The organism is Microbacterium sp. BR1, assembly GCF_002812725.1.
In the GTDB taxonomy this organism is placed as follows: Bacteria; Actinomycetota; Actinomycetes; order Actinomycetales; family Microbacteriaceae; genus Microbacterium.
Genome location: NZ_NMUN01000001.1, coordinates 1 through 57,112, shown reverse-complemented (window position 1 = coordinate 57,112; position 57,112 = coordinate 1). Strand labels below are relative to the sequence as shown.

The 57,112-nt window shown below is 63.4% G+C and carries 56 protein-coding genes and 1 pseudogene (1 of these 57 cut by a window edge); 28 read left to right on the top strand and 29 right to left on the bottom strand.

What is annotated here, in order from left to right:
* Nucleotides 1-377 carry the 3' portion of a hypothetical protein gene (locus CGU35_RS00275; protein WP_157813850.1) on the top strand. Its footprint begins 106 nt before the window's first position, so the window shows 377 of its 483 coding nt (coding positions 107-483); its start codon lies beyond the left edge, outside the window; it ends in the stop codon at nt 375-377.
* A 15-nt stretch (nt 378-392) separates the two neighbouring features.
* Here CGU35_RS00275 and CGU35_RS00270 read toward each other — a convergent pair whose 3' ends face one another.
* Complete coding sequence (locus tag CGU35_RS00270; protein ID WP_100809640.1) at nt 393-1,634, bottom strand: IS256 family transposase; 1,242 nt, start codon at nt 1,632-1,634, stop codon at nt 393-395.
* A 215-nt stretch (nt 1,635-1,849) separates the two neighbouring features.
* Here CGU35_RS00270 and CGU35_RS00265 point away from each other — a divergent pair, with 215 nt between their 5' ends.
* The 3 genes from CGU35_RS00265 to CGU35_RS00255 are packed head-to-tail and all read left to right on the top strand — an operon-like array spanning nt 1,850 to nt 4,919.
* Nucleotides 1,850-3,013, top strand: coding sequence for a peptidoglycan-binding protein (locus CGU35_RS00265; protein ID WP_157813849.1), 1,164 nt, complete (start codon nt 1,850-1,852; stop codon nt 3,011-3,013).
* Nucleotides 3,010-3,732 (top strand): ABC transporter ATP-binding protein, encoded by a 723-nt coding sequence (locus CGU35_RS00260; RefSeq protein WP_100809668.1) that lies wholly within the window; start codon nt 3,010-3,012, stop codon nt 3,730-3,732. The genes CGU35_RS00265 and CGU35_RS00260 overlap by 4 nt, the downstream gene beginning before the upstream one ends.
* Nucleotides 3,729-4,919, top strand: coding sequence for an ABC transporter permease (locus CGU35_RS00255; protein WP_100809667.1), 1,191 nt, complete (start codon nt 3,729-3,731; stop codon nt 4,917-4,919). The genes CGU35_RS00260 and CGU35_RS00255 overlap by 4 nt, the downstream gene beginning before the upstream one ends.
* A 399-nt stretch (nt 4,920-5,318) precedes the next feature.
* On the opposite strand, the gene CGU35_RS00250 is transcribed toward CGU35_RS00255, so the two are convergent.
* The 13 genes from CGU35_RS00250 to CGU35_RS00190 all read right to left on the bottom strand — a co-directional run bounded on the left by CGU35_RS00250 (nt 5,319) and on the right by CGU35_RS00190 (nt 18,528).
* The gene (locus CGU35_RS00250; RefSeq protein ID WP_100809666.1) at nt 5,319-6,140 is read right to left on the bottom strand and encodes an HpcH/HpaI aldolase/citrate lyase family protein; all 822 of its coding nucleotides are present in this window, start codon (nt 6,138-6,140) and stop codon (nt 5,319-5,321) included.
* 88 nt (nt 6,141-6,228) lie between these two features.
* Entirely contained in the window at nt 6,229-7,362 is a 1,134-nt protein-coding gene (tal, locus tag CGU35_RS00245; protein ID WP_100809665.1) for a transaldolase, read from the bottom strand.
* Nucleotides 7,359-8,807, bottom strand: coding sequence for an NAD-dependent succinate-semialdehyde dehydrogenase (locus CGU35_RS00240; RefSeq protein WP_100809664.1), 1,449 nt, complete (start codon nt 8,805-8,807; stop codon nt 7,359-7,361). The genes tal and CGU35_RS00240 overlap by 4 nt, the downstream gene beginning before the upstream one ends.
* Nucleotides 8,804-9,772: a transketolase family protein gene (locus CGU35_RS00235; protein WP_100809663.1), complete on the bottom strand. Its 969-nt coding sequence runs from the start codon at nt 9,770-9,772 to the stop codon at nt 8,804-8,806. The genes CGU35_RS00240 and CGU35_RS00235 overlap by 4 nt, the downstream gene beginning before the upstream one ends.
* Nucleotides 9,769-10,683, bottom strand: coding sequence for a transketolase (locus CGU35_RS00230; protein WP_100809662.1), 915 nt, complete (start codon nt 10,681-10,683; stop codon nt 9,769-9,771). The genes CGU35_RS00235 and CGU35_RS00230 overlap by 4 nt, the downstream gene beginning before the upstream one ends.
* 103 nt (nt 10,684-10,786) lie before the next feature.
* Nucleotides 10,787-11,836 carry an SDR family oxidoreductase gene (locus tag CGU35_RS00225; protein WP_100809661.1) on the bottom strand — a complete coding sequence of 350 codons (1,050 nt, stop codon included), beginning with the start codon at nt 11,834-11,836 and terminating at the stop codon, nt 10,787-10,789.
* Nucleotides 11,833-12,186 carry a NifU family protein gene (locus tag CGU35_RS18800; protein WP_157813848.1) on the bottom strand — a complete coding sequence of 118 codons (354 nt, stop codon included), beginning with the start codon at nt 12,184-12,186 and terminating at the stop codon, nt 11,833-11,835. Before CGU35_RS18800 ends, CGU35_RS00225 begins: the two co-directional genes overlap by 4 nt.
* Before the next feature lie 2 nt (nt 12,187-12,188).
* The gene (locus CGU35_RS00215; protein WP_100809659.1) at nt 12,189-13,193 is read right to left on the bottom strand and encodes an amidohydrolase family protein; all 1,005 of its coding nucleotides are present in this window, start codon (nt 13,191-13,193) and stop codon (nt 12,189-12,191) included.
* Between the two features lie 23 nt (nt 13,194-13,216).
* Nucleotides 13,217-14,011 carry an SDR family NAD(P)-dependent oxidoreductase gene (locus CGU35_RS00210; RefSeq protein WP_100809658.1) on the bottom strand — a complete coding sequence of 265 codons (795 nt, stop codon included), beginning with the start codon at nt 14,009-14,011 and terminating at the stop codon, nt 13,217-13,219.
* Between the two features lie 17 nt (nt 14,012-14,028).
* Nucleotides 14,029-15,075, bottom strand: a complete 1,047-nt coding sequence (locus tag CGU35_RS00205; RefSeq protein WP_100809657.1) for an ABC transporter permease — start codon at nt 15,073-15,075, stop codon at nt 14,029-14,031.
* A gap of 31 nt (nt 15,076-15,106) precedes the next feature.
* Nucleotides 15,107-16,594 carry a sugar ABC transporter ATP-binding protein gene (locus CGU35_RS00200; protein WP_100809656.1) on the bottom strand — a complete coding sequence of 496 codons (1,488 nt, stop codon included), beginning with the start codon at nt 16,592-16,594 and terminating at the stop codon, nt 15,107-15,109.
* Nucleotides 16,595-16,670: 76 nt separating this feature from the next.
* Nucleotides 16,671-17,675, bottom strand: coding sequence for a sugar ABC transporter substrate-binding protein (locus CGU35_RS00195; RefSeq protein ID WP_232711083.1), 1,005 nt, complete (start codon nt 17,673-17,675; stop codon nt 16,671-16,673).
* A 70-nt stretch (nt 17,676-17,745) separates the two neighbouring features.
* A complete protein-coding gene (locus CGU35_RS00190) occupies nt 17,746-18,528 on the bottom strand; it encodes a glucose 1-dehydrogenase (RefSeq protein WP_232711082.1) in 783 nt (260 codons plus the stop codon).
* 263 nt (nt 18,529-18,791) lie between these two features.
* Here CGU35_RS00190 and CGU35_RS00185 point away from each other — a divergent pair, with 263 nt between their 5' ends.
* Together CGU35_RS00185 and CGU35_RS00180 are read left to right on the top strand one after the other, a co-directional pair.
* A complete protein-coding gene (locus CGU35_RS00185) occupies nt 18,792-19,544 on the top strand; it encodes an IclR family transcriptional regulator (protein ID WP_100809654.1) in 753 nt (250 codons plus the stop codon).
* Entirely contained in the window at nt 19,537-20,292 is a 756-nt protein-coding gene (locus tag CGU35_RS00180; protein ID WP_100809653.1) for an IclR family transcriptional regulator, read from the top strand. Before CGU35_RS00185 ends, CGU35_RS00180 begins: the two co-directional genes overlap by 8 nt.
* Here the strand turns inward: CGU35_RS00180 and CGU35_RS00175 are convergent.
* From CGU35_RS00175 to CGU35_RS18795, 3 genes are read right to left on the bottom strand one after another with little or no spacing between them, the layout of a single operon-like run.
* A complete protein-coding gene (locus CGU35_RS00175; RefSeq protein WP_308455402.1) occupies nt 20,282-21,079 on the bottom strand; it encodes an SDR family NAD(P)-dependent oxidoreductase in 798 nt (265 codons plus the stop codon). The two genes, CGU35_RS00180 and CGU35_RS00175, sit on opposite strands and share 11 nt — an antisense overlap.
* Before the next feature lie 3 nt (nt 21,080-21,082).
* Nucleotides 21,083-22,015 (bottom strand): NAD-dependent epimerase/dehydratase family protein, encoded by a 933-nt coding sequence (locus CGU35_RS00170; RefSeq protein WP_100809652.1) that lies wholly within the window; start codon nt 22,013-22,015, stop codon nt 21,083-21,085.
* On the bottom strand, nt 22,012-22,338 hold the full coding sequence (locus tag CGU35_RS18795) for a putative quinol monooxygenase (RefSeq protein ID WP_100809651.1): 327 nt from the start codon (nt 22,336-22,338) through the stop codon (nt 22,012-22,014). The genes CGU35_RS00170 and CGU35_RS18795 overlap by 4 nt, the downstream gene beginning before the upstream one ends.
* Nucleotides 22,339-22,458: 120 nt before the next feature.
* Here CGU35_RS18795 and CGU35_RS00160 point away from each other — a divergent pair, with 120 nt between their 5' ends.
* Entirely contained in the window at nt 22,459-23,484 is a 1,026-nt protein-coding gene (locus CGU35_RS00160) for an ATP-dependent 6-phosphofructokinase (protein ID WP_100809745.1), read from the top strand.
* 28 nt (nt 23,485-23,512) lie between these two features.
* On the opposite strand, the gene CGU35_RS00155 is transcribed toward CGU35_RS00160, so the two are convergent.
* Nucleotides 23,513-24,472 carry a LysR family transcriptional regulator gene (locus tag CGU35_RS00155; protein WP_100809650.1) on the bottom strand — a complete coding sequence of 320 codons (960 nt, stop codon included), beginning with the start codon at nt 24,470-24,472 and terminating at the stop codon, nt 23,513-23,515.
* Nucleotides 24,473-24,542: 70 nt separating this feature from the next.
* Between CGU35_RS00155 and CGU35_RS00150 the strand changes: the two genes are divergently transcribed.
* The 3 genes and pseudogenes from CGU35_RS00150 (at nt 24,543) to CGU35_RS00140 (ending at nt 28,523) form a co-directional block, all read left to right on the top strand.
* Nucleotides 24,543-25,553 carry a YeiH family protein gene (locus CGU35_RS00150; protein ID WP_157813847.1) on the top strand — a complete coding sequence of 337 codons (1,011 nt, stop codon included), beginning with the start codon at nt 24,543-24,545 and terminating at the stop codon, nt 25,551-25,553.
* A 712-nt stretch (nt 25,554-26,265) separates the two neighbouring features.
* A protein-coding gene (locus CGU35_RS00145) for an IS3 family transposase (protein ID WP_100809648.1) occupies nt 26,266-27,455 on the top strand; the annotation gives its coding sequence in 2 pieces (ribosomal slippage) (nt 26,266-26,550 and nt 26,553-27,455; 1,188 coding nt in all).
* Nucleotides 27,456-27,603: 148 nt separating this feature from the next.
* Nucleotides 27,604-28,523, top strand: a pseudogene (locus CGU35_RS00140) (IS481 family transposase).
* Between the two features lie 446 nt (nt 28,524-28,969).
* Here the strand turns inward: CGU35_RS00140 and CGU35_RS00135 are convergent.
* From CGU35_RS00135 to CGU35_RS00125, 3 genes are read right to left on the bottom strand one after another with little or no spacing between them, the layout of a single operon-like run.
* Nucleotides 28,970-29,743 (bottom strand): SDR family NAD(P)-dependent oxidoreductase, encoded by a 774-nt coding sequence (locus tag CGU35_RS00135; RefSeq protein ID WP_100809647.1) that lies wholly within the window; start codon nt 29,741-29,743, stop codon nt 28,970-28,972.
* On the bottom strand, nt 29,740-30,582 hold the full coding sequence (locus tag CGU35_RS00130; protein WP_100809646.1) for an ABC transporter permease: 843 nt from the start codon (nt 30,580-30,582) through the stop codon (nt 29,740-29,742). Before CGU35_RS00130 ends, CGU35_RS00135 begins: the two co-directional genes overlap by 4 nt.
* The gene (locus tag CGU35_RS00125) at nt 30,579-31,181 is read right to left on the bottom strand and encodes an ABC transporter ATP-binding protein (protein ID WP_100809645.1); all 603 of its coding nucleotides are present in this window, start codon (nt 31,179-31,181) and stop codon (nt 30,579-30,581) included. The genes CGU35_RS00130 and CGU35_RS00125 overlap by 4 nt, the downstream gene beginning before the upstream one ends.
* Nucleotides 31,182-31,199: 18 nt before the next feature.
* Between CGU35_RS00125 and CGU35_RS00120 the strand changes: the two genes are divergently transcribed.
* Nucleotides 31,200-32,441 carry an IS256 family transposase gene (locus tag CGU35_RS00120; RefSeq protein ID WP_100809640.1) on the top strand — a complete coding sequence of 414 codons (1,242 nt, stop codon included), beginning with the start codon at nt 31,200-31,202 and terminating at the stop codon, nt 32,439-32,441.
* Between the two features lie 15 nt (nt 32,442-32,456).
* Here CGU35_RS00120 and CGU35_RS18685 read toward each other — a convergent pair whose 3' ends face one another.
* Both CGU35_RS18685 and CGU35_RS00110 read right to left on the bottom strand, forming a co-directional pair.
* Nucleotides 32,457-32,759 carry an ATP-binding cassette domain-containing protein gene (locus tag CGU35_RS18685; protein WP_100809644.1) on the bottom strand — a complete coding sequence of 101 codons (303 nt, stop codon included), beginning with the start codon at nt 32,757-32,759 and terminating at the stop codon, nt 32,457-32,459.
* The gene (locus CGU35_RS00110; RefSeq protein WP_100809643.1) at nt 32,756-33,811 is read right to left on the bottom strand and encodes an ABC transporter substrate-binding protein; all 1,056 of its coding nucleotides are present in this window, start codon (nt 33,809-33,811) and stop codon (nt 32,756-32,758) included. The genes CGU35_RS18685 and CGU35_RS00110 overlap by 4 nt, the downstream gene beginning before the upstream one ends.
* Nucleotides 33,812-33,921: 110 nt before the next feature.
* Here CGU35_RS00110 and CGU35_RS00105 point away from each other — a divergent pair, with 110 nt between their 5' ends.
* Nucleotides 33,922-34,863 (top strand): LysR family transcriptional regulator, encoded by a 942-nt coding sequence (locus CGU35_RS00105; RefSeq protein WP_100809642.1) that lies wholly within the window; start codon nt 33,922-33,924, stop codon nt 34,861-34,863.
* A gap of 23 nt (nt 34,864-34,886) precedes the next feature.
* Here CGU35_RS00105 and CGU35_RS18790 read toward each other — a convergent pair whose 3' ends face one another.
* From CGU35_RS18790 to CGU35_RS00080, 5 genes are all read right to left on the bottom strand, one after another.
* Nucleotides 34,887-35,177, bottom strand: coding sequence for an SDR family oxidoreductase (locus tag CGU35_RS18790; RefSeq protein ID WP_100809641.1), 291 nt, complete (start codon nt 35,175-35,177; stop codon nt 34,887-34,889).
* A 48-nt stretch (nt 35,178-35,225) separates the two neighbouring features.
* A complete protein-coding gene (locus CGU35_RS00095; protein ID WP_100809640.1) occupies nt 35,226-36,467 on the bottom strand; it encodes an IS256 family transposase in 1,242 nt (413 codons plus the stop codon).
* A gap of 45 nt (nt 36,468-36,512) precedes the next feature.
* Complete coding sequence (locus CGU35_RS18680; protein ID WP_258034462.1) at nt 36,513-37,016, bottom strand: SDR family NAD(P)-dependent oxidoreductase; 504 nt, start codon at nt 37,014-37,016, stop codon at nt 36,513-36,515.
* A gap of 44 nt (nt 37,017-37,060) precedes the next feature.
* Nucleotides 37,061-37,984: an amidohydrolase family protein gene (locus tag CGU35_RS00085; RefSeq protein WP_157813846.1), complete on the bottom strand. Its 924-nt coding sequence runs from the start codon at nt 37,982-37,984 to the stop codon at nt 37,061-37,063.
* Nucleotides 37,985-38,638: 654 nt separating this feature from the next.
* Nucleotides 38,639-38,956, bottom strand: a complete 318-nt coding sequence (locus CGU35_RS00080; protein WP_146048083.1) for an ArsR/SmtB family transcription factor — start codon at nt 38,954-38,956, stop codon at nt 38,639-38,641.
* Nucleotides 38,957-39,338: 382 nt separating this feature from the next.
* On the opposite strand from CGU35_RS00080, the gene CGU35_RS18060 reads away from it, so the two are divergent.
* The 12 genes from CGU35_RS18060 to CGU35_RS00025 all read left to right on the top strand — a co-directional run bounded on the left by CGU35_RS18060 (nt 39,339) and on the right by CGU35_RS00025 (nt 50,445).
* A complete protein-coding gene (locus CGU35_RS18060; RefSeq protein ID WP_157813845.1) occupies nt 39,339-40,091 on the top strand; it encodes a hypothetical protein in 753 nt (250 codons plus the stop codon).
* A 1-nt stretch (nt 40,092) separates the two neighbouring features.
* On the top strand, nt 40,093-40,716 hold the full coding sequence (locus CGU35_RS00075; RefSeq protein ID WP_157813844.1) for a M23 family metallopeptidase: 624 nt from the start codon (nt 40,093-40,095) through the stop codon (nt 40,714-40,716).
* A 23-nt stretch (nt 40,717-40,739) separates the two neighbouring features.
* Entirely contained in the window at nt 40,740-41,042 is a 303-nt protein-coding gene (locus tag CGU35_RS00070; protein WP_100809635.1) for a hypothetical protein, read from the top strand.
* A 3-nt stretch (nt 41,043-41,045) separates the two neighbouring features.
* The gene (locus CGU35_RS00065) at nt 41,046-42,488 is read left to right on the top strand and encodes a hypothetical protein (RefSeq protein WP_100809634.1); all 1,443 of its coding nucleotides are present in this window, start codon (nt 41,046-41,048) and stop codon (nt 42,486-42,488) included.
* Nucleotides 42,485-43,981, top strand: coding sequence for an SCO6880 family protein (locus tag CGU35_RS00060; RefSeq protein WP_100809633.1), 1,497 nt, complete (start codon nt 42,485-42,487; stop codon nt 43,979-43,981). Before CGU35_RS00065 ends, CGU35_RS00060 begins: the two co-directional genes overlap by 4 nt.
* A gap of 503 nt (nt 43,982-44,484) precedes the next feature.
* Nucleotides 44,485-45,573: a hypothetical protein gene (locus CGU35_RS00055; protein WP_100809632.1), complete on the top strand. Its 1,089-nt coding sequence runs from the start codon at nt 44,485-44,487 to the stop codon at nt 45,571-45,573.
* A complete protein-coding gene (locus CGU35_RS00050; protein WP_100809631.1) occupies nt 45,570-46,835 on the top strand; it encodes a ParA family protein in 1,266 nt (421 codons plus the stop codon). Before CGU35_RS00055 ends, CGU35_RS00050 begins: the two co-directional genes overlap by 4 nt.
* Nucleotides 46,836-46,852: 17 nt before the next feature.
* Nucleotides 46,853-48,661 carry a type IV secretory system conjugative DNA transfer family protein gene (locus CGU35_RS00045; RefSeq protein WP_232711080.1) on the top strand — a complete coding sequence of 603 codons (1,809 nt, stop codon included), beginning with the start codon at nt 46,853-46,855 and terminating at the stop codon, nt 48,659-48,661.
* The gene (locus CGU35_RS00040) at nt 48,658-49,050 is read left to right on the top strand and encodes a hypothetical protein (protein ID WP_100809630.1); all 393 of its coding nucleotides are present in this window, start codon (nt 48,658-48,660) and stop codon (nt 49,048-49,050) included. Before CGU35_RS00045 ends, CGU35_RS00040 begins: the two co-directional genes overlap by 4 nt.
* Nucleotides 49,047-49,526, top strand: coding sequence for a hypothetical protein (locus CGU35_RS00035; protein WP_100809629.1), 480 nt, complete (start codon nt 49,047-49,049; stop codon nt 49,524-49,526). The genes CGU35_RS00040 and CGU35_RS00035 overlap by 4 nt, the downstream gene beginning before the upstream one ends.
* Nucleotides 49,527-49,563: 37 nt before the next feature.
* On the top strand, nt 49,564-50,010 hold the full coding sequence (locus CGU35_RS00030) for a single-stranded DNA-binding protein (protein WP_100809628.1): 447 nt from the start codon (nt 49,564-49,566) through the stop codon (nt 50,008-50,010).
* A 126-nt stretch (nt 50,011-50,136) separates the two neighbouring features.
* Nucleotides 50,137-50,445: a hypothetical protein gene (locus CGU35_RS00025; protein WP_100809627.1), complete on the top strand. Its 309-nt coding sequence runs from the start codon at nt 50,137-50,139 to the stop codon at nt 50,443-50,445.
* 48 nt (nt 50,446-50,493) lie between these two features.
* Here the strand turns inward: CGU35_RS00025 and CGU35_RS00020 are convergent, their stop codons facing one another.
* Entirely contained in the window at nt 50,494-53,265 is a 2,772-nt protein-coding gene (locus CGU35_RS00020) for an AAA family ATPase (RefSeq protein WP_100809626.1), read from the bottom strand.
* Between the two features lie 154 nt (nt 53,266-53,419).
* Between CGU35_RS00020 and CGU35_RS18785 the strand changes: the two genes are divergently transcribed.
* From CGU35_RS18785 to CGU35_RS18050, 4 genes are read left to right on the top strand one after another with little or no spacing between them, the layout of a single operon-like run.
* Nucleotides 53,420-54,673 carry a DNA cytosine methyltransferase gene (locus CGU35_RS18785; protein ID WP_100809625.1) on the top strand — a complete coding sequence of 418 codons (1,254 nt, stop codon included), beginning with the start codon at nt 53,420-53,422 and terminating at the stop codon, nt 54,671-54,673.
* 43 nt (nt 54,674-54,716) lie between these two features.
* Nucleotides 54,717-55,376 (top strand): ParB N-terminal domain-containing protein, encoded by a 660-nt coding sequence (locus tag CGU35_RS00010; RefSeq protein ID WP_100809624.1) that lies wholly within the window; start codon nt 54,717-54,719, stop codon nt 55,374-55,376.
* Nucleotides 55,351-55,782 carry a hypothetical protein gene (locus tag CGU35_RS18055; protein WP_157813842.1) on the top strand — a complete coding sequence of 144 codons (432 nt, stop codon included), beginning with the start codon at nt 55,351-55,353 and terminating at the stop codon, nt 55,780-55,782. Before CGU35_RS00010 ends, CGU35_RS18055 begins: the two co-directional genes overlap by 26 nt.
* A complete protein-coding gene (locus CGU35_RS18050) occupies nt 55,779-56,633 on the top strand; it encodes a hypothetical protein (RefSeq protein WP_146048081.1) in 855 nt (284 codons plus the stop codon). The genes CGU35_RS18055 and CGU35_RS18050 overlap by 4 nt, the downstream gene beginning before the upstream one ends.
* Nucleotides 56,634-57,112 lie beyond the last annotated feature (479 nt).

Sequence of the window (57,112 nt, the reverse complement as noted above, 5' to 3'; positions counted from 1 at the left end):
TGGACTCTTCAAGTCAGCAACAGGATTACGAGGAGTGGCAGCTCGCCTGGGAGAAGTGCGTCGGGGATCAGGGAGTCGACCTCTCACAGTTCATGGTCAAGGCCGGCGAGGCTGGCGATGAGGGCTCGGCTCCGCCGCCTAAGCCGACTGAAGCCGATCGGGTCGCGATGGAAAAGGCGATGGAGTTCTGTGACGAGGAACTCGGGCAGGCTCCCACTCGGGACGACCTCCCGTCTAGCGAAGAGATGAATGAGATGGGACTCCTCCTCGCGGCATGCATGCGTGAAGCAGGATACGACTTCCCGGACCCTGAGATCGGTCCCGGCGGCACTGTCGCGGGTCAAGTCCTGGGACGTGGTGTATCGGTGATCGTGTGATCCCTCGTGTCGAGGTCAGGCTGTGAGGGCCCGAAGGTCGGGTTCGATCACCTCCTCTGTGGTGGGTTCGCCGACGCGGCGTGCGGCGGCGAGGGCGTCGAGGCCGAGGTAGCGGCGTTGCTCGGCCCACTCGTCGTGTTGCTCGGCGAGGACGGCGCCGACGAGCCGGATGATCGCGTCGCGGTTCGGGAAGATGCCCACGACGTCGGTGCGGCGGCGGATCTCCCGGTTGAGGCGTTCGTTCGGATTGTTGGACCAGATCTGCCGCCAGATGCTCTTCGGGAACGCGGTGAACGCGAGGATCTCCTCACGTGCGGCCTCGAGGTGCTCGAACGACCTGGGGAGCTTGTGCTCGAGCGCGTCCAGGACGCGGTCGAACTGGGCGTGCACGGACTCCGCGTCGGGCTGGTCGAAAACCGTGCCCAGCAGGGTCTTCACCCATGGCCACGAGGACTTTGGGGTCACGCTCATCAGGTTCGCCGCGTAGTGGGTTCTGCACCTCTGCCAGGACCCGCCGACGGTCGCGCCGATCGCTGCGACCAGACCTGCGTGTGCGTCGGACGTGACGAGCTTCACGCCGGTCAGGCCTCTCGCGACGAGGTCGCGCCAGAACGTCAGCCAGCCGGCGCCGTCTTCGGTCGAGTTGACTTGCAGACCGAGGATCTCGCGGTAGCCGTCGGCGTTCACGCCGGTCGCGACCAGCACCGCGACCTTCACGACCCGGCCGCCCTCGCGGACCTTCATGGTGAGCGCGTCGGCGGCGACGAACGAGTACGGGCCGGCGTCCAACGGCCGGGTGCGGAACGCGGTCACCTGCTCGTCAAGGTCGCGCGCCATCTCCGACACCTGCGACTTCGACAGCCCGGTGATCCCGAGGGTCTTCACCAGGTCATCCATCCGACGGGTGGACACGCCGAGGAGGTAGCTGGTCGCGACCACGGTGGTCAGTGCGGCCTCCGCGCGGCGGCGGCGTTCCAGCAGCCACTCCGGGAAGTAGGTGCCCTGCCGGAGCTTGGGGATCTTCACGTCGATGGTCCCGGCGCGGGTGTCGAAGTCGCGGTGGCGGTAACCGTTGCGACGGTTCACCCTGTCGTCGCTGATCGTGCCGTAAGCGGCGCCGCAGATCTGGTCCGCGTCCGCGGATAGCAGCTGGTTGATGAACGTGCCGAGCATCTCCCGCAGCAGATCGGGAGACGCCTGCGCGAGGTGGTCTTCGAGGAAGCGGGCAGGGTCGATATCGTGGGGTGAGACGGTCATCGTCGGGGTCCTTTCGAGATGGATGTGAAGAGTTCTCTCGAAGGATCACGCGGTGACCGTCGCTACGTCCGCAGCGACACGGTCACCCGATCCGTACACCACCTTGCCGGACGCCACCCTGTCGCGGCGATGCCTTCCGGTGATTACGCACCCGAGGATCTGGACAAGTGCATCGAAGAAGCCGGATATCCAGGAGCGGAAGGATGAAGCGGCGAGTGACCCACCTCAAGCGCCCTCAGCATCCAAACGAATCCCCGGATGCGCTTCCAAGCCTTGAATCCTCTGATTCCGTGAAGGAGGACGATTCAGAGAACAGATCCCATTCACGGGGTGCTCGCCGCGGATGGATAGTCGCGGCGACGAGCGCTGCAGTGGTCATCGCAGTTGTTGCGGCCTTCCTCCTAGCCAGGCCGCCAGCGGAAGCGAACGACGAACGCGGTGCGCCGCCGACCGATACCACTGAAGTCAGTCGGGGGGATCTTGTGGAGCAGGTCCGGCTTACGGGCAAACTCGAGTTCGGAAACATCCGTGATCTGGGTTCCCTTCTTCAGGGCACCGTGACGGCCGTCCCAACTCCGGGAACAGTGGTTGGACGCGGGGGGGAGCTGTTTCGAGTGGACAACACCCCGGTGATCCTGATGCTGGGAGGGCTTCCTGCCTGGCGCGAGTTCGCTGAAGGGATGAGCGACGGCCCCGACGTTCGACAGCTTGAAGAGAACCTTGCTGCCCTCGGATTCTTCGGCGAAACACCCGATGAAAAGTTCAGGTGGTCAACCATCGTCGCCATCAGGAAGTGGCAGAACGCCCGTGGGCTCGAACGAACGGGAAGGATCGAGCAAGGTCGAATTGTGTTCGCGCCTGCGGACCTGCGAATACAGGACGTGGTGGCGGGCGTCGGAAGTGGAGCGGGCGGCGTAGTTCTGAAGGTTTCAGACACGAGCAAGCAGGCCAGCATCGACCTCGATCCGAGCATGGCAGCCAACGCTCCGCTGGGTGCGAAGGTAGTTGTCCAGCTCCCGAACGGAACGTCGGCCGAAGGAACCATCACTGCAGTTGGCTCGCCAGTCGAACGTGATAGCCCGAACGGTGGCACCTCGCTGAAGCTTCCACTGACACTCGTGCTCGATGACCCTTCTGTGGCGGCAGCTTTCGATACCGTGACGATCAGTGTCACCTTGCGCGACGTGATCGCCGAGGATGTGCTCCTCGTGCCGGTCACGGCGCTTCTCGCCGACGTCGGCGGAGTGTCGGCGGTTGAACGCGTCGGAAAGAACAAGAGCGAGGTCGTGCCCGTCGAGCTCGGAAAGTTCGCCGACGGAATGGTGGAGATCGTAGGTGGCGATGTCGCTGAGGGCGATGCAGTGGCGGTCGCAAAGTGAACGCCGTGATCGATCTTGCCAGGGTGACCCGTTCGTACGGGTCGCCCCCCACCCTCGCCTTGCGCGGTGTAGACCTCCGCATCGACAGGGGAGAGATGGTGGCCATTGTGGGCCCGAGCGGCTCGGGAAAGTCCACTCTGCTGAACCTGATGGGCACTCTTGACCGTGCGACGTCGGGACGCACATGTATCGCGGGCCATGACGTGGCGGAGCTTGGAGACGCTGAGCTGTCTGCGCTGCGCGCATATACGATCGGGTTCATATTCCAGCAGTTCCACCTCGCTGACGGCGTCACAGCCTTGGACAACGTCGCCACCGGGCTGATGTACACCGGTGGTCCCGTCGCGGAGCGAAGACGGCGTGCAGCGCTTGCGCTGGAGCGCGTAGGGCTGAAGCATCGCCTGCGCCACCAGCCCCGCCACCTGTCGGGAGGTGAACGCCAGCGTGTAGCTATAGCGCGAGCGGTCGTCGGGAAACCTGACCTGCTGCTTGCGGATGAGCCCACAGGAAGTCTCGACAGCCGGTCAGGGGCAGCAGTGGTGGAGATCCTGAGGGAACTGAACGAGGCAGGAACCACCGTGGTGGTCATCACCCACGATCAAGACCTCGCCGACAGGATGCCTCGACAGGTGCGCATCAGGGATGGAGAAGTCGTCAGTGACTCCGGTTCGGCGTTACGTAAGCTCGAGGTTCCCCCGGATCTGGAGGTGCTCACATGAGCAGATTCCTGCAGTCCCGCCTGCGTACTTCCGACCTGCTCAAGCTCGGTTTCCATGGGCTCAGGGCCAATCCCCTTCGCGCGGCGTTGTCAGCCCTCGGCATTGCGATAGGGATTGCGGCGATGGTCGCGGTGATCGGCATCTCGACATCCAGCGAGGCGCTCGTCAAGGAACGACTTTCGTCCCTCGGCACCAATCTCTTGACCGTGACCGCCGGATCAGACCTGTTCGGCTCCGATTCGAAGCTGCCTGCAGACGGCATTCAGCGAGTCCGCAATCTGTCCGGCGTCGAAACGGCAACTTGGACCGCGGCCCTCGCCGAGGTCAACGTCTACCGGAACCCCTCGATCGACGCGGAGGCAACGGGAGGTTTGACAGTTCTTGCCGCAGGAGACGAACTCCTGCCGGCGACCGGATCCAGCTTGCGCGCCGGTGTGTGGCTAAACCCTGCGACCGCAAACCTGCCGACCACAGTCTTGGGGGCGAAAGCAGCCGAGCGCCTCGGCATCCGCACGATCGGGAGCCAAGTATCGCTCGGGGGTCGGCTGTTCACTGTAGTAGGCATCTTGGAACCAGCTCCGCTCGCCCCTGAACTTGATGTCGCCGCACTCATCGGCGGCGAGATCGCCGGAGAGCTGTTCGTCTTCGATGGATCACCCACGACTATCTATGAGCGCTCCAGCGACGAGTCGGTTGCGGTCGTACGCGAGCTCCTCCCGCGGACAGTGAACCCTGAGTCACCCAACGAGGTGAAGGTGAGCCGTCCATCGGATGCACTCGCGGCGAAGAACACTATCGACCAAGCTTTCACAGGCCTCCTCGTAGGAGTGGGATCGATCGCGCTCCTGGTGGGCGGTATCGGCGTGGCGAACACGATGGTCATCACGGTACTTGAACGACGACGCGAGATCGGACTGCGCCGAGCGATTGGGGCTACCCGGGGGCACATCCGTTCCCAGTTCCTCGTGGAGGCTGTGCTGCTCGCTTCTCTTGGTGGGCTAGGGGGGTCGTTGATCGGCTGGTTGATCATCTGGCTGGTCGCCACCGCAAACGGATGGCTCGTTTCCATTCCGCCGTATGTATTGGTCGGGGGCGTGATCGTGACGATGCTCGTCGGGGCAATCGCTGGCTCGCTCCCGGCAATGCGCGCTGCTCGTACATCGCCAACCGCCGCTCTGAGTTCGTGAGTGGTCGTGGCCGGCTGCTATTCATGCAACCGGCCACGACCACGGAAGTCGGTGTCGTTCGAAGCCTGGGGCCACGGACTGTTCGCGTGGTCCGGGTGGTCGCGAGAGTACGCCTGTCTAGGCTCATCTGTGGGCGCGGGACACGGCGCAGAGTCCAACTGCGCAATCTTCGCTTTGGCGTTCCGCAATCCGCGCAGGCTCTTCGTCGATCTGCCCGATCTCGACAACTGGACGTTGAGGTCACTTCGGCGAGGTTAAGCGCGATCGGCGCATACCTGATTCGAGTCGCTGGCCTCAGCATCGAACCGTCGACCATTCAAAGGAAATGAACAAGTGGGACGCTTCGACAGGCGCGTGAGCGGCGTACCCACCGCGCACGGCCAGCAGCGAGGCGAATCGTCACATCTGCCCCACACCGAATACTTCCGCGAGATGCGCGATCTTCTCCGCGCGCTTGAGCCGCGGAGGGTCGCTTCCATCTCGAACCACGCGGCCGCGAAGCTCGAAATCGTTGAGGAACTCTCTCGCCCAGGAAACGTCAGACGGAGCCGGGCTCATGACCTCGTTAACCAGCGGCACCTGTTCCACACTGAGACACAATCGTCCAGTCATTCCGAGCGAGACTGCGACCTCGGACTGGCGGCGCACCACGGGATGGCTCGCGCTCACCGTCGGCCCATCGATCGGTCCAGGCAGACCAGCGACGCGGCTAGCGATCACCAGTCTTGAGCGCGGGTACGCCATCGCGAGATCGTCAGCAGCGGTTCCAGTGTCTCGGCGATAGTCGCCACTTCCGAAGGCCAGACGAATGGTCCCGCGCGAGGCGGCTATCGACGATGCCGATTCGATGCCGATAGCCGATTCGATGAGAGGTAGCACTGGGCTCTTCCTTCCCAACCGGTCGAAGGTCTCGCTCACTTCGTCGGCTGACTCTGTCTTCGCGAGGACGACACCCTTCAGACCTTTGCAGCCACGTAGAGCATCGATGTCTCGCTGCCATTCCTCAGACGAACGCTCATTGATCCTGATCCAAGCGGAACTCTCCCTGAGCCAGTCCACGACATCGTCCCGTGCGGCGGCCTTATGCCGAGGGTCCACACCATCTTCGAGGTCCAGGACGATCTGGTCAGGCTGTGATTGAGCCGCGGCATCGAAGTCGCGTCCCCATGCCGACAGAAGCAGCCAAGATCGCGCTACCTGCGGGGAAACGGATGTGATCATGGCGGGCTCCCCGTCCTACTGTTCGTACCTAGACGCGAGGTCGACCGAACCGTTGGGCGAACCTGCTCCTCGCCGCACTTGCGCACCTTCACAGACGACTAGGCCATTTGGCCATCACCGCGCCGGCGAGTGCCTCGCGGACGGTGTTCTGCAGGTCGTGCCACGAGGCGATGAACTTGTCGACGCCTTCGTCTTCGAGCACCTGGGTGACGTCGGCGAAGTCGATGCCGACTGCTGCGAGGTCGGCGAAGACCTTGTGCGCGGCTTCGTAGGTGCCCGAGATCGTGTCACCCGCCACGACGCCGTGGTCGAAGGTCGCCTCGAGCGTCTTCTCGGGCATCGTGTTGACCGTGCCGGGGGCGACGAGCTCGGTGACGTAGAGCGTGTCGGGGAGGGCCGGGTCCTTGACCCCGGTCGATGCCCACAGCGGCCGCTGCAGTGTTCCTCCGGCGTCGAGGAGGGCGACGGCGCGGGGCTCGGCGAACTTCTGCTCGTACAGCTCGTACGCGAGGCGCGCGTTCGCGACGCCCGCGAGCGACTTGAGGCCGGCCGCCTCGTCGGTGCCGATCGCGGCGAGGCGCTTGTCGACCTCGGTATCGACGCGCGAGACGAAGAACGACGCGACGGAGTGGATCTTCGAGATGTCGTGCCCGTTCGCCTGCGCGAGTTCGAGGCCCGCGAGGTACGCGTCGATGACCTCGGCGTACCGGTCGAGGCTGAAGATCAGGGTCACGTTGACCGAGATGCCCTCGCCGATCACCTGGGTGATTGCGGGCAGGCCGGCCTTGGTCGCGGGGATCTTGATGAGCACGTTCGCACGGTCGACGGTGGCCGACAGCTCCTTGGCCTGCGCGATGGTCGCGTCGGTGTCGTGGGCGAGGTCGGGGGAGACCTCGATCGACACGCGCCCGTCGACGCCGTTCGAGGTTTCGAACACGGGAGTGAAGATGTCGGCCGCGTCGCGGACGTCGTCGGTCGTCGCGGCGAAGATCGTCTCGTCGACGGAGGCTCCGGATGCCGCGAGCTCCGCGATCTGCGCCGTGTAGGCCTCGGCGCCGCCGCCGACCGCGGCCTGGAAGATGCTCGGGTTCGTCGTGACGCCCACGACGTTGCGGGTGGCGATCAGCTCGGCGAGGTTGCCGGAGGTGATGCGCGAGCGCGAGAGGTCGTCGAGCCAGATGCTGACGCCCGCCGCGGACAGCTGCTCAGTGCGGGAGCTCATGCTGATTCGGGGACGAATGCGTACTTGGTGTCGAGATACTCGAAGATCCCCTCTCCTCCCCCTTCTCGCCCCATTCCAGAGTGCTTGGTGCCACCGAACGGGGCGGCTGCATTCGAAATCGCCCCCGCGTTCACGCCGAGCATCCCGGAGTCCACCGCAGCCATGACCCGATGCGCCCGCGAAAGGTCCGTGGTGTAGACGTACGCAGCCAGGCCGTAGGGTGTGCCGTTGGCCAACTCAATGGCCTCCTGCTCAGTCTCGAACTTCGTCACAGCCACCACTGGCCCAAAGATCTCCTCGGTGTACAGACGCGAAGTCACAGGAACATCTGTGATCAACGCCGGGCTGAAGTAGCTGCCTCCTCGCTCGTCGACTCCGCCGACGAGCTCATAGGCGCCGAGTTCGATGGCGTCGTCAATGAGCGCACGAATTCGGCGTGAGGCACTCTCGTTGATCAGCGGGCCGATGTCGATGCCTTCGTCAGATCCAGGCCCGACGCGAAGCTCGCGGACTCGCTCCGCCAACTTCTCAACGAACTCGTCGTGAACGGCCGCGTGCACCAGGAACCGGTTTGCGGCGGTGCAGGCTTGTCCGACATTGCGGAACTTCGCGACCATCGCGCCGTCGACGGCGGCGTCGATGTCCGCATCGTCGAAGACGAGGAACGGCGCGTTGCCGCCGAGTTCCATCGAAGTACGAAGGACGTTGTTGGCAGCCTGTCGGAGCAGAGTCTGTCCAACTTCCGTAGAACCGGTGAAGCTCACCTTTCTCAACCGTGGATCGTCCATGAGTGCCTTCGAAATATCAGACGAGCGGGAGGAAGTCACCACGTTGATGACACCCGCTGGAAGTCCCGCTCTCTCGAAGAGGCCGACGAGGTACAGCGTCGTCAACGGAGTGAGCGCCGCTGGTTTGATGACCACCGTGCATCCAGCTGCCAGGGCTGGCGCCAGCTTGCGCGTTGCCATCGCGAGTGGAAAGTTCCACGGGGTGATCAGATAGCAGGGCCCGACAGGTCGGTGGGAAATGATCATCGAGCCGGTGCCTTCCGGCGTTGCGCCCGTTCGACCGCCTACGCGCGGGCCCTCCTCCGCGAACCATCGCAGGAACTCGGCGCCGTAGTTGACCTCCGCGGCAGATTCCTTCAGTGGTTTCCCCATTTCGAGCGTGATGAGTCGCGCGATCTCGTCGGCGTTCTCCTTGACCAGATCGAAGGTGCGGGAGAGTACATCTGACCTCGCGCGTGCGCTCAAGGCTGCCCACGTGGCTCCAGCGTCGACGGCGGCATCGAGTGCGGACAGTGCGTCCTCTGGCGTCGCGTCCGCCACCTCCGTGAGGATCTCGCAGGTTGCGGGGTCTCGCACGGGAAAAGTTGCACCGCCGGTCGCTGACCGCCACTCTCCCGCGATGAACAGGCCAGACTCAACGTTTGTCAGGATCGTCATGCCACAACCTGCTCAACGGTCCCGGTGCCCGCAACGGGGCTGTTGAGCCACGCCCGCACCTGTTCGGCCACTCGCGACGGAGACAGGCCGTACTTTTCGAGAAGGAAGTCGTTGGGCCCAGACTCGGACCAACTGTCTGCCAGTCCCATTCGCGTGACTCGCGGCGCGTTGGGCAGTTCGCTGAGGACCTCGCTGACGAGCCCTCCCAGGCCACCGATGACGCTGTGCTCCTCGACGGTGATGACGATGCGGGAACCCTCGAGCGCGGCGATCAGGGATCCGACGTCCAGCGGCTTGATAGTTGGAACGTGGATGACTCTCGTGTGAATCCCTGCCTGGCTCAGAAGCTCGGCAGCCTCAAGAACGCGGGAGCTCTGCACGCCTGTTGAGACGAGGGAGATGACTCCCCCGGTACGGAGCTGGACCACGCTTCCAAGTTTGAACTCGTAGCTGTCGTCGAGCACTGGACGGACCGCGTCTCGAGCGATTCGCATGTACACCGGCCCATTGTGTTCGGCGGCCCATCGTGTAGCTGCCTCCGCTTCGAATTCATCGACGGGCGCGAGCACGGTCATGTTGGGCATCGCTCGCATGATGGCCAGATCTTCAATGTCCTGATGAGTCTTGCCGCTGCTGCCATTGAGCAAGCCGCTGTACGCGCCGGCAATGCGTACGGGCGCCTCGGTCTGCGATACAAGCATCCGAATCGGGTCAAGCGCGCGATGCGTCATGAAGACGCCGAAGGTCGAAAGCCAGGGACGATAGCCCGCCGTCGACAGCCCGAACGCGATTCCAACCATGTTCTGTTCGGCAATCCCGACTTCGATGAATCGGTCCGGGAAGGCTTCGGCGAACTTGTCCGCCTTTGTGGAGTTGGCGAGGTCGCCATCGACGACGACGATGGTCGGATCGTGATGTCCGATGTCGACGATCGTGTCGCCCCAGACATCTCTCTGTGCCTTCATCGGTTTGTCTCCTCGATCTGAAGTTCGTTCCGCGCAATCTGCAACTGCTCGTCTGTTGCGACGCCGTTGTGCCACTTGTATGTGCCCTGAGTGAATGAAAGGCCATGACCTTTCACAGTTCGGGCAAGGATGACGGTCGGCCGCGAGGTTCTGACCACGTTGTCCGAGGCGGCCGAATAGGCCTCGAGAATCGATGAGAAGTCGTGTCCATCCGCATCCAGCACGTTCCATCCGAATCCCTCGAAGACCCCGCGCAGGTTCACATGAGCCCAGGGGTCGCTCCGATCAAATCGGTCGCGCGAGGCATCTGCCGGCCAGCCGAACTGTTGAAGGCCGTTGAGGTCCACGATCGCAATCAGGTTGCTCAGCTCGTAGCGGCTGGCGGAGTTGACTGCCTCCCACACCATTCCCTCTTGAAGCTCACCATCCCCCAGAACCACCCAAGTGCGGTGGTCGGACTGCTGCTTGCGCGCAGCGAGAGCGATCCCGACCGCGGCCGATAGGCCTTGACCGAGCGACCCAGTCGACACGTCGATTCCCGGGGTGAGCTTCATGTCCGGGTGCCCTTGAAGCCTCGAGTTGCCGCGGTCGAAGGTGGCCAACTCGTCCACCGGGAAGTAGCCACGCAAGGCCAGAACGCCGTAGAGCCCGATGGCTGAGTGACCCTTCGAGAGCACAAAGCGATCGCGCGCGGGATCCAGTGGGTTCGCGGGGTCGATGCGCAACTCGGCGAAGTAGAGGGCCACGAGCAGATCGGTCATCGACATCGGCCCACCGATGTGGCCGGCCTTGCTCTGGGCCACCGTGTTGACGATGTGCCATCGGACCAATTGAGAGAGCCGCGCTAGCTCTTCGAGATCCGGGCTGTGGGGCAGTGCGACGCTTACGTCAGCTGCAGCATCCTTGCTCATGCGTCGATCCTATCATTTTCGGACAGTTGGTCCATATTTTGTCGCCAATAAAGATGACTGATGCCCTTGACGGGGGCTTCGGCCCACCGAACGGCCTTCTAGTTCAGTTGATGATCCTGGCTTTCCTCAACGCAGTGAGGTGCTCGATGAAGCTGTCGTGCGTGTCAATGCACTCTCCAAACCCGGCTTGGCGAATCTTGATGGTGCTCTGGATCATGCTGAAATCCGTCTGCCACCAACCTTCGATAAACGGCCAGGAAACGAAGTCAGCAAACCCCACGCTCCGAAGCCCGTCACGGACTACCAGTTCGTCCCACTCGTCGTCGCGGTTGGCCATGTGAGCCTCTAGGGAGAGCGGCTGCGGTACGTCATACGGCATGGCGAAGAACTCAGCGATAGCGGGCCACAGTTGCGACCATCTGAAGAGGTCACCATTCGTGACGTTGAAGATCTGCCCTCGCGCGCTTGTGCTGTCAAACGCCCACTCGACGGCCTTGGCCAGGATTCGAGCATCCGTCGCCTGGTGCAGCGCGTCCCACGCCCCCGGGCTTCCCGGAAAGCGGAGAGGGACCCGTTCCTGCTTGCTGAGCATCGCGAAAGCAGCCACCCCGGCAAGGATGTTCATCGGTGAACGGGGCGCGAATCCGATCACGCCGTCGGGTCGCAGAACAGTCCAGGACGATCCTCTCCGGGATGACCAATCCCAGATTGCGTCCTCTTGAGGGTTGTACAAGATCGGTCCGAGAAGCCGCGGATCTGATTCGCGAGCAGGAGTTCGGTACGGTCCGAGATGCTCACCGTATGACTTGCCACCACCGATGAGCACGATCTGCTCGACGGACGCGCGATCTCGGTCGAGCGCCTCCAGCAAGTTCTTGACCATCGCGGCATTCAGAGCCGTGGTCTCACGATGCGAGGAACCTTCGACATACGCCGCGTAGACCACATGGCGGATGTCCCCCAGGGCACCCTTCTCCACACCATTGGCTATTGAGAGATCTCCTCGGATGTTGTGCTCTGGTGCGGCGGCATTGGCCCTACATCCAGTTCTTGAGAGCCCAATGACCTGCCGACCCGCAGCCTCGAGGTAACGCGCAATCGCGCCACCGGTCACGCCACTCGCGCCGACGACGAGGCACCCGTGCCCGGTCACGTGGGGGCACTTTCACCCGGCGCCTGAGCCGTCCGCGATGTGGGCAGTCCGAGTGGTACCGCTGAGTTTGCTCGAACACCGAGACGCCGACGAATGCTCGCCAGAGTCTGGGGCGACGCGCTGATCTGAGGTGCACGGACAGACCGAACCCCCGGCACCGCCTCCACATAGGTCTGGACCAGTCCGGCGTAGGTAACCGCCATCGCAGGGCAACGCTCGCACGCGCCGTAGAACTCGATCGTCACGTTTCCTTCGTCGTCCACCACAGCCGTCATATCTCCCGCGTGGCCGCGGAGGCGCGGACGGACAAACTGGAGGGCACGCTGAAGCTCGTCTGGGTCGACGGCCACGATCAAGCCCCGCTCTGATACTCGGGCGGGATGTCATAGCCAAGACCCCGCGCGAAGCTCAGCCCGAAGACCTTCTCCTTGATCTCTCGCGTGAGCTCGGGATAGCCATATCGCTCCTGGAGTTCTTCCGGCATCTCCAAGTTCGCCCACATGTCGATGTACGACTGGATATCGGGCCAGATGAAGCCCTCCGACCCATACGCGAGGCGATCAGGACCGACGAACAAGAGTGCCTGACCGATGCGGTGGAGCATCGGGTAGGGCTGGAGGAAGTACTGGTTGAACCACAGCGGCAGCAGCAGATGCATGTTCTGGAACCGACCGGCGATTGAGATCATCTCGTCCACGTAGGGATCGCCCATGTGATGGATCCCGAAGTTGAGATCCGGAAAGTCGTAGGCCGCCATCTGGAGGTCGTTCGGCATGAATGCCTCTACCGGATGCATACCGAGGGGATACCCCTTGTGGAACTGCACCATTTTGATACCGAGTTCGAGCGCCTTCTCATACAAGGGATAGGCAACCTCGCGGTCGTCTGCCCGCCAATAGTGATCGCGGTCCTGGTACGTGTAGAACTTGAAGCTGATTGCGCCCATCTCGTGAACTTGGCGCTCCATCTCATGCAGAGCGAAGTCAAGTCCCTGCCAACTCGGGTCGACGCCCCCAGTGAACAGAAGACGCTTCGGATTCTTGCGCGTCAGGTCGTAACACAACTGTGCGGGGCCGAGCGAGTCCTTCCAAGGCCCGAACAGCGGCACGGTCTGCACCATCGCGATGTCCGTGTCAGAGCGCTTGAACAGCTGATCGTTGGCCCAGTCGGGGTCGACCGGGTCGTAGAAGTCCGCCTTAGGCGCTGGGCCACCCTTGCTGGCCATCAGCTCATTGAATCCGGCCTGATTGACGCGATGAGCTACGACGTTCTTTCCGTCCGTACCAGGGGCGATCTGACGATCCGTGAAGTCCTGAGTGTGCACCGCACAGTCGAACACGAACATTCCGTCTTTCATCTGTATCTCCTTAGACCTTCCAGTTACTGAACAAAGTCGCCGTTGGGTTGACCGTTCCAAGCGGTGACGCCGCCGTCAACAGGCACAATGGCACCCGTGATGAACGAGGCGCCGGGCGATGCGAGGAACACGGCAGCGTCTGCGATCTCTACGGCGTCTGCGATTCTCCCGAGCGGGATGAATTTGCCGAATGCCTGCTCGAGACCGGGCAGTGCTTCGAGGTTCCTCACCAGGAGCGGTGTGCGCACGGGACCGGGAGCTATGGCGTTTACGCGCACACCCGCTTTGCCGTAGTCGATCGCCATGCTGCGGGTGAAGTTGACAATGGCGCCTTTCGCGGCGTTATAGGCGGCGTAGTTGAAGTCAGCACCGAGCCCGGACACCGACGCGGTGTTGATGATGGCTCCGCCAGCGGTCTCGAGGTGCGGCAGCGCTGCCCGTGAGACGTAGAAGACGCCGTCCACATCTACGGACATCACCTTCCGCCACAGATCATCTGTGGTCTCGGTCACCGATCCGACTGGGGCGATGCCGGCGTTGTTGACCAGTACGTCCAGCCGACCGAGCTTGCTCACTATGGCGGTGATGTACGCGTCTGCGGACTGAGGATCAGAAACGTCGATCGAAAACGGGACGAGCCGACGACTGAGATCGGAGCCCAGCTCCTGCTCCAGGCGAGCGAAGAGCTCAATCTGCAGGTCTCCCGCCGCCACCGTTGCGCCCGCCTCCAGGAAGCGTCGGGCGATAGCCGCACCGATGCCAGATGCAGCGCCGGTGACGGCGACAACTTTGCCTGCGAAGAGATCAAGTGCCCACATTCCTAGCTGCCCTTTCGTCAGTGCGCGGTGGATCGGCCGCGGGATCGGATCATCGAGATGAGGCGACCGTCGCTCAGCACCGCGAGGATGATGACCGCACCGATGACGACCGGCTGCAGATGTGGGGACACGTTCAGCAGCGTGAGCCCGTTGTTGAGGACACCGATGATGAGAAGTCCAACGAACGTTCCCCACATCGACCCGATACCACCGGCGAGGCTCGCCCCACCGATGACAACCGCGGCGATCACGCTGAGCAAGTCGCTGGAGTTGCCAGCACCAGGCTGTGCCGCGTTCAGACGGGCGCCCACCACAAGGCCTGCCACAGCGGCAAGCAACCCGGCGATCGCGTAGACGCGCAGCTGCATCCGCTTGACTCGAATGCCCGACAGGCGGGCGACCTCTTCGTTGCTGCCGATGGCGTAAAGCGAGCGACCCGCGGGACGGTAGCGCAGCCACAATCCAGCGACGATGAATACAGCGAGCATGAGGTAAACCTGCAGCGAGATCCCCGCCAGGCGGAACTGCGACAGCCCCTGGAACCAGTCAGGCAGTCCAAGAATGGGGGTGCCGTTGGTGAGGTAGAGCGACAAACCGGTCGCGGCGAACATCGTGGCGAGGGTCGCAATGAAGGGCTGGATGTCTCCGTAGGCGATGAGTATGCCGTTGAGAAGGCCGATGCCGGCACCGACGGCGAGACCAACGATGATGGAGAGCCAGAACGGCCAACCGAGGTTCTGATAGGTCACAGCAACGACCATGAAGCTGAACCCGAGCACGGCTGCGACGGACAGGTCGATCCCGCCAAGGATGATGACCAGGGTCGCACCGGCCGCCATGATGCCGATGTAGGACACCTGAACCATGATGTTCACCAGGTTGTTCGGGGTCAGGAACACCGGCGACAAGAACGACATCGCAACGATGAGCAGGATCAGTCCGATGAGCGGTCCCGAGAGGACCTTCAGGCGATTCCTCACCTGCGCGACGCGAATCGCGGAGGTACTCGGCGTGGTGCCGGTATTTGCTCTGGTGGCCGTGTCGTCGGTGACTGGGGTAGACATGAGAACTCCTAAGGAATGTTGGCGAGGCGAGTCAGGACACTGACAACTGCATGACGCGCTCAGGGGTTGCTTCTTCGCGGGACAGGACGGCTCGCTGGCGTCCGCCTGCCACGACCATCACGCGGTGGGAGAGCATGAGGACTTCCTCTAGCTCGGAAGAGACGACGATGACCGCTACGCCCTGGGAGGCGAGGTCGCGAATGATCTCGTAGATCGCTTCCTTGGCGCCGACATCCACTCCTCGGGTCGGCTCGTCCAGAATGAGCACCTTCGGGGTGCGGACCAGCCACTTAGCGAGAAGCACTTTCTGCTGGTTCCCACCAGACAGCAACCCGACCGGCTTGTCGAGATTGCCTCGGATGTCGAGCTCCTTCGTCATCCGCTTCTTGAGCCGATTCAGGAAACGGATGGTGACGAATCCCCGCGGGACGAGCCGGGACTCCCAGGGCAGCGCCATGTTTTCAGCGCTGGTTCGGTTGAGGTTCAACCCCTGCGTCTTCCGGTCTTCGGGGACCATGTAGATACCCGCGGACACGGCATCAGACACCGATCGGATCTTCACGACGCGACCATTCACCGCGACCGTGCCCGAGAAGAAGCGGTCCGCGCCCGCAAGTGACCGCACGATCTCTGTCCGGCCGGCACCGACGAGACCCGACATCCCGAAGATCTCTCCGCGACGGAGTTCGAAGGTGATGTTGTCGAAGCGGTCGGAGCACAGTCCTTCCACGGCAGCTACTACTTCCTCATCGTGAGGTGGGGGTGCGACGTCCCGCTGTGAAAGCTCCCGGCCGACCATTGCTCGGATCATGCCATTGCGGTCGATTTCCTTCGCCGGCCATTCACCGACTTTTCGACCGTCGCGCAAGCAGAACACGCGGTCGGCGATGGCGGAGATCTCATCCAAGCGGTGACTGATGTAGACCACGCCAGTACCGCGCGACCGCAGCACCTCGATCTGCTCGAGAACACGCTTGGTCTCGTTCTGGCCAAGCGAGGCGGAAGGCTCGTCGAAGATCACAAAAGAGGGACGCCGCAAGATGGCTCGGGCGATCTCGATCTCTTGCTGTGTGGCGGTCGAAAGACCGGCGACCGGTCGACGCGGGTCTAGAGTCACACCGAGGTCCTTGAGCACGGCTCGTGCTTCGGTGACCATCTGCCGCGTCGCGACACGGCCGCCCCGCGTGGGCAGGCGTCCGAGGAACATGTTCTCGGCGACGGAGAGTTCAGGGATCATTTTGATCTCCTGATGGATGATCGCCACCCCGGAGTTCAACGCCTCGAGCGGACCGGTTGGCGCGTACGGCTGTCCATCGATCGTCATCGACCCTGCATCGGGTCGCTTGATCCCCGCGATGATGGAGCTGAGCGTCGACTTCCCGGCGCCGTTCTCACCGATCAGCCCGACGACCGACCCCGCCTCAATCGAAAAATCGATTCCATGCAGGACAGTGGTGTCGCCGTAACGCTTGGTGATGCCGGTTGCGGTGAGAACTCGCTTGTTCGTCGTTTCGCTCATGACCTTCTACTCCTCTGGCTTGCCGGCTCCAGCAACAGATCCGGAGCCGGCAAGCCATTCATGGATGGGTGGGATATCAGCCCTGCGAGCCGAAGTACTTCGCGGCTCGTGCTTCCTCGAGGTTGTCCTTCGTGACCAGAATCGACTCCTGGATCTGGTCCTTCTGAATGTCCGCCTCTTCACCGTTCATCGCTTTGATGGCATTCTGCACGGCGAGCTGACCCTCGAGATACGGCTGCTGGCTGATCGTCGCGGAGATCGCGCCCTTCTCGATGGCGTCGTACACGGCGGGGAACCCGTCGATCGTGACGACACTCAGGCCGCTGCGACCGGCAGTCTCCGCGGCGCTAGCAACACCCAGAGCCATGTCATCGTTCTGAGCGAAGACACCCTGCAGATCTTCGTTCGCGGTGAGGACGTTGGCGAAAACGCTGACGGCCTTGTTCTGATCCCAGTCGGCGCTAGTGGTGCTGACCACGTTGATGTCGGGGTTCGCGTCGAGCGACGTCTGGCAGCCCTCAGCGCGCTGCATCTGGGTGGACGAGGCCGGGATGCCCTCAACGATCGCGATGTTGCCAGAACCATCGAGCAGCTCCGCGAGATAGTCACACGCCTGCTCGGCCATGGCGACGTTGTCGCTGCCGATGAAGGTCACGTAGTCCCCGCCGGCGGGAAGCTGGTCCACGGCGATCACCGGAATGCTGGCGTCGTTCGCCTGGCTGACCGACGCTCCGCCGGACGCGGAGTCCAGCTGGATGAAGATGAGCGATCCGACACCCTGGCTGACGAGGTTCTGGACCTGGTTGACCTGAGTGGAGCTATTGCCCTGCGCGTTCAGGATTACCAGCTCATAGCCCTGCTTCTCCGCCTCGTCTTCCATGCCTTCCTGAACGGCGGCATAGAACTGGTTGACGAACGACATCGACACGCCGATCTTCTTCTTGGTGCCATCGCCGGAGCCGCTGTCTCCGCCGTCGCCTCCGCTGGAGCAACCTGCGAGAGCGAGAACTGCTGCTGTGGCGAGCGCGCCGATAGCAATGGCGATCGGGCGTCGCCTGTTGTATCCAAATCGAATCGACATCGACTCTCTACCTTCCTTGGTAAGGGACCTCACCCATCGGGTGAGCTTTGTAGGGCGCAGAGCGCCCTAGTTATAGGAGCGTGTACCCGCCATCGACCACGAGGTCCACGCCTGTGCAGTAGGACGCTGCATTCGAGAGGAGGAAGACCGCTGGCCCCACCATCTCCTCCGGTTCAGCGAAACGACCCGTCGGGATCTTCTCGCTGATTTCCTCGCGCATTGATGCGACTTCGGCGCGAGCGTTCATGGGGGTCAAGGTGAACCCGGGCGAGAGCGCGTTCACGCGAATCGAGTGCGCGGCCCATTCGGTGGCGAGCGAACGCGTGAGGTGCGCCACGGCGGCTTTCGAGCTGTTGTAGTGCGCCTGGAGCATCTCGCGGTGCGAGACGATGCCGCTGATCGATGCGAGGTTGAGGATTGACCCTCCACCGGATGCCATCATTGCGCGGGCCTCAGCCTGGCAACTCCTGAAGAGCCCAATCACATTGATCCTGTAGAGACGCTCGAACTGCTCCGCGCTGAGTTCCAATGCAGGCGTGGCCTGAGCAATGCCCGCGGCATTCACCGCCAGTGAGAGGGGCCCGAGCGCATGCACGGTCTTCTCGACCGCGGAAGTCATGCCGTCTTCGTCGGTGACGTCGGCGGCAATCGCGAGCGAGCCAACGCCCATCTCAGCCACGCGCGCGGCAGTCTCAGCGGCTCCTTCTGCAGCGAAGTCCACGATCCCGACGTTCGCGCCACGTTGGGCTAGACCCAGCGCGATCGCCTTACCGATGCCAGAGCCACCGCCCGTGACCACGGCGGTCTGGCCGGCCAACGTGAAGAGGTCAGCCGTGATGGGGCTCGGCTTCACTGCCTTACTGGCCATCTTCGTTCGCTTCCTTGCGGGTGACGCCATGTCGCTGTTTCCAGGACCTCAACGCGTCAGGTGGTTGATTACCTCGGAAATATAACTCAGAAGCTGAGCTTCTGTCTACTAAATCGGACAGACTGTTCATAAATTGGGTTTTTCTGGTCCCAGGGCGCTAGACGGCAAGTCCCCCCATCTGTAGAGTTTGTCCAGGAAATGGAAGGACGACGGTGTCGCCAACGACTTTGGATGCTGACGGCGCAGGCATGAGCGCGGTCTCAAAGGCCACCCGAGTCCTCGAGCGACTCGCGTCTCGCGGCGAGCTCACGGCATCGGATCTGGCTTCGCAGCTGAACGAGCCGATCACGACCGTCTACCGCATGCTCAACAACCTTGAATCGATTGGTTGGATAGAGCGAAGCGGCCGTAAAGGCGCCCCCGCCCGACTTGGCGTTGATCTGATTGCCATCGGACAGGCGATCGCCTCGACACTGGACTTGCGGGCGGTAGCGAGGTCGTCGCTCGCCCGTCTCGCTGATGCCACTTCGGAGACCGCATATCTTTGCGTCCCAGACGGACAACGAGCAGTGTGCATCGAACGAGTCGACGGTAAGTACATCCGAACAGCCGAGCTGGCGATCGGCGGGTCCTTGCCACTTCATCTCGGAGCCGGTCCTCGTGCGATCTTGGCGTTCTCTTCGGACGAGTTCCGGCGGGCGTACTTGAGAGCGCTCCGCGGATCACAGTCGAATCCGATAACCGAGCCCGATGCCGCACGTTTGGAGTCTGAGTTGAGTCGGATACGCGAGACTGGCCTCGCCGAATCAGATGGTGATATTACTGCCGGGGTCGTGAGCGTAGCGGCACCCGTGCGAGACCATCGCGGAGTTGTCACAGCCTCGGTCACCTTGAGTGCTCTCAAGGTTCAGGAGAACTTCTCCGCCGCGGAAGCGTTCGGGGAGCTCGTCCGGCGCGAAGCCATGGACGTGTCATCGTCTCTTGGGTACCGCGATGCCTAAGCCGGACAAGCCGAGTCGAGTACTTACCTCGCTCAAATCAGCGGTTGAGGTCCTTGCGCGGTCCGGGCCCATGACGCCACCTGAACTGGCCAAAGAGATCGGCATTCCGCGCCCCAGCGCGTATCGGCTGCTGGCGGCACTTGTCCAGGACGGACTCGGGACTCAACTGCCTGATGGCACGACTTCCCTCAGTACCAAGTGGCTGTTGTTCGGCGACCGTGCACTCGCTACGGCAGCACCCTGGTTCCATCGAGATGATCTTCTCCGTGAGCTGCGCGACCTCACCCACCTGACGGTGTTTCTCAGTGTCCCGCGCGAGCACCGAACTGTATGCATTCGGAGGCTGCACGGCCAGGGTGTCCAGGTTCTGGTTCTCGAACCCGGCGGCAGTCTGCCGCTTCATCTTGGAGGCGTCGGACGAATCACACTCGCCTTCGGCCCAGAAGATCCTGGGGCGTACCTCGATGCGCACCACCCCGAGCGTCTGACCAGCAACTCGCTCGAGAGTAAGAACGCGATTCTCGCTGACGTCACGTTGAGCCGCGAGCGTGGCTACTGCGTCTCCGACGAAGACGTGACGGTCGGGGTGGGTGCCGTTGCTGCACCAGTCCTTGATCCGTCGGGGGGGTTCCTCGCGGCGCTATCGGTGGCAGGCCGGCGAGCAGACGTCATCGGACGAGAGGCGCAGCTCGTCGAGGCGCTGCAGGATGTCGCCTCTCAGATCGGGGAATCTGCGGCTACGGAGTGATGGCGTCGACGTAGCCACCATCGACTCTGATCGCGCCGCCTGTCGTCGCGGACGCAAGGTCAGAGCTGAGGTAGACGATCATGTTCGCGACCTCTTGCGGGCGAATCACCCGCTGAATGAGCGACAGCGGGCGATGCTCTCTCATGAACGCTGCCTGGGCTTCGCCCCACGGCAGCTCGTCCCCCACAAGGCCGGCCGCGAAAGTGCGCAGCCCTTCCGACTCTGAAGGACCGACAATCACCGAGTTCACGGTGACCGACGACCCAGCGGTTGCCTTCGCAAAGCCCCTAGCCACGGCGAGGAGAGCGGTCTTGGAGGCGGAGTAGTGCACCATGTCCTTGGGAACCGACACAGCAGCGTCACTCGCGATGAAGAGGATTCGTCCCCACCCACGCTCCAGCATTCCAGGCAGCGCCACCTGGGTCATTCGAACTCCCGTGAGGACGTTCGTGTCGAAGTGATCAGCCCAGACCTGGTCCGAGGTCGAGAGAGCGTCTCCGACCTGATAGACGCCAACATTGTTGACCAGAATGTCGATGTTCGGGAACTGTCGTTCGACAGCTCGGGCAGCATCGATGGAGACAAGGTCCGCGACGACACCGTCGAACTCGGCGTTGGGGACTAACTCGCGGAGCTTCTCCAACGCACTCTCGACCGAGTCGACACTTCGCCCGTTGACTCCGACGCAGGCCCCCGCTTCCGCGAGGCGCGCGGCCATAGCGAAGCCCAGCCCCCGAGTCGAGCCAGTGACAAGCGCGCGTCGCCCTCGCAGATCCAGCGAGATCATCGCTCAGCCCTTAGCGGTGACGTGATCGTGCGGATCGCCCTTGCTTGCCCACACCCGTCGATACGATCCACGCACCAGGTCCTCCAGCAGGCTCGGGCCGACCGGCGCCCATCCGAGGTCAGTTCGAGCGCTCGTCGAGTCAACCCGACTGTTGCTGGCCAACGCCACGTCGACCCATCGCTCACCGAGTTCGGCGCGCGCCTCATCGATGTGTACGCCCTCGGCTTCACCCAGTCCGAGCACCTCGGCAATCCCCTCAGCAATCGAACGCATTTCGCATTCGCCCGAAGCAATGTTGTAGACGCTCCCAGGTGCAGCCTTCTCGAGCGCAAGAAGGTAGAACTCAGCAAGGTCATACAGGTAGACATTGCTCCAGCGGTTCTCGCCCGACCCCGCGTAGATAGACCGGCCGGTCCGCAGGGCGTATCGCAAGAGGAGCGGCAGCTGTTCTGACGCTCCATCGCCGTAAACCATCGCCGGGCGAATGACAATCGTCCGGATGCCCTGATCCCTCGCGCCGAGCACGAGCTCGTCAGACTGGTAGCGCGCGGAGACGACCGGGGCGGGAGTGAAACGGTCGGTTTCGCGGTAGACGACTTCAGAGCGCACGCCGCCACCCAAGTCGGTGTACACGCCCGTTCCGCTGGTGCGAATGAAGGGACGCTCGCTGCCGGCGAGCGCGGACAGGAACGCCGCCGTCGATGGGGCGTGATCGGCGGTCGCGGTGTCAATCACACCGTCGTACGACTCCAGATCGAGGGAAGCCACGTCGTCCAGTCCACCCAGGACCGGTGTGATTCCCAACGCAGAGAGTGACTTCGCGCCACTCTCGGATCGAACGAGGCTCGAGACTCTGTGTCCGGCCCGCAAGAGGCGCTGCCCGATGGCCTGCCCGAGGTACCCTGACCCACCCGTGATGAACAGATGCTGACTCACTTTGAGTTCTCCTTAGTAGCTCGCTCCGTTGAAGAAGCTGTCGGTGGCGTCAGTTGCTCGTTCGCAACGACCTCAACTTCGAGGGACTCAAACGCCGCGATCAATGTCTGGACGTGGTGGGAGTCGTCGTGCTCGCGCACGGCATTCTCATCTGCGAACACTTCGACGAGTATGCGCTCGTTATCCGCGGCGCCCGCGTAGATGCCCCAATGCACGAGCCCTACCTCAGCCGCGAAAGCGCTCTGCGCATCCTCAAGGACGGCATCCAAGGCTCGCGAGGCTTGGGGATCAACCCGCAGCCTGACAACTTTGGCGACTGACATGACTCTCCACTCTGCGGGTCGTGTTGCTACGGTTCGCACCGAAAAGCTCCGGTGCCGCGTCCCGAGTGATCAATGTACACTAGTTTCGGACAGTTCGTCCATTTTTCGGTTGGAGCGCTGATGCTTAGACTTGGGATACTCACCAGTGGAGGCGACTGCCCTGGGCTGAACGCGGTTATCAGGAGCGCTCATATCCGGTTGTCCCGCGAGCACCGAGGGCAACTTGTCGGTTTCCGTAACGGCTGGCGTGGTGTCGTCGAAAACGACGTCATACCGGTCTCGGAGGACAGCACCAGAGGCATTGCCGGGCTAGGTGGCACGATCCTCGGAACGTCGCGGACGAATCCGCTCGATGCAGACCCCACCGGCTCCAGGGTCAAACGCGCAATTTCCGACAATTCTCTGGACGGGATTATCGCGATCGGAGGCGAGGGGTCACTCTCGGCCGCGCACGCGCTTGTCCGTACGGGCGTCAATGTTGTCGGCGTTCCGAAGACGATTGACAACGACCTCAATGGGACGGATTACAGCTTTGGCTTCGACACGGCCGTTCAGATCGCGACTGACGCGATGGATCGTCTTCTCACGACTGGGGCATCTCATGCTCGCTGCATGGTCGTCGAGGTGATGGGTCGCGATTCTGGGTGGATCGCGCTGCATTCAGGAATCGCAACGGGAGCTCACGCCGTCCTGATTCCGGAACAGCCGGCGTCCATCGAGCAAGTGATCGGGTGGGTCGAGTCGGCGCGTGAGCGACACCAACCTCCCCTGGTGGTAGTCGCCGAAGGTTTTCCACTCGGCGATGTCGGGGTGGTTGCCGAACGAGGCCACGAGCCCTCCGGACGCCCGCGACTCGGCGGCGTCGGTGAGTTGCTGGCGAGGTTGATCGAGGGTCGGACGGGCATTGAGACGCGAGCCACCACGCTCGGACACATTCAACGCGGTGGGACGCCGACTGCCTACGATCGAGTGCTCGCGGCGAGGTTCGGCGCGGCAGCTGTCGACGCCGCAGCACGTGGCGAATGGGGGCGGATGGTGTCTCTGCGCGGAGAGACCATCGTGACAGCCGACCTCGCGGAGGCAATCGGCTCAGTGAAGAGCATCACCAGCCAGCGTTACCGACGAGCTGCCGTCTGTTTCGGTTAGTCGAACGGGTCCTGACGGACCACATGGTTTAGTCGGTCGACCTTCTATGGGCGGCGACGAGATTCGCGACAACCGCGGCCGCATCCGGACGCGGGCTCGCTCCGCGGCTCCACACGGCGCTAAGCCGTCTGCGGAGATCAACGTCCGATACCCGCAACGCGACGAGCTCACGTGCGGCAACCTCATCGGCGATCGCGAGCGATGAGACCACCGCGACGGCGCCCCCGTAGCGAACGGCGGTGAGAATGGCCGCGGTAGAGCCAAAGCTCGGCAGAGTCGTCGGAAGGCTGATCTTCGCGCGGGCGAAGGCGGCCTCCATCACTTCTCTAGTGCCTGACCCGCGCTCGCGAAGAACCAAACCGCTCTGAGCGAGTTCGCTGCCTCTCACTTCCGCCCAAGATCGCCATGGGTGTGATTGAGAAACGACTGCCACCAGCTCATCTTCGCCGACAAGCGCACTATCGAGACCGTGCGCGATCCGATTGCCCTCCACGAAACCGATGTCTGCTCGCCCGTCGTGAAGCCAATTCATCACTTCTGACGAATTCCCAACACAGAGCGTGGCGGCCGCCGGAGGTATAACGCCGGCAATCCGACGATCCGCGAGCCACCTAGGAACCAGGTGCTCAGCGATGGTCAGGCTTGCGGCGATGCGCAGCGGCGTTTTGGTGAGACTTGGCAAGCACGAGATTCGCTGCGCAAGCTCGCGCGCTGATTCGACGAGCGGAGTCGCCGCGGTCGCGATCGCTTCGCCCGCGGACGTGAGCGTGCTGCCCCGGGCTGAACGCAGAATGATGGACACGCCGAGTGCGTCCTCGAGCCTCGACAAGTTCATGGAGACGGTCGGCTGACTCACTCCGAGGTCGCGCGCGACCGCGCTAATGGATCCAAGTCTTTGAAGGGCTACGAGTTGCCGCAACACTGCGAGGGTCACCCGAGCATCCAGCTCGACCGCGTCGGGTAGTGCGTTTGGATTCTCACCTCCCATAGATACAGTCTATATGCGCGCCAGCCGTTTGACCCTTCTGTCATGTGATGTCACCGGTCAGTCTGATCGCATGACTACTTCGGTGTCCCAGCGGACTGTGCCCCTGTTCGTCGCAATCGCGATACTTTCAATAGCCGCGGCGACGATGTTCGCCACGGCGCTCACTCCGGGGGTTTCGCCGCTGCTAATCGCGATCTGCCTCGGGGTGCTGGTCGGGAATGCCCGCGTTGTTCCAGCCGCTGCGAGCAGGCCGATCTCGGAGGCGTCGAGGAAGTTTCTGCGCATCGGGATCGTGCTTCTTGGGTTTAAGTTGTCGCTTACGAGTCTGATGGTGATCGGATGGGGAGGAATCTTCGTTCTCGTCCTGACAGTCGCAGGCACGTTTCTGGGAACTCTCGCCATCGGGCGCCTGCTCCGAGTGTCACGTGTGACACGGATGCTGATTGCGACGGGATTCTCCATCTGCGGCGCTTCGGCGGTTGCCGCCATGAGCGGCGTGGTTGATAGGGAGGGAAAGCACGAGGAAGAGACCGCGCAAGCGGTTGCTCTCGTCACCATCTTCGGCACTGTGGCCATGTTCGCGATTCCTGCCCTGTCCCGAGCACTTGGGCTCAGCGATCTTCAAGCGGGGCTATGGATCGGTGCGAGCGTCCACGAGGTCGCACAAGTCGTCGCGGCGGGGGGCTTCGTTTCATCGGTGGCACTTGCACTCGCGACGATAGCCAAACTGGGCCGAGTCGTGATGCTTGCCCCCCTCATCGCGATCGTCAGTGCAACAAGTGGACGACGCTTCGGGACAGCGACCGCCGTCGGTAGACCTCCGGTGCTGCCGCTGTTCGTCGCTGGATTTCTCGCGGCAGTTCTTCTCAGGACGTTCGTTCCGTTTCCGGCCGAGGTCCTCGCCGTGCTGGAGTTTGGCGCGAATCTCCTTCTTACTGCCGCGATGCTCGGCCTAGGCTTTGCAGTCAACGTTCGGAAGCTCTTCGCCACCGGAGGGCGAGCGCTGGCGCTCGGGGCGATGTCCACATTGCTAGCCGCTTTAGTCGCACTCGGAGCGATCTTCGCTCTAAGCATCCGCTGACGATCACTGGCTGACGCCAACTAGCGACCGCGGTTTCGGCCGCCACTGCTCCGCTCGAGCGGCGCCGCTCGATCGGAGGGGTGGGCTGTAGCCGATAAGACACAGCTCACTCGTCGATTGTGTTGGCGACGGTTGAAAACGAGGCCATAGCGACGCGGTCGTCGACAGATTGCAGGGCGCGGCTTTGAGTAGTCCGGACGTGATCTCACCCACCCCAGGACGTCCTGAGCCTTTCCACGAATGAGGCACCCCAGAGTCTGGCCCGTTGACCGTCAGTCTTTGCATGTTGCTCGCGCGAATCTGGCTACCGCGCCCGCCCCCTCGGCCTGGCCCGAGGGGCTGATCAGTTTGGAGCTTCGATTGGCCGGCGCGACCGACGTCGCCGCCTGTCGCCACGCGGCAGTCAGGCTTACGCGATTCGCCATCACCCGTTCTCGCGAGGGACAGCCTCAGCATCTCCCCTAGCTGGCTTCACCCAAGACATAGAGAAGCACCCGGTCGCCACACACGCGCCGGCGCCGTTAATGGTCGCCCACCGGCGAGACTCCTCGCGTGTTTGTTCGAGCGACACGCCGCCGGGCCATGACTCGCTGACGGAGTCCCTGCCGCAGAGCGCCCAAGCGACCGACTAGATGTACCCGGCGGGACTGCTGCACGAATAGGTGACATCTGATCTGGCTTGCCCGGGAGGGCGGCCTGGAAGGATGGCATTGTGCCCAAGCCCTACCCGAGCGAGTTCCGTGATGACGTCGTGCGCGTCGCGCGGAACCGTGAGCCCGGAGTGACGATCGAGCAGATCGCGAAAGACTTCGGCGTTCACCCGATGACGTTGCAGAAGTGGCTGCGTCGCGCCGACGTCGACGAGGGTGCCAAGCCCGGCCAATCCCGTGTCGAAGGGGCTGAGCTGCGGGAGGCGCGGAAACGGATCCGGCTGCTGGAGCAGGAGAACGAGGTGTTGCGTCGAGCGGCGGCGTATCTGTCGCAGGCGAACCTCCCGGGAAAAGGTTCTACCCGCTCGTGACAGAGCTCGCCGCCGCAGGGATTCCTGTGACGGTGACGTGTCGGGTGCTCAAGCTCTCTCGCCAGCCCTATTACCGGTGGCTGGCGCATCCCATCACCTCCAGCGAGGTGGTGGAGGCGTATCGCGCGAACGCGCTCTTCGACGCGCACCGCGACGACCCCGAGTTCGGGCACCGGCTCCTCGCCGACGAGGCCCGTGATGCGGGCGAATCCATGTCGGATCGGACGGCGTGGCGGATCGCGTCCACGAATGGGTGGTGGAGCGCGTTCGGGAAGAAGCGCGGCAAGGGCCGGCGCCCCGGCCCACCCGTCCACGACGACCTCTGCGCCGTCATCGACGAGGACGGCAGAACGCGTCACGTGTTCGCCGCCGACGCGCCGAACGAGCTCTGGCTCGTGGACATTACGGAGCACAAAACGAGTGAAGGCAAGCTCTACTGCTGCGCGATCAAGGACGTGTATTCGGGCCGGATCGTCGGGTACTCGATCGACTCGAGAATGAAGTCCCGCTTGGCCGTCCAGGCGCTCGAGAACGCCGCCCAGATGCGCGGTGATGTCGCCGGCTGCATCGTCCACTCGGACCGAGGATCTCAATTTCGGAGCAGGAAGTTCCTGCGCGCCCTGGCCTGCCGCCGCATGGTCGGATCGATGGGCAGAGTCGGCTCCAGCGGCGACAACGCCGCCATGGAATCGTTCTTCGCCCTGCTGCAGAAGAACGTCCTCGACCGCCGCTCGTGGACCACCCGGGAGCAGTTGCGGATCGCGATCGTCACCTGGATCGAGCGGACCTACCACCGCCGGAGGCGCCAACTCCGCCTGGGCCGTTTGACGCCCATCGAGTTCGAGACCATCATGAACACGACCGCCGCACTGGCGGCGTGACTACAACCTGTCACCTATTCGTGCAGCAGTCCCGGCCATGAGGTTGGTGTCGTTTCGGGTCTTGTGAATAGAGAGAACCCCCGGGCTTAGCGGAGATGTCTGACGTCTTCACAAACTCGGAGGTTCTCGTGCCCCACGTAATGCCCGTCTGACCTTTTCGGGCGGCAGTTGATCATCGAACGTGCCCGGGCGGGCTGAAACAAGCGCATATCGCCGCGGCGATGGGGGTGTCCCGGAATTGTGTGAGGCGTTGGCTTGATCGTTACCGCGACGAGGGCGAGCAAGGGCTGGGGGATCGCTCCTCACGCCCTCACCGGTCGCCATCTCGAACGCCAGCGGTGACCGAGCAGGCCGTTGTCGAACTACGCAGGCAGGAACGCATCGGACGCGATGAGATCGCGGCGCAGCTGGGCGTGCCCGCGCACCGTGTCTCGGATCCGCGTCCGCTATGCCATGCCGCATCTGTCTCGGCTGGACCCGATCACGGGCGAAGTGATCCGCGCGTCCACGACCACCACGGTCCGCTACGAACGACAGCATCCCGGCGAGCTGGTCCATATGGACGTGAAGAAGCTGGGCCGGATCCCCGACGGCGGCGGCTGGAAAGCACACGGCCGATCAATGGGCTCCACCGCAGCGCGGAAACAGATCATCGTCGGGTTTGACTACGTCCACTCCCTCGTCGACGACTACTCCCGTCTGGCCTACTCCGAGGTCCTTGATGACGAGAAAGGCCCCACCTGCTCGGCGTTCCTCGAGCGGGCAATCGCCCACTTCGCCGCGCACGGGATACCACGCATCGAGCGGCTGATCACAGACAACGCCTGGGCCGACCGGTGGTCGCTGCGACGCGTCTGCGCCGACAACAGAATCCGGCAGATGTTCATCAAACCCCACCACCCCTGGCAGAACGGGAAGGTCGAGAGACTCAACCGCACGCTGCAGAGCGAGTGGGCCTACCGGCGCCCATACTCGTCCAACGACGCACGCACCCAAGACCTTGCGCCCTGGCTCGAGCACTACCCCGCTGGACGACGCCACTCAGGCCTCGGAGGCAAACCAACGTGATGGCCGGGTACAACTAGATCCTCTGCTCAGGGTCGGCTGAGGAATTCACTGCACTCGTCGTCGCTCCCCGACGGGAGCGACCGGATGATCTCGATGCGCCCCGGTGGAGATCCCCGAGCGCGCAAAATGTGCCACTTCCGTGCCGCGAGCTCCGCGACCAGCTCACGCCCGTCCCGGTTCATGGAGCGAGTACGGGATCAGCTCGCTCCCGCCTGCAACAAGCCGCCGGCTCAAGCGCTCGCCGCTCCAACTTTCCGCTGACGCGGGCGAGACAGCGGTCGATGTTCGTGCCCACCACTGCAATCGTAGGGAACCCTGGGTTCACCATCATCAAGGCGACGGTGGCGGTCGATGTCGTTCGTTCGCGTGCGAACCGATTCCGCACGGCTTGTATCGGGCTGTTTCGTTCACCCCTTGCGGCGTGGCAATGAGAACAGACGTGGGTCCTAAACCGCTGAGTAGCCGCCGTCGACAGTTAGCGTCGAAGCGGTGATGAACGAAGCGGCGTCCGAGGCAAGGAAGAGAACAGCGTTTGCAATCTCCGCAGGATCTGCAAGGCGACCCATCGGAGTGTTTGCCATCAGCTCTGCGCCCTTTCCACCCCGCGCCAGCATCGGCGTAAGCACAGAACCCGGAGCAACGACGTTGACCCGAACGCCATCGCGCGCATGGTTGATCGCCACCGTCTTTGCCAGCATGCCGAGCCCGGCTTTGCTGGCGTGGTAAGCGGCGTTCGACAACCCGGGTGTGGGAGGGGTGACTACTGATGCCGACACAGACCCGATGCAGATGATCGATCCTCCGCCTCGCACACGCATGCTCGGGAGCACCGCCTGCATCCCCAAGAATGGCCCGGTCAGATTGACGCGAAGTATCCGCTCCCAGTCGTCGAGGCTCTGATTCTCTGGTGCAGATGGAGAGTTGATGCCCGCATTGCACACGAGAACGTCAAGCTCGAGACCGTCTTGTGCAAGTTCGGCTATGACCCTCTCCCAGTCTTGTTGGCTTCCGACGTCTAGCTCACAGAAGCGCGCTTCGTACCCGTAACGGGAAAGCGCTTCGCACTGACTTAGAGCGCTCGCCTTGAGATGAGGAAGATCGGCGATCACGACACGGGCGCCGGCAGCTGCGAGCACCTGCACGATGGCGGCGCCGATTCCGCCGCTTGATCCGGACCCCGTTACGAGAGCGGTCCGCCCACTCAAGGTGGAGGAGTTCACCTGGCACCTGCGCTGTCATGTGTGCCGTAACGGGCCAGCACGCGCCGCCCGACGAACGACAGCAACCGATCGGCGAGGAATCCCAGGAGGCCGATGACGAGGATGCCCGTGAACATCGTGCCGGTCTGAAAGAACTGGCGCGCGGTGAAGATCATGTACCCAAGTCCTGACTCCGCAGAGATCATCTCCGCCGCGACGATCGTGGTAAAGGCATTCCCCATCGCGATACGTGCACCCGTAATCAAGAACGGGACGGTCGAGGGCACGGTGACTCTGAAGAAGACGTCAGCCGGGCCCATACCAAGGCTGCGTGCAGCCCATCTCTTCACGGTCGGAATCGCGTAGACCCCAGCAATCGCGTTGAGCACGACGATGAAGATGCTGCTGTAAGTGATGAGAAAGATCTTCGACCCCTCACCGATGCCGAACCACAGAATCGCGACTGGAAGAAGTGCGATCGGTGGAATGAATCGGAGGAAGTTCACGTAGGGATCGAGGAATCTCCGTAGCCAGGTTGAACTCCCCAGCAACAGCCCTAGCGGTATACCGACAAGGAGTCCAATGACCCAGCCGGTAAGAATCCGAAAGAGGCTCGCACTCGCGTTCGAGACCAGACTTCCGTTCTGCAGGCTCACGATGAACGCGTCCCAAGTCTGGGCGGGAGATGCGAACAAGATGGGACTCACGAAAAGTGAGACCAGCCACCACAGCGCGATCCCTACGCCGACAGACAGCACAGGAGTGAAGAGCCGTGCCAACCTGCTCTCGCCGGGACGCCACCCCTTGCTGGGCGGCTTGCCGGATCGGATGGTGCTCGTGGCTGTCAGCGTCCCGGTCATGCTGCGGCCTTCCGACTCGGCCGCTCGAGCGACGCGTCGATTGCGTTCCAGAGCTCGACGAACTCTGTACCGTGCGCGCGTGGTCGGGGGAGATCCACGTCGAAGGTCTTCGCGATGTGAGCGTTCGGCCCGGCAGACATCACCGCTATCCGATCGGCCAGCGCGATCGCCTCATCGATGTCGTGCGTGATGAGCAGAACTGTCTTGCGGTCCGCCGCCCAGATTCTCAGGAGTTCAGATTGCATTGCACGGCGCGTTTGGCTGTCGAGCGCTCCAAACGGCTCGTCCATCAGGAGAACCTCGGGGCTGTTTGCTAGCACCCTCGCGAGCTGCACGCGTTGCTTCATTCCTCCCGACAACTGACCCGGGTACTTGCGTTCCTGCCCTTCAAGCCCAACCAGGTTGATGTATTCTTCGGTGACCCGCGTCCGCTCGCGCTTCGGCATCTTCTTGACCTTGAGCGCAAGCTCTACGTTCTCCCGCACATTGAGCCACTCAAGGTGGCGTCCGGCAAGGTGGTGTACGGATCGGGTGACCGTGTCGCTGCGGACGTAGCGACGGTCACCGCGTGATCCTTCGAGAGAACTCTTCACATCCATCTCGAAAGGACCCCGACGATGACCGTCTCACCCCACGATATCGACCCTGCCCGCTTCCTCGAAGACCACCTCGCGCAGGCGTCTCCCGATCTGCTGCGGGAGATGCTCGGCACGTTCATCAACCAGCTGCTATCCGCGGACGCGGACCAGATCTGCGGCGCCGCTTACGGCACGATCAGCGACGACAGGGTGAACCGTCGCAACGGTTACCGCCACCGCGACTTCGACACCCGCGCCGGGACCATCGACGTGAAGATCCCCAAGCTCCGGCAGGGCACCTACTTCCCGGAGTGGCTGCTGGAACGCCGCCGCCGCGCGGAGGCCGCACTGACCACCGTGGTCGCGACCAGCTACCTCCTCGGCGTGTCCACCCGTCGGATGGATGACCTGGTGAAGACCCTCGGGATCACCGGGCTGTCGAAGTCGCAGGTGTCGGAGATGGCGCGCGACCTTGACGAGCAGGTGACCGCGTTCCGCACCCGGCCGTTGGACGCCGGCCCGTACTCGTTCGTCGCCGCCGACGCGCTCACCATGAAGGTCCGCGAGGGCGGCCGGGTCGTGAAGGTCGCGGTGCTGGTCGCGACCGGCGTGAACGCCGACGGCTACCGCGAGATCCTCGGTCTGCAAGTCAACTCGACCGAAGACGGCGCCGGCTGGCTGACGTTCTGGCGCGACCTCGTCGCGAGAGGCCTGACCGGCGTGAAGCTCGTCACGTCCGACGCACACGCAGGTCTGGTCGCAGCGATCGGCGCGACCGTCGGCGGGTCCTGGCAGAGGTGCAGAACCCACTACGCGGCGAACCTGATGAGCGTGACCCCAAAGTCCTCGTGGCCATGGGTGAAGACCCTGCTGGGCACGGTTTTCGACCAGCCCGACGCGGAGTCCGTGCACGCCCAGTTCGACCGCGTCCTGGACGCGCTCGAGCACAAGCTCCCCAGGTCGTTCGAGCACCTCGAGGCCGCACGTGAGGAGATCCTCGCGTTCACCGCGTTCCCGAAGAGCATCTGGCGGCAGATCTGGTCCAACAATCCGAACGAACGCCTCAACCGGGAGATCCGCCGCCGCACCGACGTCGTGGGCATCTTCCCGAACCGCGACGCGATCATCCGGCTCGTCGGCGCCGTCCTCGCCGAGCAACACGACGAGTGGGCCGAGCAACGCCGCTACCTCGGCCTCGACGCCCTCGCCGCCGCACGCCGCGTCGGCGAACCCACCACAGAGGAGGTGATCGAACCCGACCTTCGGGCCCTCACAGCCTGACCTCGACACGAGGGATCACACGATCACCGATACACCACGTCCCAGGACTTGACCCCACTCAAACAGTGCCTCGAAGGTCTGGAACAGCACTCCGCGATCAGATCCGGGACCAGCGATCGGCTGCCCGCGCTTCGTAATTGTTCCGGCAGTCGGGTCCTCAAAGCCGGCGAGCAGGTTTAGTAGCGTACTCTTTCCGCATCCACTCGGGCCGAGCAGACAGAACAACTCGCCTTCCCGAAGCTCAAAGCTCACGTCATTGAAGACCGTCTGCCCACCGGAGCTCGCAAAGCTCTTGGTGACGTGTTCGAACTTGATCACTCGAGCCCTCCGAGGTCGGCCGTCATCGCTTCCGGCACTGCGGCAGTCATGGGCGCGAGATTGACGAACTCACTCCACGTCGGGACTCCGGGAATCTTCTCGGTCTCGACCGCCCAGGTCGCGACGTTCGTCAGCGTCGATACGTGGTCATCGGTGAAGGAGACTTCGTACTTGAACAGACTAAAGGGGAGCTCCAGCGCATCAACTGGCACACTGAGCGTGTCGCTCAGGATCTGGATGGCTTCATCTCGGTTCTCTTCGGTCCACTGCGCTGCCGTGTCGAGAGCGCGGAGCACCGCCTCTGACGCTTCCTCGTCCTGACTCAAGCGCTCAGACGCGACGATGTAATTCCGGCTCGTCCAGTCGTACTCGTCTCCGTACTCGAAGATGTACGCACCAGCGACGGTCTGAACGGCGGTCTGCGTGATAGGTGCCCAACTAAAGAAGGCTTGAATGTCTCCCCGCGTGAAGGCTGCAACCATGTCGTCGGTGCCGACGTTCACGACCTCGATCTGGTCCGCATCCAGATCGTGATTCTTCACGAACGCGTGCATGGAATACTCCCCGCCGGACCCCAGCGTGACTCCGACTTTCACGTCGTCGCGCTCCAGATCCTCCGGGCTCTCGATCGACTCGGACACTGTCAAAGCGTGCACCTGCGGTCCGACCGCCATCGCCCCAATGATCTCCACCGCGCCCATGCCCTGCTCTTCAGCTTTCGCCCTCGCGGAAATGACTGGAAGATCGGTTACTGATGACAGATCGACTTCCCCAGCAAGTTGCGCTTGCAGCGCTTCGTTCCCGCTGAGGAACTGTCGGCTGGCGACTACGTTGATCCCCTCTTCAGCGAAGTAGCCGTTCTTCCAGGCCACCACGTAGAGAGCTGTACCGGTACCACCGTCAATTCCGAGAGTGAGATCGAAGGACCCTGCCGGCGCTTCAGAGGGAGAACCCGTTTCTGCGGAAGGGGAGCAGCCAGCTATGAGAGCGATGCTTGCAATGATTGCGATCCCCGCCCCCAGCACATGGGTGGGGCCAGATGTACGACGCATGTGATTCTCCTTTGAACGTTGCGATGAAGTAATCGTGTCCCTCTTCGTCGGGTTCAGTCCAATTGATTTTTATCGGACCTTCTAGTAGTGATACTAATGGAGGAAAGATCATGTCTTTGAGAAAGATGGAGTACCTACTTGCCGTCGTAGAGCATCAATCGTTCACGATCGCCGCACAACAGTTGCACATCACGCAGTCAGGTCTGTCGCAGCAGATTCATGCGCTTGAGGAGAATCTCGGAGTTCGACTTCTCGAGCGGCTCGCTCGCGGCGTGAGACTGACCGCCGCGGGCGAGGCGTTCGCGAAGCATGCCGAGATCGCTCTCGCGGCCGAGCGGCGAGCGTTCTCCGCCGTTGAGGATTATCGTGCAGGGCGCGCAGGACGAATCGACATCGCGACGGTGTACTCGGTAACAGTCAACCTTCTCCCGGGAGCGCTACGCGTCTGGTCTGCGCGCATGCCAGACGTGTCCGTCCGCATTCAAGAGTTTCAGCACCGAACTTTGCTTGAAGAGGCAGCCCGGACTGGAACCTTCGATTTAGCGATCGGACCGGAGCCTGATGACTGGGATGGACCGCTTGATCGGCTAGGCGCGGAGCCGTTTGTTCTCGTACTTCCTCGCGAGCACCCTCTCCGCGATCAGATTGTCCCCTACGAGCAAGATCACGTCGGTGCACCTGCTCGGTCACTTGGGAGACTGCCGACGTCGGTCCTTCACGGTCAGACTTGGGTCATGCTCAACGTGCCAAACGGGCTGCACGATCACGTTGATTCCCACCTAGCGGCCGCTGGCCTAGGTGGACAACGTGTAGCTCTTCGCACCTCGCAGATGGATGGGGCGGCGCGGCTGGCGGCCGCCGGCCTCGGCCTCGCACTCTTGCCAGAGCACGCGGTGGTTCCTGGATTGGACGCCCTCATTTGCGAGCCGGACCCACCACTTCGCCGTCACATGGCGGCCTTCGCCAAGACGGAGTACAGCGAGATGGTGCAGTTGTTGGTACGCACCATCGCAAGCACTCGAGAAGTGTTTGCAGGAAAGCCGACCACCTAAAGGTGGGTGGCCGACCTCCCTGCCTACGCGCCCAGAATCCCGGCGACAGAGAAGCCGCCGTCGACCGCAAGTTCTGCCCCTGAGATGTGGCTCGAACACTCGCTGGCTAGAAACACGATTGCTCCGGCGACTTCCTCGGGCCACCCGAGACGTCCATCCGGCGTTCGTTCCGCCCGACGTCGCTGCGCCTCTTCGGACTGCATTCCCGCCGCCAGAGGAGTGTATGTCGGTCCTGGTATGACGGTGTTGACTCGAACACCGCGTGGTCCGAGCTCGCTCGCTAACGAGCGCGAGAGCGCGACGACGGCGGTCAAGTCCTGGGACGTGGTGTATCGGTGATCGTGTGATCCCTCGTGTCGAGGTCAGGCTGTGAGGGCCCGAAGGTCGGGTTCGATCACCTCCTCTGTGGTGGGTTCGCCGACGCGGCGTGCGGCGGCGAGGGCGTCGAGGCCGAGGTAGCGGCGTTGCTCGGCCCACTCGTCGTGTTGCTCGGCGAGGACGGCGCCGACGAGCCGGATGATCGCGTCGCGGTTCGGGAAGATGCCCACGACGTCGGTGCGGCGGCGGATCTCCCGGTTGAGGCGTTCGTTCGGATTGTTGGACCAGATCTGCCGCCAGATGCTCTTCGGGAACGCGGTGAACGCGAGGATCTCCTCACGTGCGGCCTCGAGGTGCTCGAACGACCTGGGGAGCTTGTGCTCGAGCGCGTCCAGGACGCGGTCGAACTGGGCGTGCACGGACTCCGCGTCGGGCTGGTCGAAAACCGTGCCCAGCAGGGTCTTCACCCATGGCCACGAGGACTTTGGGGTCACGCTCATCAGGTTCGCCGCGTAGTGGGTTCTGCACCTCTGCCAGGACCCGCCGACGGTCGCGCCGATCGCTGCGACCAGACCTGCGTGTGCGTCGGACGTGACGAGCTTCACGCCGGTCAGGCCTCTCGCGACGAGGTCGCGCCAGAACGTCAGCCAGCCGGCGCCGTCTTCGGTCGAGTTGACTTGCAGACCGAGGATCTCGCGGTAGCCGTCGGCGTTCACGCCGGTCGCGACCAGCACCGCGACCTTCACGACCCGGCCGCCCTCGCGGACCTTCATGGTGAGCGCGTCGGCGGCGACGAACGAGTACGGGCCGGCGTCCAACGGCCGGGTGCGGAACGCGGTCACCTGCTCGTCAAGGTCGCGCGCCATCTCCGACACCTGCGACTTCGACAGCCCGGTGATCCCGAGGGTCTTCACCAGGTCATCCATCCGACGGGTGGACACGCCGAGGAGGTAGCTGGTCGCGACCACGGTGGTCAGTGCGGCCTCCGCGCGGCGGCGGCGTTCCAGCAGCCACTCCGGGAAGTAGGTGCCCTGCCGGAGCTTGGGGATCTTCACGTCGATGGTCCCGGCGCGGGTGTCGAAGTCGCGGTGGCGGTAACCGTTGCGACGGTTCACCCTGTCGTCGCTGATCGTGCCGTAAGCGGCGCCGCAGATCTGGTCCGCGTCCGCGGATAGCAGCTGGTTGATGAACGTGCCGAGCATCTCCCGCAGCAGATCGGGAGACGCCTGCGCGAGGTGGTCTTCGAGGAAGCGGGCAGGGTCGATATCGTGGGGTGAGACGGTCATCGTCGGGGTCCTTTCGAGATGGATGTGAAGAGTTCTCTCGAAGGATCACGCGGTGACCGTCGCTACGTCCGCAGCGACACGGTCACCCGATCCGTACACCACCTTGCCGGACGCCACCACGACGGCTCCCTTCGATGCCGCATACGCGGTCTGCCCAGGTGTGCCGAGCACGGTTGCAGTCGAGCCAACGTTCACTATCGCCCCCGAGCCTGCGTGCGCCATCCAACGCGCCACACACTGAGATACGAGAAATGTTCCTGTCAAGTTGACGCCGACTACCCTGTTCCAGTCCGAGATGCTCGTCTCGAGGAACGCCTTCGTTAGCCCCACGCCAGCACAGTTGACGAGCACGTCAATTCGGCCGAATGTGGAGAGCACCCGCGATACTGCGCGTTCCACGGATTCCGGATCACGCACATCCGCACTGATGGACAGCCCATGGCTCGATACCTTCTCCTCAGCGGCCCAATCGAGACTGGCAGTCACGTAACCGGCGTTGACCAAACCCGCGATGACGGCTGCCCCGATCCCAGAGGCCCCGCCGGTCACCACTGCGACACGAGGTCGCTTGGGATCGCCGTCGGGCACCACGACTAGACCGAAGCGGCAAGCATCTCGCGATGGTCATCAACGTGTGACGACTGAGGGGCATCCAGGCCGAGAATCCTGGCGGCGTTTCCGAACATGATCTTGCCGAGAGCATCGTCGCCGATTTCGAACTGTGCGAACCTCTCGTATGCAGTTATCGGATTGAAGGGAAATGCGCTCGCGTAGACGACCTGATCCTGTAGGACCGTGCCGGCAGCTTCCAGGAACGGCTCGGAGCCAGGGAGCGCGTAATAGATGGACGCCTCGAGATAGATGTTGCTTCGGCGATACGCAAGCGCGATCAGTTCAGTGACATGGGGGTAGGTGCCGTGAGACATCACGAACGTCACCTCAGGGAAGTCCTCCGCGACGATGTCCATGGCCCACGGATCGGCGAATCGCCCGCACACCGGTCCGACCGTCACCACCACGGGGATCTCGAGCTCGGCTGCCGTCTCGTAGATGGGATAGAACTGCCGGTGGTCGGGCGTCTGCCGGAATCCCTCCGGGTCAACCGACACTCCTCGCATGCCAAGCTCTCCCACGGCTCGCCGCAACTCCTTGGTGGCAACGCGACGCATGCCAGGGTCAACTCCTGCGAACCCGATGAGCTTTCCGTCTGACTTCTCGACGCACTCCGCAATGTAGTCGTTGGTGAAGCCAACGGTGGGTGACGACGGATCGCCCACCTGCCGCCCCGTGAACACGCCGAGCGTTACGTCCGACTCGCCAACCTCCGCCAACCAAGACTCGAAGCTCTGCTCACCTGGGTACGGCCCGAACTTGGGGCGGGCCCACAGCTTCTCCGCCGCCGGGCCGGAGCAATGCTCCATGTATGTCGGTGTATTCGGACGCAACCGGAAGTCGATGATTCCCACGTTGTAACCCTTCTCGCTGATCTGATGAGCCTCTCCGGCTGTGTTCATCATCCGCAGAGTCGAATGAACAGTCCAATTGAATCTTCTGCGCCTTGCCATAAGCGCAGCTAATTTGCTCAGCTTCGGGATCACGAGATTTAGATTCCGGACGGCATAAGCGTGCGCGCACTCTGGCGTTTCTTCGCACGCCCTCAAGTTGTCCGCGACGTAGCTTGGAGACTGACGGAGCATGACCCGCTTTTCGCGACACCTGAGTTGAGACGATGATCGTCTCGGAACGAGTCCGTGAGATGCCCACCATATGAGCCGGAGTTTGGCGTCGAGCAGTTGATCTTGTCGCGCAGTTCAAGCCTGTCGCGCAGGCGGCGCGTGATCTCTGGATCAGCGAGTCATGCCTGCGGAATTGGATGAAGCGCGAGGCGGTCGACAGTGGACGCAAGGCGGGGGTGACGACCGACGAGCACAAGCAGCTCATCGAGTTCCGGCGTCGGAACCTGGTGTGGAGGTCGCAACCGGGTATTGGAGATGGAGATAGAGATTCTCAAGCACGCCAGCGCCTACTTCGCCCGGGAGAACGTGCTCCCAACGGTTTCGCCGGACGATGCACCTAGCGAGAGGTGCTGGTGGTGTGCGGGCGTGGTCGAATCATGAGGCAGTTCCGTGATCCCGACCGCAGGAACCCGACCATCAGTCAGCGACGAGGGTCTAGAGTTCGCCGATCGCTTGCCCGAGCTGCAGATACATGTCGCTGACCGCAGCGTCGTTGACCTGATATCGAACACGCTGCCCCTGACGGACCTCATCCATCGGCGGTTCAGAAATCAGTAGGCCCGATGTCATCAGCGCTGCAAGGGACTTAGCAACCGTCGGAATCGGTATCTCGAGCGCCCGCGAGATCTCAGCGCGAGAAGCCGGTCCGTTGGTCCGAAGGAAACCGATGATGCCCGCGCGCACCATATTGCCAAGGGCTTTGATGGGGTCCTCCGCATGCTCGCTATGACGAGGGCGGGCGTATTTGGGCACGGGACTATTGTGGCGCACCGGCTCCGCGAGCACTCGACAAACTGGGTAATTTAGTGATTCACATGATGAGTGTATCTCTGTAGTATCCACATATGTCAACCGCTAGATCAACCCCGCAGTCGCTCAGAGTCAGGCATAGCCGAGCCATGTCCCCCATACTCCCTACAGACAAAGGCGGATCAACGCGGCTATTCTGCGAACGGCCAGTTTTTTGCACAACCACACTCGCCCACGACGGACCCCCGTGGCGCGAGCACCGAAACATTGCGCCTCACCCTTTACGGTTCTTTCGCGCCTGCATAGGATGCCGGAAAGGCAGCTCGAGCTGGCCCCACCGTCGCGTCTCGCTCCACTGCTCACAACCAGCAGGGAGGCCAGTGCCATGACGACGCCGCAGACACCACGCCGTTCGACCGGACTGCCCTGGGCAATTGCCGGCGGGGTTGTCCTTGTTGGCGGCATCGCGGCGCTCGTCGCTGCGGCGATCATCAACACAACAACATCCGATGCTGGACCACGCACCTCGCCTCCCAGCACCAGCGCGAGCGGCGCGCCCTCGGCCGCGCCGCCCACGCAACCAACCGAAACGGGCGTCGTAGACGACGGCGTTACGGTGCAGGGTTGGGTCCCTGAGCCGATAACGCGCGATGAAGACGTCTATATCCGCGCAGCACTAGCAGCCGCCGCGACCTTCGACACCACCCTCGCAACACGAGACGAATGGCTGGCGTACCTCGACACATGGTTTACACCGGATACGCGATACGCATCAGGGGTTGATCGAGAAGCTCAGCTTGATCAGGCTCGCCTTGAACTCCGCCAGTCCGTCGTTCTCCCCGAAGACATGTGGAACTCCCTCGCGGCAGAAGACGGCCGAGTCGAGGCAGCCGCGTCGGCGGAGATCGCCTACTCCCCCGTGCCGGAGAACCCCCCTGGAGACATGTTCATCGGCGAAGCGGATGTGCTGCTCACCTTCACATCCAAGACAGAGGGGGCACAGGAGACGAGCTACGAGCAGACGGCGCGCGTTCGCGTGCAGGTACTGTGCGGCGGCGAGTCAATCCCGACCCTCGGCTCGGCGCAGCAGGTTGGCGATTGCAAGGTCGTTCGCTTCTTCGGCGCGGACGGCAGTTGACATGCCGCATCCCTCAGTCGTTGCCGCCGGTATCGTCGCGCGGTCAAAGACGTTGCGCCGCCTGGTTCTGCTCGCGGTGCTGGCGGTAGCCCTGGCGGGCGGAGCTATCGTCACTCCCCTCGTTGCGCTTCCCCTTGCCATCGCAGCGCACGGTACACCCGCAGTGCAGCCCGGAACGATCGACGGACGCACACCGGTCGTCGTCGGCGAATGGGGCTACCCACTCGCGGGCGATTACACCAAAGGTCGCGGTTTCGGCTTTCACCCGGTCAAGGGATGCTCCTACTGCCCCGCGGACCACAAGGGCTATGACATGTCGCAAGGATGCGGCGCGGCCATATTCGCTGCCGGCCCTGGCACCGTCACAACCGCCGGCAGCATGGGCCAGTTCGGCAACAGCGTTGTGGTCGACCACGGCGATGGCATCCAAACGATCTACGCCCATCTGGAGTGGGGCTCGATCGCCGTCGAAAAGACTCAGCAGGTCTCGGCGGGCACGCGCCTCGGCGCCGAAGGGACGACGGGCCTCTCCTGGGGATGCCACCTGCACTTCGAACTGCGCATTGACGGCGCCCGCCTCGACCCCGCACCATTCATGGCCGCCCGCGGTCTTCCCCTCGCCTGACCGACGAACACCAAGGAGCCCGGATGCCACTCAACGACCTACTCGTCCCGTTCGACGTGGACGTCCCCGAAATTCAGCCCGACTTCTCGGCGCCCTTCTTCCAGGGGTTTCAAGTCATCGCGTCCTACATACTGGCCGGCGCGATGATCGTCGTATTCATCATGCTGGTCATCGCGGGTGCCGCCCTCGCTTTCCGCGGACTCGCGCCCGACCGCGTCAGATCGTGGGCGGGCGAGAACATCGCTTGGATTTTCATCGCCGCCGCCATCCTGGGCGCCGCGAGCGGCCTGTTCGCCTGGTTCGTCAACTTCGACTTCGGATTCTGACCTATGCGTCGGCTCGGGATGTTTCTCCTCGGCACGCTGGTCGCTGGCGTCGCCGTTGTGGGCATCGCCGAGCCGGCACACGCAACAGCCGAAGCGTCGGGCACCATTCGGGTGGACACGGCAACGCCCGTCACGGGTCAGACGTGGTCTGCGCCGACGTTCCCGGTGACCTGCTCGAGAGAGACCGATCAGGTCAGTTGCACCCCCGAAAATGCCGCCGACATCAAGGCGCAGCGCTGCTTCACCGGCGTACTGGTCGCGGGCGAGAACGCGATGGTCTGCACGACATACGAAGGACACCACCAGAAGCTGAAGGATGCCGGAGGCAAAGAGCTCACAGTCGGATACGACTGCAGTGTGGGTGATCTCGTCTGCGTCAGCTTCGAGAACGCAGGCCGCGGCATGGCCCTGGCAACGACAGGCGGACTCTTCGTTCTCGCATCGAATATGCGGTTCGACACCTCAAGCACCCTATGGGCCGCGGCCGTCGAAGAATGGTCCTTCTGGAACTGGGCTGTGCTCGCGGTCGTCTTCGCAGCCATGATCTGGGCGATCGCAGCCGCCATCGTCGCACGGGACCGCGACCAACTCGTCGGTGCAATCATCCGGTCCTTCATCGCGATCCCCGCCGTCCCGATCACTCTCTGGCTCACCGGGCATGTCGTCAACGCTGTGGACGACATGGCGATGTACATCCTGACCCGCGACGGAGACTTCGCCCTCATCTCTACGCTCCAGAGCGTGATGTGGGCAGGCGGTCACGCGAACTACTTCTTTGCGTTCCTCATCCACGGCCTTCTGATGATCGCAACCGTGCTCCTCACATTGGTCTTCGCCTTCCGAAACCTCGCCCTCGCCGTTCTCATCATGGTCGGGCCGGTCGCATGGATGATCTTCCCGGTTCGCGGAATCGGACCGCAGTGGGTGGTTCGCTACCTCAGCGCGGTCGTCGTTCTGCTCCTCACCGGGCCACTCACGATCGGATTCCTCGCGCTGATCATCAACGGGCTATCGACAGTCCGCACGATCTGGGACCCTCAATCTTGGCCTCTGCTCATCGGCCTCGTTCTGGTCGCGTTCGCCCCCTTTGCGGTCTTCGGCCTCTTCACTTTCACGGGCGCCGTCGCCGCCGACTCGTTGGGTTCGCGGCTCGGCGGTCAAGCGGGCCGCATGGGCGCCAACGCTGCGCGAAGCGCCTCGCGTCTTCCCTCTCGCCTCGGCAGTGCGCCCGCAGGTGTCTCGCCCGGATCGACACGTGGCCGCGCTGGCAGCACCGGCCCATCCGCGACCACTGCGAAGAGCAGTCCCTCGCGGCCGACATCCGGACCGACCTCGCCCGCTGGATCAGGCGCTTCCGGATCGACCCCACCGAAACCAACGGCAACATCCGCTACTTCCACGCCCCCGACGCCCGCCGCGTCTCGACCCGTGAGGAGCACACCGTGACCGCCACCGCCGCAGAACACGCACGCCCGGTCCGACTTCCCCGTCGCTCCCGCCAAGGGGTTGTACTCGGGCTCGACCCGTGGCAAATCGGATTCGTCGCCGCAGCCGCCCTTGTCCTGCTCATCGGTGTCAATGGGTTCGGTCCCGCGGGCATCCTCTACGCAGCACCCGTCTATCTCCCCGTAGGACTGGTCGCCGTGACGACCGTGCGGGGTATCTCCGCGCCCCGGATGCTGGGACTTTGGCTCTCGAAACAATTACGGCACTCCGCAGGCGCTACGACCCACGCCTACCGTCCAGAACGCGTCCAGCTCGAAGGAACACTCAACCTGCCCGGCACGCGCGCGTCCGTGCAGATGTGGGACGTCGACGGGCTCGCCTGCGTCTACAACCCGCACGACCGATCGGTGTCGGTAACGGCGGAACTCGAAGTGCAGGGATTCCTCATGAAGGACACCCCCGACCGCCACGACCTCGCACAACAGTGGGCGCAGGTACTCGCCACGTTTACGCAGCGCGTCGGCGTCAAACGCGTGACGCTGCAGGAACGGACGACGCCCACCACGATCCGAGCGGGCCGCGAACACTTCGAGTCGAGCGCGCATCGTGCGGGCATCGACGACGACGCAGACGTGACAACGAACTATCGACAGGTGATGGATGCTTCGGAGCGCTTCGCCGTCGCCCACCGCAACTACCTGACGCTGACCTTTGACCTCGTCGCGCTCGGCCCGCAGGTTCGCGCGCTCGGGGGAGGCAAGTCCGCGATCCAGGCACTCGCCCATGTCGAGGCCAGCAACATTGCCGACGCCCTCCGCTCAGCCCGCATCACCGTCCGACGGTGGCTAACGCCGAGAGACATCGCGAGCCTGGCTCGCACCGCGTTCGATCCAGAGTTTCTGTCCACGGTGCAGAACCGCGACGCCGAGAACACCGGTGTCGCATTGAACGCAATCGGTCCGATGTACCTCGAAGAGCCGCGCGGCAAGAACGGCGTCGTGATCACAGACTCAGGAATTCACACCACCATGTGGGTGCACGAATGGCCTCGGTCCGATGCGGCGGTCGGGTTTATCTCCCCCCTCGTATTCGCGCGTCATCCCGTGACCGGCGAAGCGGTGACGCACATCTTCTCGATCGTGCTGACCCCGGTGCCCGTGAACAAAGCACTAAAGCGCATCCGTGAAGAGAAGAAGGTCTGGCGGGGCAACGAAAGGTTGCGCGCCAAGCGTGGCGCTGACGGCTCCGCCGCTGACGAAGCGGATTGGCTTGCCCTCGAGAAGCAGGAGGACGAGCTTGTCGCCGGTCACGGTGAATTCCGCTATGGCGCGTACCTGACCGTCACGGCACCTGATGAGAATGCTCTCGAACAATCGATCGCTGGCGCCCGCAACGCTCTTTCACGGGCAGGCATGGAGGCGCAGATCCTGTACTGCCAGCAGGCCGAGGCGCTGCTGGTGAACGCGCTGCCGCTCGGGCTGGGGGTGAAGTGATGGCCCGCCGAACCTTCGTCGTCTCCCCCGCCGGTCAGACGCGTGCCGAGCGTCGCGCGGTGCAGCGCGAGATCGCCGCACGAATGCGGGAAGCGCAGCCGACCAGAACCTCAAAGCGGGACCGCGCGCTACCGGAGCCAGCGGTACCAGGTCCTTTCGGCCCGGGACTCACCGAAGGGGGCTACTGGAACCTTTCCGCTCCCGTGATCCCAGCCCACCAAGCAACGTCCCAGCACCTCGCTGGAATCTATCCCTTTGTTGCGGACGCGGGACTTGGCCACCGAGGTCCGATTGTTGGCGTCGACCTCAATGCGGACGCGCTCTGGCATTTCTCACCGTGGGAGGCCTACGCGGATCCCACGGAGCGTGGGTCCTTCTCTACCAACGTCCTGGTGCTGGGGTCGTACCGGTCGGGCAAGAGTTCAACGATCAAGACACTGATTACCCGCTCCATTCCTTTCGGACACCAAGCGGTCGTCCCCTCAGACCCGAAGGGTGAATGGGTGGTCGTTGCTGAGGCGGTCGGCGGTACCGTCATCAGACTCGGCGGGGCAACGGGCGCGCGGCTCAATCCACTCGATCGAGGCCCCCGCCGCACGGGAAGCAGTGATGAGCAGCACGAGCAGATGGTGCGCCAGCGCCGCATCGCGACGCTCATCTCGCTCGTCGAGATGGCGGTCGGCGGCACGAAGCTGTCTGCGGTCGAACACGCGTGCATCCACCTCGCTCTCGAACGCGCGATCTCGGCAACGGGCGACGATCCGACGCTTCGCGAGGTCTACCGTCAGCTCGCCCGCATCGGCGCGGGCGAACTCTCCGACGAACCTGAACTCAGCGCCGCAGCCTCGCAACCTCGATTCGTACTGCGGCGGTTTGTCGAAGGCGACTTGTCCGGCCTGTTCGAGGATGAATCCACCGTGCAGTTCGACGATGCATCCCCACTCGTCGTCGTCGACACATCCGAACTCTTCGCCCGCGGCGACCTCGTCGCGCAGCTCACCCAGGTGTGCACCACATCGTGGGTCCAGGCGGTCATCTCGGATCGCGAGGCAAAGCGCACGCGCTATGTGGTCCGCGAGGAGGGGTGGCGGGACATGACCTCGCTCGCTGCCCTCCAGATGTACCAGCAGTGGCTCAAACTTTCACGCCACTACGGCATCAGCAATATCGTCATCCTGCACAAGATGGGCGACCTCGACGCAGTCGGCGAGGCCGATTCGCAGGAGCGAAACCTCGCCTACTCGATCGTCGGAGACATCGAGAACAAGTTCGTCTTCCGGGTCAACCACCAAGAACACGCGAGCCTGCGAGACCGTCTCCAAATGCCGACCGCACACGTAGACATGGCTCGGCAGCTCAGGAAGGGCGAGTTTCTGGCCTACGTCGGCCAGTTCTCGTACCTCGTCGATTGCTTCGCGACGTCCACCGAGTGGGAGTACGACCTGTTCAAGACCGACGATGCCTTGCTGCCCGCTGCCGAAATCGCGGGGTTCAGCGAGTTGATCACGCCGCTACCGCTAGACGACGTCTGGCCCATCGACGACGGCACCGATTTGGCCGGATGGCTGAGCGCTGAGAAGGAGACAGGATGACCATTGCCACCAGACCGCTCGTCTACGCCAACGTGAGCGGCGATACCGCGGAGTTCATATCTATCGATGGAGACACCGAGAGGCTTCACGCGGCTCCGGCAGAAGACATCCGTGCATCGATCGTCCGTCGCGCGATCGCCGAAGCGCAGGTAGCGGGCTCCGAGCTTGAACTGGTCACCTCCGGCGACCGCGGCGATCATCGCCTACTCATCCGTACAGACGGCAGCGTCGAGGGGGTCAAGGTCGACGAACCCGTTGACGAATCCGCCGACAGTGCGACTGATGTCGCGACCGGCGCCGTTGCGATCGGTAGCGAACAGCCCACCACCCGCCGCGCCGCTCGCACCGAGCGCCGATCCTTCATCACCACGGACGACGAGACGGAGCGCTCGCCATCCACAGGATGGCGCGCCATCCTCGCCCGTCTCGGCATCACCGTTCGTGCCTCTGCAGAGGAACTGCGACGCGAGGCCGACCAGCGAGCGGTCGCGCAACACTGGGCCGGGTGCCGCACCATCGCGGTCGCCAACGGCAAGGGCGGCGTCGGCAAGACGATGACCACCGCGATGCTCTCCGCCGTTTTCGCCCGCTACGGCGGCGGTCCCGTGCTCGCATGGGACAACAACGACACACGAGGGACCCTCGGCTGGCGCACGGAAAGCGGACGCTACGACTCGACCGTGCAAGACCTGCTGCCCGCCGCCGACTGGCTTCTCTCCCCCGACGCACCAATCTCTGACATCGCCAACTACGTCCACCACCAGACGCAAGACCGATACGACGTGCTGCGTTCCAACCCCGAGCTTCTCGCCGCCCGACAGCGCATCGAAAGCACCGAGTTCGATCTGTTGATGCGTGTCGCCGCGCGGTACTTCCGCATGGTCGTTTTCGATTCCGGCAATGACGAATCCGCCGAGCGCTGGCTGAGGATGGTTGACGCCTCCTACCAGCTCGTCATCCCCACTATCGCGGCACGAGAATCGGCAGAGTCGGCCGCACTGCTTCTCGAAGCGCTGTTGGCGCGCGATGACCACTCGGCGGAACTGGCGCGAAATGCCGTCGTCGTCGTGACTCTCTCGGAGCGTGCATCGGCGTCTGAGATTCGGCCAATCGTCGAGGGATTCACTGACCTCGTCCGCGCCGTGCACGTCATTCCCTTCGACCCGGCGCTGAAATCAGGTCCGCTGCGCTTCGACGCGCTCCGCCCGGTGACTCAGCGCGCATGGGTGCGCACGGCGGCATCGGTCGCGGAGAAGCTGTAGCGAGTAGGACTCCACTCATGGTGAGCGACGGTATCTGGCCCAAGATCGCGGCGATCGGCATCGCCGCGGTCATCCTGCTCAACATCGGATTCGCCTTCGCTGCCGAGGCGGTCACACAGATCGTGTGCGGCGCACGACCCACGCCGACTGGCTTTCTGTCGGGACTGTGGCTCGCGCTCTCCGGCGATTCGGGGACGTACACGATCGACAGATGCGCCCTGCCTGTGACGGCGATCAGGGTCGCCGATCTCGCGCTCGTGCTCGCAGTCGCCTTCGTGTCGGCGTGGGCCGGGGTCGCGTACTCGCGCTATCGGCAGTCAGATCGCTACTTCATCAACGATCTGCAGAGCCGACCCGGGTTCGCCCCCGCATCCGAGATTCGCAAGCACCTCTCCGCGCGAGCGGTTCTCCGTCGCGCACCTCAGTTGCGTCCCGAACTCTTCCAGCCGAGCCCGACAGACGTCGGTTGGCGGGTCGGTTCGTCTCGAGGACTGGATGTCTACGTGTCGATCGAAGACTCCGTCGCGCTCGAGGGTCCGCCCCGCTCGGGCAAGGGGTACCGCGTCCTCGTCTCCGCAATCCTCGACTGGTCGGGTCCGTTGATCACCACCTCAACGACGAACGACAACCTCACCGCCACCATGAAGATGCGTCGGCGTCGCGGTGCCGTCAGCGTCTTCGACCCTCAGGGCCTGTCGGGCATCCGTGACGCCATGAGGATCAGCCCTTTCGCGGGATGTGAAGACCCGCTCGTGGCTCTCCAACGAGGTTCGGCGATCATCACCGGCACCGCGCTTGGAGCCTCAACGACCAACGGCGAATGGGCCCAGGCATCCACCATCGTCCTCTCCCGCCTTCTGCACGCCGGGGCGGTCGGCGGACGGTCGATCGCCGACCTCTACGACTGGGGGACGAGCCCATCGCTCGCGCGGTCGGCAGTTGAGGTGCTGCGCTCCGATGGCGCGCCTGGGTGGGGAGACAGCCTGGAAGCCCTCGTCTCGGGCGACGAACGACTCGTGTCATCCACCTGGTTCGGTGTGCAGAACGCGGTTGCGCCGCTAGCTGTGCCGCAGATTCGAGACGCACTCTCGCCGCGATCCGGCGATCCGCGCTTCGATGCCGAGGAGTTCCTGACCGGCGAAAACACGCTGTACTTGGTTGGCTCATCGTCGGGGTCCGCCGCGATGGGCGGGTTCCTCGGTGCTCTTCTCGACGACGTCGTTGAGCTCGCACGCCGCAAAGCGCTCGCATCCCCGAGCTCGCGACTCGCACAACCACTCGGCTTGATCCTCGATGAGATCGCGAACATGTTCCGATGGGCGAACCTGCCACGCACGATGGCCGACGGCGGCGGCCGCGGCATCTGCACCTTCGTCGTACTGCAGGCCCTCTCCCAGGCCGAGACCGCCTGGTCACGGGCCGAGGCAGACACGATCTGGTCCGCCGCAACGGCCAAGATCCTTCTCGGCGGCGCAGCGCAAGTCGACCACCTGCGCGACATCGAAGCCATCCTCGGCTCACGGGAACGCCGCCGCACCCAGCGATCCTGGAGCAGCAGTCAGGCCGGCGTGAACACGAGCGAGCAGCACGACCGACTGCCCCTCATGACAGTCGACGAGATCCGTCGAATGCCTCAGACCGTCGGCCTGCTCGCCTACCGCAACCGCCGAGGCGTGCTCCTCGACCTCGCCGGATGGGACAAGCGCGCTGACGCGCGAGCGGTCAGCGCCGGCAAGCGCGAAACGGAACGTGAACAACGCGCCGTGTTTGCCGAGGACCTCGCGCGAGCAACGGGACCCGCCGCGAACGAGACCCCGGAACCATGACCAACATCCGGAAACCCCGCCGCCTCAACTCCTACCGCCGTGGCTATCTGCGCTCACCCGCTTGGTTCGCCCGTCGCGACCAGTGGTTCAGAGACGAACGGCGCCGTACGGGCACCGTTGCCTGCGCGGCATGCCTTGTGGACGGCACCGCCCGAACCCTGGAACTGCACCATCTCGACTACTCCGGCGTCGAGCGCACCGATGCCGGCTGGCGCGCGCACGAAGCGCACTCGGACCTCGCCGCTGTTCACCCCTACTGCCACGAACTGCTGCACCGACTGCTCGACCGCGACCGGCTGTTGGCACACCACCGTGATCGACGGACAGCATCCCTCTCGGCGCTTATTCGTCTGCGACGCAAGTTGCGCGCGATTGGAGGCGCGGCATGACTGATGAGACCGACGAGGCATACGAGACGATGCTCGCCGCCGAACTCGCCGAGTGGGATCCAGGCGACCGCCGCGGAAGCTCCGCGCCCCTGGGCGCCGCCGTCGTCGATTGGAAGGAGCTACCCGACGCGCAGGCGGCCGACGCGTGGCGAGCCCTGCGCGACTGGGTCGAGTGGCTGACGATCCGGTACGACGTACCCGTAACTGGCATCCCGGACTGCTGGTGGAAACACGGAGCGCTCGTGGAGGAACTCTCCGCCCTGCACACGGCCCACCGCGCGTCGTTCGATGCAAGCGACAGCGGCTACGGACCCATCGGGTGGCACGAGCGCCTCGCACAGGCGCGCGGCCGCTGGCGGCAGGCCTACGCCGGCGGCTGCGCCCACGGGCACCAGCCGCAAAAGCCTCGCTCATGGTCGTCCGCGACCGACGAGCAGGAATGGGATGCGTGGACACGCCAGTCTCACGCGCCATAACGCACCGACCGGTGCATGACAGAAAGGAACGAAAACCATGTCCACACGAATTCCGGTCACCATCGAGGGCAACCTCACGGGCGACCCCGAACACGGCACCGCCGACAACGGCACCGACTACGCGCGGTTCAGCGTCGCGGTCAACGATCGCCGACGCAACGAGCAGAGCGGAGAGTGGGAAGACGCGGGCTCGGTCTTCCACCGCGTCGTCGTCTTCAACAGCCAAGCACGTCACGTCGCCGACTCCCTGCGCAAGGGCGACGCCGTGCTCGTCGCTGGCGATTTGCGGTTCTCGACCTACACCGACCGCGAAAGCGGTGCGACTCGAGAAGCACGGGACATCGTCGCGGACAACGTCGGGGCGTCGCTGAAGTTCGCCGACGTCGAGGTCGAGCGATCCCCAAAAGCTAACGGCCCCGTAGCTCACGCTCCGGGGCCGGAAGCCACACCGGTTTCGCACACCGGTGCAGGGTTCGCTCGCTGACCATCCGCAAAGACAGAGCGGGCGGGAGTTACGTTACTCCCGCCCGCTCCTGCATGTCACGGATGAGGGTCCGTGATGGCTTCCTTGGGTCGTACCATTTAGAACATATGTTCGATCGGAGGAATTGTGGGCACGAATCGTCGATATGCCGCCCAGATCGACGAGCGCATGAACCAGAAGATCCTCGACCAGCTCGCGGCAAGATATCCGATCCAGGCACTCACCGAGCGCGAGCTACGCCTCGACCTCTACCCCGTGACCGCCGATCCTCAACCACGGCGCGTGCGCGCTTGGGTCCGATTCGGCGCGATCGCCTCGCAGATCGAAGGAGACGCGATCGCTTGGACTCCTCGAGCCGTGCAAGTCGAGTTTCGGTTGGACGGTCGAGATCAACGCGTTTGGGTCTGGGCATCGGCCGTCGACCGCGTGGAGTGATCCCGGCCTCTCGCGGCGATCATCTCGGGCCGTGAGCCTGGATAGCCGTCAGCTCAGTGAGGCTCCGCCAGGGGTCAGCATCGGCGAGACGATCGGATCCGACTTGACGATCTGCGGCCTTGCACGCGGCTCGATACGCGACCCAAGCGTGGTCGCCGCCCGGCCAACCTCGAGCCACGCCGCCTGCCGATTCTCTTCCATCGTGGGTTCCATCGAAGGGCGCAGCATCCGGGTCGCGAGCTCTTCGACTGCGTCCACGCCGGGACCGAGGGCAATCACGGAGTTCACAGCGCGTCCTCTGGTCATCCCGACATACATGCCGGCCGCATCGACGCCTAGACCAACGAGCGCGGCCTCCGTGCTTTCGCCTTGGATGCCATGGACCGTTGACGCGTAGGCGAGATGCACGTGCTCAGCGACATAGTCAAGAGGGACAAGTCGCGTATCGCCAGAGTCAGTAACACTCACGAGCCGAACTCCTTCCGGCTCGATGCGACCAACCGTCCACATCGCGCGATTTTCGACTCCCAGGCCCTTATCGTTCCGCCGCGTCTGGACAACGTCGCCCTCCACCAACCACTGATCATCCTTGCCGATGACGGCGCGTGCCGAGTCGAGTTCGCCCTGGTCTACCCGTCGCTGTTGGATAGCTTCGTTGATCGCCTGGGCTTCCGCGTTCGTGGCTGTCACCAGCGCCACGCGCCTACCAGCAGTTGCCCACGCGAAGTACTCATCAACCATGATCTGCTCGGCCTCCGCCTCGTTCGCGGCGCGACGGATCAGCCCCCGAGCACCAAGCTCATGCGCAACGTCGAGTGCGTCGTCCTTCGTGCGCGGTTCGCGCATGCGGAGCGTCAGCGCGGCATAGGTGGGATCGCGGAAGCGATGTACCGCGGTGAGTTCGACGCCCGCGGTCGAGCGCCGCGCCATGATGGCCATGGCACCCGAGTGTCCGACGGGGCGAGCTTGTAGGTGATCACCGACCATCGCGATTCCGGCACCGGTCTGAGCGGCGACGGCTGCGAGTGCGTTCGCGACCCGCAAGTCGACCATTCCGGCCTCATCTACGACGATCCGATCGCCGGCCGTCATACGGAATCGGCGGGGCCCGCCGTAGACCTGCCCCGTCGCGTCCGTGTCGCCCACAGTGAGTTGCCGCCATTGCTCAGCGCCGGCGGCCTCGGTGTGCCAGCGCCATCCGTAGTCGAGCAGCAGAGCGTGCAAGCTCGATGCACTTGCACCGATCTCGTGGGCGGCGACGCTCGCTGCCTTCTTCGTCGGCGCAACCACGAGCATCGCCCTGCCCTGCCGCTCGAGGGCTCGCTTTGCCGTCACGAGCATCGTCGTCTTGCCCGTGCCGGCGGGACCGGTGACCGCGACCAGCCGATCCGTCCCGGCGATCGCCGAGGCAGCGTGGAGTTGACCCGTGTCGAGCTCACGTCCTTCGGGTAGGACGGTCGTCGATATGTCTCGGACGACTTCGAGCGGAACCCTCGCGCCCTGCTCGGAGAGGCGCTCGAACTGCTCGGCGAGGTCGGTCTTGAGAACAGCCGTCGTGACCGCCATGAAGCCCTTCACATGGGACGGGACGCCTGCACGGTCATCCAGCAGATTCACAACGTCGCGAACGGCTCGCGCGACTACATCGTCGATCACGTGCTCAAGCAGTTGGCGGTCAGCAATGACGCCGGATGCGGCAACCGCTCGCATCGCGCCCGCACGGATATCGAACATGCTGAACCGCCCGCCGCTGCTCGCCGACCGGTTGTCCGCATCAACTACGGCCATGCGCGCGAGCAGATCGCGGTCGAGATCTGCGATCACGACCTGGTGCGGCTCAGCAGGCGACCGAGAACCGAGCAGCGCGGGATCGAGCGATGCAAGCTCGTCGCGGGCCCATTGCTCCCAGTCGCCCTCATCAATGTCGTCGGGTTTGTTCGGGCGTCCCTGCGCCCACGCCCACCGATCGATCGCTGCGAGAACGTCGTGCGATGGCTCCTGTCCCGGGTGTCCGGCGCGCCACTCCGCCGTCTTCGCCTGCCGGTTTGTCTCGATTTGGTTCGATCGGCGCGACATAGGCCGCACGGCATGTGCGAGCTGAGCGATCTCGCCCCTCTCATCGAGGGTGTACCCGTGGCGGGCCAGCGCGGCGATCCATCCGGGATCGGTCCGGGCGGCGATCTCGCCCTCTGCGTTGACGACCGTGTGCAGCTTCATCGCGACCCGCGAGTCGACGTTCGACCACCTGCCATCCAGCCCCTGCACCTTGACGTTCAGCCACAGGTGCCGGTGGATGTGCGGGTCGAGCGCCCGAGACCGTCGGTGGCGCAGCTCCACGACTTCGATGCGCTGAAGATCCTCACGGATGCTGCCGCCGGCCCCTCGCCGAGCGTTGAGTTCGCGCTGCCATGTCTTGACGATGCGGTCGCGGAGGCGATCTTGGAGCGCCTCGAACTCGGCAGCAAGCTCGGGGTGAATCAGTGAGGCGAGGCTGAACGATTTGGGGGCGTTGATCGTCCCATCAAGTACGAGGTCAGCATCCGGTGATTGGAGGTCGCGTCCCCGACGTTCCCCCGTTGCGGGGTCTTCGCCATTCACCCACCGGCGAAGCGACGTCTGGTCGAGGCTGTCCTCGAGGATCCGTCCCGCCTCGACGGTGAGTCGGGGGACGGATGCACCGGCGGAGTACGCGGCGAGCGCGTCAGTGCCCAGCGGCGCAGCGATGTGCGAGTCACACGTGCCTTCGAACGCGTACGCGACAGCCTGACGGACTCCCCCGGAGTCGACGCCCCGCTTCCATCGCTCGAGTCCACCTCGCATGAGGCGAGGCTACGCGAAAATGTTAAATCCCGACAGCGTTACACAGAAAGTGCCTGCGTGCATCGTCTCTCCGAAGGTCGATCGTCTCCATGCGCCAGCGCGAGCGCGCCGGCTGGCGTGGCTCGCTTCGACTTGACTTGGTGCCGCGAATGGTGTGAGCTCGGGTTGGAAAGGAAGTACTTTGACGACGCTTCTGTCTTGCTTCAGCGGGGTGGGCGGTCTCGACCGGGGTCTTGAGGCCGCTGGGTTCGTCACGCTCGGCTGCCTAGAGATCGATAGGGACGCGCGCGCCACGCTTGCAGAGAATCGTCCCGCTTGGCGTTTGCTTGAGCCCTCCGACGTCGTCGAGGCGGGTCGCGCTCTAGCTCCCCAGGACGTCGGAATCGCCCCGCGGGAGTTGACGCTCTTGGCAGGTGGCCCGCCCTGTCAGCCATTCAGCAAGGCTGCGCAATGGGCTGCGCCTAAGCGCGGCATCAAGGACGACAGAGGGACGACTGTCGACGGCATGATGGATCTCGCTGCATCGTTCCTGCCGAGAGCGATCCTCATGGAGAATGTCGCTGGTTTCTTGAGCGGAAAGAACAATGCAACCGCACGCATCAAGAAGCGGCTTCGGGAGATTAATAGCATGGCCGGTACGCGGTACCGGCTCAGGTCCTGGGTGGTAGATGCGGCGGACTACGGCGTCCCCCAGCACCGAGCGCGTGCCATCATGATTGCATTTCGCGACGGTGAACCCGCGCCATCTGTTCTTCCACGACCGCACGGGGAGGATCACCGCACCGTTTGGGATGCATTGGAAGACCGCGTTCCGGATCCTGTTCCATCAGCTAGGGGCGGGTATGCGGACTTGCTGACTAGCATCCCGGAGGGCAGCAACTACCAGCATTTGACAGCACGAGGGGGCGGCGAAGAAGTCGAACTTTTCGGCTACCGGACCAGGTATTGGTCCTTCCTGCTCAAACTGGCGAAGGATCGGCCAGCGTGGACCCTGCCCGCGAGCCCTGGGCCCTCGACGGGCCCGTTCCATTGGAGCGGCCGTCCGCTTGCGAGTTCGGAGCGCATGCTTCTCCAGGGCTTCCCAGCAGACTGGCGTCTTACAGAGAACGAACGTGTCAATGTAAGGCTCGCTGGCAACGCCACCCCCCCGCCACTCGCCGAAGCGATGGGAAAGCTCATCCTGCACTTGCTCGAAAAACCCGGTGAACCAATGAACGCAGAGACAATTCGGGCCTCGCTAGCAACCACCAGAAGCACCAAACCCGTGCCGCCTCCTGCCGACCCCGCACCTCTTCCCCCTCGATGGAAGGCAGTAGTGGGACCTCAGATCCCACATCCGGGGAAAGGCGCGGGGCCCGCTGGCTACCATCGCGCCAGCTCGTCCAATAGCGTCATCGTTACGGACTGAGCCAAACGGACTCACCTCCGATCACCCACGGGAGACACAACCGATGGATCAGGCCCATCACGAGGATCGCGCATCATTGATCTACCTGCGTGTAGATGAGTTGACACTGGACACGCGGAACCCGCGTTTGGTGACGGCGGCCGCACCGAGCCAGAAGAGTCTTCTCCGTCAGCTCTATGAGCAAGAATCGCTAGACGAACTCGCGCAGTCCTTCGTTGATAACGGCTACTTCGCTGAAGAGCCCCTGGTTGTCGTGAAAGAGAACGGCGAGTGGGTTGTTGTCGAGGGCAATCGGAGGCTAGCCACCCTGAAGCTTCTGCTAGATGAGAGTCTGCGAGCCGATCTGAAGGTCGATGGGTGGCCCGAACTGTCCATCGCCCAACGAGACCGCATAGTCGAAGTCCCGTGCGTCAAGTACGACAACCGAGAGGAAGTGTTCCCCTTCCTCGGCTTTCGGCACATTACCGGTGCCAAGAAGTGGGCCCCCTTCCAGAAGGCTCGATTTATAGCCCAACTCATTGATGCAGGACGATCCCTCGACGAGGTGGAGGACCTGATCGGAGACAACTCCCAAACAGTGAAGAAGCTCTACCAGGATTACATTGTCTTCAACCAGATCAAGACTGAGCTGGACATGCCCGAGCGACCCATCCGAGATCGCTTTTCACTACTCGAAAGTGACGCTCGGTCAACGACCCATTAAGGCCTTCCTCGGTATCCCCAAAACCCTTCCCAAGCAGGCAACCGACAAGCTCGTCCCAGAGGAGAAGCTAGACGCTCTTGAGGAAGTGGTCGGATGGGTTTTCGGAACGCCGTCGCGCGCGCCGATACTTCTCGAGTCACGCGCTATCTCAAATCGATTGGCGCCCGTGCTCGCTAGCTCAGAAGCCACCGATCGCTTGCGCTCCACGGGCGACTTGGAGTCCGCCTATGAATACAGCGCTGGCGAGAAGGAGTTCCTGCTCAAGAAGATTCAATCCGCCGAGCGCGCAATCAGAGACGTTTCTGGTCTAGTCTCCGTCTACCTGGAAGACCCCGACGTCGTCCGCGGAGTCTCGCGACTCATTCAACTCGCGCAGGGACTGGAGAAGCTGGTAGACGAACTGTGACCATCGATCTTGCGTTCCCGGCCGGAGAAGGCCCAGATTTCAGAGAGGTAGCGGATTGGTGCGAGTACACCGCTCTGACGCAAACAGCAGACTTCAAACGCGGCGATCTGAAATCGGCTATCTCGCGCGAAAACATCTCTTCCGCCGACCTCTTGGAAGAGCAGGCGTGGGCCGAACTCACGACTAGGGCGGGACTCTTCGGAGCGACCTGGCCGCTAGAACTCGACGGATCTCGGCTGCGACGGGCGGCTGCGACAGAGGACGCGCGCACTCTCTACCGTTACCTTTGCCTGCTCGGGATGGGTCAACTCGATAATGTCGACCGAAAACTCTTCGAGGAGATCGTTCGTGCGATATTCGCTGTAACTTTTGGCGAGAACACAATGCGTATTGGTCACCCGGCCTCTGCCGGGATGAGCACCTCGTTTCGCGAGCGCGCAAAGCACTACGCGACCGCTGCGGGACTCACGTCAAGCGAGTACCTCAATGACCCTCTACCTGATGACAAGGATCTCGGTCTTGACGTCGTGAGCTGGCACGGTACCGGGGACAACCGCGGCGGTGAACTCCACTTCCTCGTACAGTGCGCAACCGGGAAAAACTGGCCAGAAAAGGGGGATGACATACATCTGGGCACAATTTCGCCTCATCTCAATTGGGCTGTGACACCTGTCCGTGTGTTCTGCATTCCTGCGGTCGCACATCTCCCTGAGCAGCAATGGATTCGATTCTGCCGAAGGGCAGGACTCGTTCTCGACCGACCGCGGTTGATCGAAGCAGGGACGAACATAGAACTTAGCGATGCACTTCGCACAGCAATCCATACCCGCGAGGTGGCTCTCGTCGGTTAGCCGCCGCGGCGCACCGCACATGATGACGAACTAGGGGATTTCCGAGGGACGAGCGTGGTGAGGACGTGCGAACGCCTGGCATCGAAGCCGCTAAAGTGCCACTACTCGGCGGCCTCGTTCCACTAGATATGGCCTAGCGACGGAAGGATCTCGACCCGATTGCGCCTCCGTCGATCCCGGCAGCCGCTCGACAGGTCCCCATACCTTCCACCAATATCGAAACCGGACGAGAGGCTGCCAGCTGTCAACTGCGGCGGCGCTGAGGGGGCCAGGTGCCGCTTCTATCTGAGCAATCAGCGAACCTACCTCCGTCAGCACGCTCGTGAGCCTGAGATTCGGCTCTTCCAGAAGCCCGAGGCATCCCAGGATCGCCCGAGATGTAATGCTCAGACGCACCACCAGCAGCCGAACGTCTCCTTCCTCCCATATGGGCGGAAGTCCATCTATCGCATCTAGCGCGTCATCGACCGCGATCCGGG

Coding starts and splice junctions, on each gene's coding strand:
- CGU35_RS00270 (WP_100809640.1), bottom strand. CDS start 1,634: ATGACCGTCTCACCCCACGATATCGACCCTGCCCGCTTCCTCGAAGAC.
- CGU35_RS00255 (WP_100809667.1), top strand. CDS start 3,729: ATGAGCAGATTCCTGCAGTCCCGCCTGCGTACTTCCGACCTGCTCAAG.
- CGU35_RS00250 (WP_100809666.1), bottom strand. CDS start 6,140: ATGATCACATCCGTTTCCCCGCAGGTAGCGCGATCTTGGCTGCTTCTG.
- tal (WP_100809665.1), bottom strand. CDS start 7,362: ATGAGCTCCCGCACTGAGCAGCTGTCCGCGGCGGGCGTCAGCATCTGG.
- CGU35_RS00240 (WP_100809664.1), bottom strand. CDS start 8,807: ATGACGATCCTGACAAACGTTGAGTCTGGCCTGTTCATCGCGGGAGAG.
- CGU35_RS00235 (WP_100809663.1), bottom strand. CDS start 9,772: ATGAAGGCACAGAGAGATGTCTGGGGCGACACGATCGTCGACATCGGA.
- CGU35_RS00230 (WP_100809662.1), bottom strand. CDS start 10,683: ATGAGCAAGGATGCTGCAGCTGACGTAAGCGTCGCACTGCCCCACAGC.
- CGU35_RS00215 (WP_100809659.1), bottom strand. CDS start 13,193: ATGAAAGACGGAATGTTCGTGTTCGACTGTGCGGTGCACACTCAGGAC.
- CGU35_RS00210 (WP_100809658.1), bottom strand. CDS start 14,011: ATGTGGGCACTTGATCTCTTCGCAGGCAAAGTTGTCGCCGTCACCGGC.
- CGU35_RS00205 (WP_100809657.1), bottom strand. CDS start 15,075: ATGTCTACCCCAGTCACCGACGACACGGCCACCAGAGCAAATACCGGC.
- CGU35_RS00200 (WP_100809656.1), bottom strand. CDS start 16,594: ATGAGCGAAACGACGAACAAGCGAGTTCTCACCGCAACCGGCATCACC.
- CGU35_RS00195 (WP_232711083.1), bottom strand. CDS start 17,675: ATGTCGATTCGATTTGGATACAACAGGCGACGCCCGATCGCCATTGCT.
- CGU35_RS00185 (WP_100809654.1), top strand. CDS start 18,792: ATGAGCGCGGTCTCAAAGGCCACCCGAGTCCTCGAGCGACTCGCGTCT.
- CGU35_RS00180 (WP_100809653.1), top strand. CDS start 19,537: ATGCCTAAGCCGGACAAGCCGAGTCGAGTACTTACCTCGCTCAAATCA.
- CGU35_RS00175 (WP_308455402.1), bottom strand. CDS start 21,079: ATGATCTCGCTGGATCTGCGAGGGCGACGCGCGCTTGTCACTGGCTCG.
- CGU35_RS18795 (WP_100809651.1), bottom strand. CDS start 22,338: ATGTCAGTCGCCAAAGTTGTCAGGCTGCGGGTTGATCCCCAAGCCTCG.
- CGU35_RS00160 (WP_100809745.1), top strand. CDS start 22,459: ATGCTTAGACTTGGGATACTCACCAGTGGAGGCGACTGCCCTGGGCTG.
- CGU35_RS00155 (WP_100809650.1), bottom strand. CDS start 24,472: ATGGGAGGTGAGAATCCAAACGCACTACCCGACGCGGTCGAGCTGGAT.
- CGU35_RS00150 (WP_157813847.1), top strand. CDS start 24,543: ATGACTACTTCGGTGTCCCAGCGGACTGTGCCCCTGTTCGTCGCAATC.
- CGU35_RS00130 (WP_100809646.1), bottom strand. CDS start 30,582: ATGACCGGGACGCTGACAGCCACGAGCACCATCCGATCCGGCAAGCCG.
- CGU35_RS00125 (WP_100809645.1), bottom strand. CDS start 31,181: ATGGATGTGAAGAGTTCTCTCGAAGGATCACGCGGTGACCGTCGCTAC.
- CGU35_RS00120 (WP_100809640.1), top strand. CDS start 31,200: ATGACCGTCTCACCCCACGATATCGACCCTGCCCGCTTCCTCGAAGAC.
- CGU35_RS00110 (WP_100809643.1), bottom strand. CDS start 33,811: ATGCGTCGTACATCTGGCCCCACCCATGTGCTGGGGGCGGGGATCGCA.
- CGU35_RS00105 (WP_100809642.1), top strand. CDS start 33,922: ATGTCTTTGAGAAAGATGGAGTACCTACTTGCCGTCGTAGAGCATCAA.
- CGU35_RS00095 (WP_100809640.1), bottom strand. CDS start 36,467: ATGACCGTCTCACCCCACGATATCGACCCTGCCCGCTTCCTCGAAGAC.
- CGU35_RS00085 (WP_157813846.1), bottom strand. CDS start 37,984: ATGATGAACACAGCCGGAGAGGCTCATCAGATCAGCGAGAAGGGTTAC.
- CGU35_RS18060 (WP_157813845.1), top strand. CDS start 39,339: ATGACGACGCCGCAGACACCACGCCGTTCGACCGGACTGCCCTGGGCA.
- CGU35_RS00075 (WP_157813844.1), top strand. CDS start 40,093: ATGCCGCATCCCTCAGTCGTTGCCGCCGGTATCGTCGCGCGGTCAAAG.
- CGU35_RS00070 (WP_100809635.1), top strand. CDS start 40,740: ATGCCACTCAACGACCTACTCGTCCCGTTCGACGTGGACGTCCCCGAA.
- CGU35_RS00065 (WP_100809634.1), top strand. CDS start 41,046: ATGCGTCGGCTCGGGATGTTTCTCCTCGGCACGCTGGTCGCTGGCGTC.
- CGU35_RS00050 (WP_100809631.1), top strand. CDS start 45,570: ATGACCATTGCCACCAGACCGCTCGTCTACGCCAACGTGAGCGGCGAT.
- CGU35_RS00045 (WP_232711080.1), top strand. CDS start 46,853: ATGGTGAGCGACGGTATCTGGCCCAAGATCGCGGCGATCGGCATCGCC.
- CGU35_RS00040 (WP_100809630.1), top strand. CDS start 48,658: ATGACCAACATCCGGAAACCCCGCCGCCTCAACTCCTACCGCCGTGGC.
- CGU35_RS00035 (WP_100809629.1), top strand. CDS start 49,047: ATGACTGATGAGACCGACGAGGCATACGAGACGATGCTCGCCGCCGAA.
- CGU35_RS00030 (WP_100809628.1), top strand. CDS start 49,564: ATGTCCACACGAATTCCGGTCACCATCGAGGGCAACCTCACGGGCGAC.
- CGU35_RS00020 (WP_100809626.1), bottom strand. CDS start 53,265: ATGCGAGGTGGACTCGAGCGATGGAAGCGGGGCGTCGACTCCGGGGGA.
- CGU35_RS00010 (WP_100809624.1), top strand. CDS start 54,717: ATGGATCAGGCCCATCACGAGGATCGCGCATCATTGATCTACCTGCGT.